This is a genomic window from bacterium, assembly GCA_030699905.1.
GTDB lineage: Bacteria > Patescibacteriota > Minisyncoccia > Phycocordibacterales.
In genome coordinates, this window is the sequence record JAUYKQ010000024.1 from 1 (window position 1) to 44,747 (window position 44,747).

Here is a 44,747-nt window from a genome sequence, read left to right on the forward strand (position 1 = left end):
GCGGGACTTGTGAAAGGCGCCTCGGAAGGACAAGGTCTCGGCAACAAGTTTTTAACCCATATCAGAGAAGTGGATGCCATAGCCGAAGTCGTGCGCGCTTTTGAGGATAAAGACATCATTCATGTATCCGGCAAAGTCAACCCTTTAGATGATATTTCAGTTATAAATTTGGAACTTGTTTTGGCCGATTTGGAAACAGTAACAAAACGGCTCGCGTCAGTTGAAAAGGACGTCAAGAGTCAAGTAAAAGAGGCCGTAGCCGAGAAAGCCGTTCTTGAAAAAATAAAGCCGATTTTGGAAGAGGGAAGGATTGCAACCGAAGCAGACCTGTCAAAAGAAGACAAGCTCCTCGTAAAACAATTAAACTTACTTACATTAAAACCGATTTTGTATGTTTTGAACTTTTCGGAGGCGGGGGAGAACGAAGAGGAAATTGTCTCTAAAATACCGGGGCCGTATGTAAAAATTGACCCTGTTTTTGAAAAGGGATTAGATGACCTTATAAAAGAGGGGTACAAAATGCTGAACCTAATCACGTATTTCACTACCGGCGAAGATGAGACGCGCGCTTGGACTATACCAAACGGCTGGACAGCCCCTTTGGCCGGAACGGCGATTCACACCGACTTTAAAGACAAATTTGTGCGAGCGGAAGTCATTGAATGTGAAAAACTTCTTGAAGCCGGCTCATACGCTTCTGCTCGTGAAAATGGGTGGGTGAGGACGGAAGGCAAGGAGTATGTGGTAAAAGACGGAGATGTGATTGAGTTTAAAATTTAGTAATGTCGGAATATAGAATTCGGAATTGACACGGCGGTGTTAAAGCAATTTATTATGAATTTTAAATATTCTGAAATTTTGCTTGCAAGCAACAATAAAAGCAAGAAGGCGAGATTTGAGAAAATCGCCAAGGTTAACAACTGGCCCATTGTTTTTAAAACACCAGAAGAGCTGAAAATAGCGACAGTTGAAGTTCCGGAGGAAGGAAACCTTGTGGAAAACGCGAGGGATAAGGTTTTGGCTTACAAAGGCAAAACCACTTTGGCGGTTCTTGGCGGTGATACGGGATTTTTCGTTGACGGGAAAGAGTTGGACGGTGTCAGGGCAAGGAGAAACGCCTTAAGCGGACAAGATGAAAAAAGTTTGTCGCAAGAGCGGATAGTGGAACTCATGGTTGATTTTTACTCAAACATTGCTCAAAAAAACGGCGGTGAAATCCCTGCCTATTTTTTGGATGCGTGGGCTCTGCTTTTGCCTACAGGAGACGGTATAAAAGTGGAATTTTCAAGACGTGATGTCATTTTAACCGACAAAGTCCGCGAGCCGGTTGATATATATTTTCCCATTCGTTCTCTCTATCGCACCGAGGCGACGGGTAAACGTCCGACAGAACAAACTGCTGAAGAAGAGATAAAAAAAGAGTTTAAACCTATCGGGGATGCGCTTATTAAATTACTTTCTTGAATTAAGGAATAAAATGGAGAGACATTTTGCGTTTTGCTTGAAAAAGCGCGGACTTGTTGTATTATTAACCCACTAATGAGCTGATTCTCATGAGGACCTATGACCATAAAAAAATAGAGAAGAAGTGGCAGAAGGAATGGGAAAAAGCCGGCCTTTATAAAATTTCCGACCAGAAAAAAGGAAAGAAAAACTTTTGTCTTTTGGTTGAATATCCTTACCCATCGGGCAATCTGCATATTGGACATTGGTACGCTTTTGCGGTACCCGACATTTTCGCGCGCAAAAAAAGAATGGAAGGTTACAATGTTCTTTTTCCCATCGGTTTTGACTCTTTTGGTCTTCCCGCTGAAAATGCCGCCATTAAACACAATTTAAATCCAAAGGAATGGACTTCCGGAAACATTGACTACATGACGAACCAGCTAAAAAGCATGGGAAACTCTTTTGACTGGTCAAGAACCTTGGCGGCTTCCGACCCTAAATACTACAAATGGACACAGTGGCTTTTTACGGAACTTTTTAAAAAAGGACTGGCTTATCGTAAAAAGGCGGAGGTAAATTGGTGTCCTTCGTGCAATACGGTTCTCGCAAACGAGCAGGTAGCGGACGGAAGATGCGATAGGTGCGAGAGCGAAGTGGTGAAGAAACAGCTAAAGCAGTGGTTTTTCAAAATAACGGACTACGCCGAACGCCTGTTAAAAGACCTTGACTCTCTGGAATGGCCGGAAGAAATAAAAGAATCGCAGAAAAACTGGATAGGCAGAAGCGAGGGAGTAAACATCAAAAATAAGGTTAAAGGAATGGATATGGAATTTGAAGTTTATGATTCAATACCTCAAACCCAAGCTGCCCAAACATTCACAATTATGGCACCCGAGCATCCCCTCGTGGACGAGCTGGTGAGAGGAACGGAACATGAAAAGTCGGTAAAGGATTTTGTAACGAAGATAAAGAAAAAAAAGGCGACAAAAAAGTTTAATGTTGATGAAGACATGGAAGGCGTATTTACCGGTAGGTATGTGGATAATTATTTAAACACAGGCAGAGATTTGCCGATTTGGGTCGCGAGTTACGCCGTCTACGAATATGGAACCGGAATAGTGAACTGTAGTGCCCACGATGAACGTGATTTCAAATTCGCAAAAAAATACGGCATCCCTCTGCATCCCGTGCTTTTTCCAAGCGACCCGACATTGGCTCGTAAGATTAAAATGTGTGAAGTTTTTTACAGAGAACCTGACGGGATTTTGGAAGAGCCCACGGAATTTAAAGGAAGACGTTGGGACGAGGCGCGAGAGGACATAATTGATTTTTTAGTAAAAAAGGGATTTGCGACAAGAAAAGTGAATTACAAACTCCGTGACTGGCTTTTGTCGCGACAAAGATACTGGGGAACGCCTATACCGATAGTTTATGACCCGGAGGGGAAGCCACACCCGGTGCCAAATGAACATCTACCGTGGCTTTTGCCTGAAGACGTTGATTTTAAGCCGACAGGCGTTTCACCGCTTGCTCGTTCAAAGGAGCTTAAGGAAAGAACTGAGAAAATTTTTGGCGAGGGCTGGAAGCCGGAAGTGGACACAATGGACACTTTCGTGGACTCCTCTTGGTATTTTCTGCGATATTTTGATTCCGAAAACGAAAAAGAATTTTGCGCGTTGGAAAAACAAAAGAAGTGGATGCCGATAAACCAATATTTGGGCGGAGCGGAACATACCACAATGCATCTCCTATACTCACGATTTTTTTATAAAGCTCTCCGAGACATAGGACTTGTAACAGCAAACGAGCCGTATAAAAAAAGAATGAATAGGGGATTGGTTCTCGGGCCGGACGGGCGGAAAATGAGCAAATCCAAAGGCAACGTGGTTGACCCCGACCGAAACGTGCAGTTTGCCGGAGCCGATAGCGTCAAAATGTGTCTTGCTTTTATCGGTCCGTACAATGAAGTCGGTGCCTACCCTTGGAGTATGGGAGGAATTGCCGGCATGAGAAGGTTTTTGGAAAGAGTGTGGCGTCTCAAAGAAAAGGTCTCAAATTTAAAACCCAAAATCGCGGACAAAATCCAAACCGAAAATACCAAATTGCAAACTCTACTGCATCGGACTATTAAGAAAGTCGGGGAAGATATAGAGGCCTTCAAGTTCAACACAGCCATAAGCCAAATGATGATTTGTGTAAACGAATTGGAAAAACAAGATAAAGTGTCTTTGGAGGTTTATGAGACATTACTTAAACTCGTCGCGCCCTTCGCTCCGCATATAACAGAAGAACTCTGGCATGAACTCGGCCGAAAAAAATCAATACACCTTGAAAAGTGGCCTGAATTTGACGAGAAAAAAACCAAGGAACCGACCGTCACGATAGTTTTCCAAGTCAACGGAAAAATAAGGTCAACGGCAAACTTGGCTCGCGATTCTAAAGAGGAAGAGGTGAAAGAAAAGGCATTTTCAGACGAGACGTTAAAAAAGTGGATAAATGGCAAGAATATAAAAAAGGTCGTTTATGTTCCCGGCAAGCTCCTGAATATCGTTGTGGGTTAGATACTTTCCCCTCTGAACACCCTTTATTGACAATGTACTTGACTTTTGGGCCATATATGATAGAAATATAAACACATATTTAATCAAAATATCTCAAAGATATGAATAAACTTGAAACAAAACCAAAACAGGTCGTAAAAAAATTTCTTTCCGTCTTGCCCGAACGGGCTCGCGACGTCTTGACTGGTAGGTTCGGTTTAGGCAAAGAAACAGACAGGCATACCCTTGAAAAGATAGGCCAAAAATACGGCATTACAAGGGAGCGTGTTCGGCAGATAGAGAACTACGCGGTGGCCAGCATCAAAAAGTCAGACGTATTCCAAAAAGAGCGACCTGTGTTTAACGAACTGCGTGCTTTAATTGACCAGCTTGGGGGCGTTATCGCCGAGGAGGACCTCCTGGAGCACGTTTCTCCAAAAGATAAGGGACTTCAGAACCATATTCATTTCCTTATGGTTTTAGGCGATGAATTTGTAAAAGAAAAAGAGGACGAAAATTTCAAGCACCGATGGCATATTGACGAGGGATTGTCCAAAAGGGTTCATGAGGCATTGAGCAAACTTTACAAAAATCTTACAAGCAAAGACCTTGTTTCGGAATTGGATATTATCGCTACGTTTCTGGGACACGTGGAAGAAGTTGCCGTCCATCATAAAGATCCTGAAGTGGTGAAAAGATGGCTGAACATATCAAAGGTCATTGGAAAGAATCAACTCGGAGAATGGGGACTGTCCACCTCTCCCAATGTAAAAGCCAAGGGCATGCGTGATTACGCCTTTCTGGTCATAAGAAAGCACGGTTCCCCCATACATTTTCGAGAAGTGGCGAAAGCCATTGAGAAAATTTTTGGACGAAAAGCCCATGTGGCCACGACTCACAACGAACTCATCAAAGACCCGAGGTTTGTCTTGGTGGGACGAGGACTTTACGCTCTTACAGAATGGGGTTACGCGAGTGGCGTAGTCAAAGACGTTATCAAATCAATACTTCAGAAAAACGGCCCTTTGACAAAGGACAAAATCGTGGAGAAAGTGTTAAAGGAACGCTACGTTAAAGAAAACACCATCATTGTAAATCTGCAAAACCCCTCTCATTTCAAGAAAAATTCAGACGGTACTTACTCTGTTAAAAAATAACTCTTTTCTTTGAAAGATAAAGTTGTTGGTTGAAGGTTTGCTCTTGTTGGCATATCATATAGGCATGTTTAAGGAACTGCTCGGGCAATTTTACGCAACGTTCAGATTAGAGCTTTACGCCGATATCTTGGAGGTACTGTATCTCTTGGCGCCCATCTGGTTGCCTCTTCTTCTCCTTGTTCTTTTCTGGCAGTTGTGGATGGTCTACATAAGGTCCGACTATATTCTGAAGCAGGGTTTTTCGGTTTTGGAGATAAAATTGCCGAAAGAAATTCTGAAATCGCCCCGTGGCATGGAAATATTTTTCGCTCAACTATGGCAGACCGGAGCGGCTACGGAACTTGAAACGTACTGGGGAGGAAAAGTCAGGCCTTGGTACTCTTTTGAATTGGCATCCCTCGAGGGCCAAGTCAAATTTTTTATATGGACACCGGTAAAATGGAAGGACTTTATTGAAGCCCAGCTGTACGCTCAATATCCGAACATTGAAATATACGAGGTTCCTGACTACACGACCATGATTCACCACGACCTTAACATTTGGTCCATGTGGCTGACCTATTTTATGCTGGAAAAGCCCGACCCGTATCCTATTAAAACATATGTTGACTACGGGCTTGATAAAGACCCAAAAGAAGAACATAAAATAGAACCCATGACTGCTGTTCTTGAATATTTGGGCTCACTTCGGAAGGGTGAATATGCTTGGATACAGATAATAATTCAGGCCCATAAAAAAGAGGGTTTCAAAGATGGTCGCATTTTGTCTAAAGGCGACTGGAAAGAAGGCGCCTTAACGGAGATTAAAAACATTCAGCAATCGGGAGTGGAGGAAATAAAAAATGCCGAAGGACAAACCATAGGCAAGTTTCCGAATTTGACACCCGGGCAAACCGACGCGATAAAAGCCATAGAAAGAAGCATTGATAAATATCCTTTTGAGACCATCATCCGCGGTGGATATTTTGCAAAAAACGAAGCGTTTAGGCCGATAAGCATAAACGGTCTTATAGCCACTTTCAGGCAATACAGTTCGCCGAACTTGAACGGTTTTAAATTGGGTTCGTTTACCGACTTTGATTATCCTTGGGAGGACTATAAAAGAAAACGCCGAACAAGAAGAGAAAAACTTATGCTGGAAGCGTACAAGAGACGTTCCTTTTTCTACCCTCCTTTTAAAAACTATTTGCCAAAACCCGGCAAACCTTTTATCTTGACCACTGAAGAGCTTGCTACCATATACCATCTTCCGGGTGGAGTGGCGGCCACGCCGACGTTTACTCGAATAGCATCAAAGAAATCCGAAGCCCCGGCAAATCTTCCCATATAAAGATGAAAAACCGCTTCATAAAAACATTAGGGTTGCTTTTGTTTCTGCCGGCCGTTTTTCACGGCTTTTTTTTGCAACCGCCACCTGATTTCGCTGAAGGCAAGATTATACGCATAAAAAGCGGAGCGACACTTAAGGACATTTCCGAAATTCTGCGCGACGAGCGCGTCATAATCTCTCCTACTTGGTTTAGAAATTTCATAATAATAAAAGGTGGCGAGAAAAAAGCGGCGGCGGGGGACTATTATTTTGCTTCTCCCCAATCACTTTTAGAGGTGGCCTCCAGAATATACTCGGGAGATTACGGCGTGGAACAAGTGCAGATAACCATTCCTGAAGGCACGAATACTTTTGAGCTGGCCGCTCTCTTGCAAAAGCATCTTCGGGACTTTGACTCAGTGGAATTTATAAAAAAAGCCCAACCCAAGGAGGGATATCTTTTCCCCGATACCTACAAGTTGCCCGTAAACGCGAGCCCCGACTTTGTTATAGGCGTTTTGGAGGGAAATTTTCAAAAAAGAGTCGGGCCTCTTTTGCCGGACATTGAAAATTTCGGAAAAACACTACAGGAAGTCGTAACCATGGCTTCGCTTTTGGAAAAAGAGGCGAGGACCGAAGAGTCGCGCAGAACAATAGCCGGAATTTTATGGAAAAGGTTGGACATCGGCATGCCACTGCAGATTGACGCCATTTTTCCTTACATTTTAAACAGGAATACTTACGAGGTAACTTTGGAGGATTTGAAATTTGACTCACCATATAATACCTACAGATATTCCGGACTGCCGAAAGGCCCGATAACAAACCCCGGTCTCGCCTCAATAAAAGCATCCATAACGCCGATTGAGTCATCGTTTCTGTATTATCTTTCGGACAGGGCCGGAAGAATGTACTATGCCTCCAACTTTGACCAGCATAAGGAAAACAGAAAGTATTTGGATAAAAATTAAAAACGTTCCGAAAATTCGGAACGTTTGGCTTTGGCATGTGGTAAAAATCAGGCGTTTCTACTCACTGCCACGAAACGGGGGACGAACATAGGATGGTCTTCTTCCGCTCGGTTCTCCAGAATCATGGAAAATGTCATGGCAGAGACCCAAACTCTGCGCCGAAGCAGCGCCTTTTGATTTTCTCTGGTCGCCACACCTTTCGGAGCCGTGCTTGTTTCGCAAACCCCTTGGAACCCTTCGGAAAAACGGTAGGAGTGAACCCCCGCGTCGGCAAGCAGTGTCAGAAGTGATTTTTCACCTGAAGTGAACGCATGGCTGTCCACGCACGCTCTCCAGTAGATGCCTGCCTCCTCCAAAGTTCTGACGGCCATGCAGACCTCGTCCACGACCGTTTCCTTCATCTGCGGGCTGTAATTTTCAGTGTCCGCCGTCCTATATTCGGTCGGGACAGGAATACTTTTCCTGTCCCGATCTGTAAGAAGAACTTTCAGCCGTTTCATATTTGTTTTTTTCATTGGCAACCTCTCCAGAGACATGGTACAGCTGGTCAGATAAAAGTCAAGGATGAGAGAATTTTCAATTTTTAATTTTGCAATCCCAGTACCAAAGAAATATTAATTTCTTGCTACTGGACAAGTTTTCAATCAATTTTTAATGAATCAATTTCCAAACAAAGAGCAGGCAAGGCGGGACGAATATTGGCTACGAATTTGATTAGTGGATAGTTACGATGAATAAAAAAACAACGCGCTGTCACCGCGTTGTTTGCTACCTTTCTAACCTGCTTCATTTGTAAGCGGTTAGCCGGTTATCCTCATGAAGGAGCCACTCCAATTTGATTACGCCTCTTTCAAGAGGACGACCGATATTCATTACCGCCATCAGCCGTCCCCAGTTTTTCTTTACCTCCCATTCAATGTTTCCGCAGGCGATGTCCGACGCAACCTCCGGGTCGTCCTGTTCGTATTCCGGATATGGCTCGCGGATAGCCGCCACGATCGGGAGAACCTGTCCCTCATACGGCCCACTTTTCGGTGTGTATGATTTGTCGGCAAACGGAGAACGGTTGAGAGCCGTTCCCAAAAGAACAACTTGCGCCCCTGTTTTAGCTATTTGCTCCAGTGTGTTGTCGGTGTTTTGGAGGTTGTTTAGAAGATCATCCACGACAAGTAGACGTTCACCGGCTTTGAAGCTAAACTGGGACAAGTCCCAGTCGTACTCCTGTTTTTTGCTCGCCTCCGCGGGCTTCGCTTTCTTGTCCGCGTACACGAACCGGCGGTTGGTGAGCCAAGCGACTTCTTGAGCAAGGGTCCTTCCACCCTGCGGTATGCCACAGACAGTGTCAAAACTGTCCATCAAACCGTTCTCTACAAGCGCGTCTCTTATGGCTTTAGCAAAGTCAATCACCGCTCCCACGTTTTCTTCAATCCGTCTGAAGTTGAAGTAGCAGTCGCCGACTAAGTTTCTTCCCTTAGCGTCTTTTCCGGCGTACGGAACGAGGGTTCCTGTCCGTTTGCCTTCCGCGTTTTTAGGGCAAATGTAGAGGGCGTTGCATTGTTTCGCGAGTGATTTGAGGTATGTGTTTTCTCGTGGTGTAATATTTTTCATTTCGCTACCTTTCCTTTCAGTCGATTCCTTTGAACTTGTTGAACCGCTTCATGGTATTTCCTTTTTTAGAGATTCCCATGTTGATGTGAACTTATTCAGTTGGTCGATTTCCGCCTTCTTTGCAAGCGAATCCTCAATGTCTTGGAGAATCCATTCTGCCGCCTGTCGGTGACTTTGCGGCTTGCTTCTGTCTTCCGTTAGTTTGGCGTTGAGAATCGGCCTGCCGACAATCACGCAGGTTACACCGTGGGTGACGGCGAATCCTGCACTCGCGGCACGAAGTTTGTCCTGGTCGTCTTTCTTATCCTCCGCCCAGTCGTAGCGGATATTTGGCGTGCAGAGATTGAGTCCCTGAAGTTCACGCCGCGTGCTTAAAAACTCCGCTTCCATCGGCGCGCATACGAGTCCCCATAATCCCGCAGATTTCGCATTACGCGCGAATCCGAGCACTCCTGATTTGACCGGGGTTTTGTACACCTGTCGGCAGAGGTCCTCTTTCAAGGACGTAAGGACGGTAACACCCAGGATTTTTGTATCGGGATGCACTGCGTCTTTGAGCGCGAACATACCGTCAATCTCGGCGTTACACATCATAGTAACGAAGTCAGGACGCGATTCGCGGAGAAACTCTCCGTCAAGCTTCAGTGTCTGCGGTATGTCCACGAGCTTAAGGTCTGCGCAGACGCGAACACCGCGGTCGCGCAATTCGTCAATGAGTTCATACCCCCACGCGCGAAGCACGGAGTTGACCTTAATAACTACCCCAAGCTCGCCAAGTTCGTTGGCAAGTTGGACTACTTCGGATCTGACACCCACGCGACCTCCTGGCACCGGTGAGAAGTCCGCGGCAACGATGAGTCGTTCCGAGACGCTTATTGAGTCATTCATATCGGTTATTGAATTGTGCAATGTGCGAAATCGCCATATTTCAGGCGAAGATAACCCACACGGGTTTCCAGAGTCAAGGTTACTACCTTCACGGAAAAATGCAAATAAATCGGCCTGCGTTTTTTGGAACGCAGGCCTTGATTTTTAGAAATGAGCACATCTTCACAGACCGAGAGATTTCGACCCAATATCCTTCCTGTAATGGGCTCCTTTAAAGTGGATACGTTTGACACCTTCGTAGGCGAGGTCAATCGCTCCTTGAAGCGTCTCGCCGATACCCGTAACAGCAAGGACGCGTCCGCCGGATGTGACAAGATGACCGCCAACCTGTTTTGTCCCCGCGTGGAACACGACGACTCCGGGTAGCTTTTCGGCTTCGTCTATGCCGGTTACCGGAAACCCACTCTTGTAATCAGGTGACGGGTAGCCACCCGAAGCCATCACGATGCAGGCGGCGAAGCCCGGATTCCACTCAATATTGATTTCGTTGAGCCGTCCCTCCACGCAGGCCTCCAAAATGCCAAGCAGGTCTGTATTCAAAAGACGCATATAGACCTGCGTCTCGGGGTCGCCAAACCGAGCGTTGAACTCCAAGACCTTCGTTCCTGTCTCCGGTATTTTGAGTCCGGGATATAGAATGCCGACAAGCGGCGAGTCGTCTTTCCGAAGTCCTTCAAGAATCGGACCGACGATTTGCGCGCTCACTTCGCTGTAGCTGTCAAACCACGGCACCGGTGCAATGGCACCCATTCCTCCGGTGTTTAGTCCAATGTCGCCGTCAGAAACCTGCTTATGGTCTTGGGCTGACGGGAACAACTTGAACGACTTGCCATCGCAGAACGCATGGACAGACACTTCTGGGCCCCTGACGAAATCTTCAATAATGACTTCATCGCCGGCGTTTCCATAACGACGCTCTATCATTATCTCGTCAAGCGCCCGCTCGGCGGTATTGAAATCGTGGCACACGTACGCTCCCTTTCCTCGAGCGAGTCCCGAGGCCTTTACGACAATAGGAGTTTCTTCATGATGATAGAAGTGTCCGCAAATTTTATCAAACGCCCGATCGTAATGGGTGTAAACATAGAACGGCGATGTCGGCACTCCGCACCTTCTCATCATCCTTTTAGAGAAGGCCTTTGATGCCTCAATCTGCGCCGCCGCTTTGGTCGGCCCAAAAATCTTCAGGCCATTCGCTTGGAACTCGTCAACGATGCCGAAGGCCAGTGGGTCGTCCTGCCCCACAACGGTTAATTCAACTTCCTTCTTGAGAGCGAAGGCCAAAAGGCCGCCAATGTCCATGGCCGCAATCGGAACGTTTTCCGCGACTTGTGCTGTCCCCACGTTTCCGGGGGCTACATAGAGTTGACCCAGTTCCGGTGACTGACAGAGTTTCCGCGCAATCGAATGTTCACGACCGCCACCGCCGACAAGTAACACTTTCTTTTTCACTTTGTTCCTTTTTGCTCAATGTTCAGGTTCTGACGGAAATATTACATAAAATCAGACAAAAAGTAAAAAAAACCGAAAGTGCCGAAAGGCGAGACACCGGATATTGAAACTTTTCTTCCAAAGAAAAATGCGACAGGGATTTAATTCCTGTCGCATTCAAAAGTTTGCGGGCTTCAATTTTGCGCCACCCGCCACTTCTGCTCTTTCATCATGCGGGCAATTTCGATCTGGAACTTATCTGCCAGCTCATTAATGCTCCCCGACATGATGTTTAGGAACTCTCTTCACTCCGGTTCCGGTCGCCTAAAGGCGACCTCAAGAAGCGAGATAAGAATGGAGACGAGTTCTCTCATCTCCGCTTCAACCGCCAAACCGTTGGGCGAGTGGTTTTCGCTTTCGGTAATCTCTCTTTCAACTTCTTTCGCAACTTCAACTGTGAAGGTCGTTCCCGAATCACACTTTCCGTTGATTTTCATTTTGATTCCTTTCTGGGTACGTTGGTTTTTTCTCTTTCAGAGCAAAGAACTTTTGCAAAAATAGCACGTATAGGTTATTATGTCAAGTATGAGAAAGAAAAAAGTTTTCGTCGGACTCTCCGGTGGAGTGGATTCGTCTGTTTCAGCGGCGCTTTTAAAGGAGGCCGGATACGACGTTATCGGCGTTTTTATAAAGGTCTGGCAACCTGACTGGATGAAATGCACGACGACGGAAGATCGCCGAGACGCGATGCGAGTTTGCGCTCATATTGAAATCCCGTTTTTGGAATTTAATGCCGAGAAGATTTACAAAAAAAGCGTGGTGGACTATATGGTTGACGAGTATGGCAAGGGCAGAACGCCGAATCCCGATGTTATGTGCAACGCTTATGTAAAGTTCGGCGTGTTTTATGAATGGGCTATTCAAAACGGCGCCGATTTCGTTGCCACTGGCCATTATGCGCGAATCATGGAACACGGAACACGCAACATGGAACAGAAGAAAACAGGAAATTTAGCGAATCAGATGTTACATGTTACAAGTTACACGTTACATGAGAGTTCCGACTCTCAGAAGGACCAGAGCTACTTCCTATGGCAAATTAAAAAAGAACAATTGCCACATATCATGTTTCCGGTGGGTAATATGGAGAAAACCGAGGTGAGAAAACTCGCAAGGAAATTCGGCTTGCCTACAGCCCAAAAAAAAGATAGTCAGGGACTTTGCTTTATAGGTAAAGTGGACATGAAAGAGTTTCTCGGCCGGTACGCGAAAGCAAAGTCCGGAAAGGTTTTAAACGAAAAAGGCGAAGAGATAGGAATCCACGACGGAGCTATTTTTTTCACTTTGGGACAAAGGCATGGGTTTAAAATAAACACCGGTAAAGCGCAGGCAAAACGAACGGAAGACAGCTCTCGAATGTACGTCGTGTCAAAGAACATGAAGAAAAATACCATAACCGTTTCATCACGGACAAACGCGCATAAAGGTGAAATCTCAAACGCGGACAGACAAGAAGTTTTTCTTTCTTCAGTAAATTGGCTTTCGGAAAAACTACCTCAAGAGGGAGAAACTTTCAAGACAAGATTTCGCTATAGAGAAGAGCTTTCGGACTGCGTCATAACGGCGTTCAACAGAAAACAAAAAACTCTCCGACTTAAACTTGAAGAAAACGGGCGGTATCCGACAGTCGGCCAATCGGCGGTCATTTACTCGGGCCGAAAACTTGAACTTATGGGTGGAGGCATTATTGACATGCCTTAAAATCAGGCGCTGAAGACCACGTATTTGACACTTGAGAAAACATTCAGCATTTTTTTCTTTCAGTTCAACTTTGGTGATATACTACAGAGATGTCAGGCGTAATTTTAAATGTTATAAAAGCGGACGGCACCGAAGAGCAGTTTGACAGGGAGAAACTTTTTTCATCGCTTTCGCGCGCCGGAGCGGACTCTCAAACTACTGATACAATCGTAAGGCACATAGAGAACGAACTGGTAAATGGCATGGCGACCGAGGACATTTACAGACATGCTTTTGCTATTTTGGAAAAAACGCAAAAACCGATGGCCTCCAGATATTCGTTGAAACGCGCCGTCGCCGCTCTCGGCCCTTCCGGTTTTCCTTTTGAGAAATTTTTAGCCGAGCTTTTTAAAAGAAGCGGTTTTCGGGACGTAAAAACCGGAGTTATTTTAAAGGGCAAATGCGTGGAACACGAGGTGGACTTGGTCGCAAAAAAAGGAGACAAAATAATAATGGCCGAGGCGAAATTTCACAAGGAGCACAGATTTAAAACCGACCTCAAAGTGGCTCTTTACGTAAAAGCCCGTTTTACTGATTTAGGCGAAGCGTCGGAGACGGACAGCTTTAAACCGACCGACGGTTGGCTTGTCACCAACACTAAATTTACTTCGCAAGCCATACAATACGGTGAGTGTTCCGGACTTACTCTTATCGGCTGGAGCTATCCGCAGAGAGGAAATTTGCGGGAAATGATAGAAGAGGCGAAACTTCATCCCATTACCGCTTTGACTTCCATTACTGAACACGAAAAGACAGCTCTTTTAAACTCTGGTATGGTTCTTTGCAGTTCTCTCGTCGAGAAAAGCGGAGAACTCGGACAGTTGGGAATTAAAAAAGACAGAATTGACGAAATCGTAAAAGAGAGCCGGGAACTTTGTCACTCAAGCTAAGCGACATGAGAAAAGAGAACACAAAACAAAGTTTCCGTGAAAAAGTTTTGGCTACGGTAAAAGAAATACCCAAAGGAAAAACTTGCTCTTACAAAGAAGTCGCAATAAGGGCAGGCAGTCCGATGGCATTTCGAGCCGTTGGCAACATTTTAAACAGAAACCACGACAAGAAAATACCTTGTCACAGGGTAATATGTTCAAACGGCAATGCCGGAGGATATAACAGGGGGAACAAAATGAAAAGGCGAATTTTAGCAGAGGAAGGAGTAGCATCTTTTTAAACGTAAAATTTATAAAAATGTATGGCTTCTCCCGAAAAACACATTGCTGATTTCTTTTTTGAAGTCGGGACGTTGGCAAAAACCCCGCGAAGCGGTTTTCATTTTTTGGGTACCGGAGAGCAGAGCGTGGCGGAGCATACTTGTCGCGTGATATATATCGGGTACGCCCTTGCTTCTATGGAAAAAGACGCGGATGTTCTTAAGGTTTTAAAAATGTGTCTTTTGCATGACCTGCCGGAAGCGCGAGTTTCTGATTTAAACTATGTTCATCAAAAGTACGTGACCAAAGACGAGGGACAGGCGGTACAAGATTTGGCCGCCAACATTCCTTTCGGCAAGGATGTTTTGGACACGATAGGAGAGTATGAAGAACGCCAAACCAAAGAAGCCCTCATTGCCAAAGACGCTGACAATTTGGAGTGGATTACCACTCTCAAGGAACAAGTTGATATCGGAAATGTCAGAGCAAAAGAGTGGATAAAATCGGCGGTCAAGCGTCTGAAAACCGAAAGCGGAAAAAAGGTAGTAAAAGAAATACTCAAAACCGATTCCGACGATTGGTGGTTTTCAGACAAAAAAGACGACTGGTGGATAAATAGAAATCAAAGAAAACTTTTGGACAGATGACCGCCAACTCTTTTGAAATCGGATCTATTGAAAGACGCGAAGATGTACCGCGAAACCGGAGTATATGATAAAATAAAACGATGCCCGACCTTTTCTTAATTGCCTCCACAATGAAAGTCGTGGGCGACGTCATGATCGCCCTTGTTGTTTTTTCAGTGCACATGCACATAATGAAAGAGAAAAGTATTGACGCGAATGTTGTACGATACATGAAAAGAGAGAGAATGTATGTTGTTATCGGTATCACATTGATAGTCGGCGGTTATGTTTTGGAAATAATGGCGCGAACCGCGGGAGTTTGAAAAATCGCAATTTAAAAGTGAGAGCCACGAGACAAAGGACTTGTCCTTCGTCTCGCGGCTTTTTTTATGGCAGTAAAAATGCTATAAATATACGAGGTAATTCCTATACGAGGTAATCCTTAATCCTTAACGTGGATACGGAACACAAAGAGTACGCGTAAAGATATTTAAAACTATGACGTTAAACGAGGTAAGACAAAAATATATAGATTTTTTTAAAAAAAGAGGACATTCGGAAATCCCGTCTTCTTCTCTCGTGCCTGAAAACGACCCGACAACTCTTTTTACAAGTTCCGGAATGCAGCCACTTATTCCGTATCTTTTAGGTGAAAAACACCCGCAGGGCAATCGGCTCGTCAATTCGCAGAAATGTTTTCGGGCGGAGGATATAGACGAAATAGGCGACAACAGGCATACGACTTTTTTTGAAATGCTCGGCAACTGGTCTTTAGGCGACTATTTCAAAGAGGAGCAGATACCTTGGTTTTTTGAATTTTTGACTGCTGAAATAGGGCTTGACCCGCGGAGGATTTATGTGACAGTGTTTGCCGGCGATGAGAAGACCAAAATACCCAAAGACGACGAAGCTGTCTCTATCTGGAAACGACTTTTTTCCGAGAAGGGAATTGAGGCCAAGGATGTTTATGTCGGGTCAGAGGACGAAGGCGCAAGAGGCGGAATGAAAGAAGGCCGAATATTTTACTATGATACAAAGAAGAATTGGTGGAGTCGCTCGGGAGTGCCGGATAAAATGCCCGTCGGAGAGCCGGGCGGTCCGAGCTCGGAAGTTTTCTATGATTTTGGCACCGAGCATGACAGTAGATATGGTAAGCACTGCCATCCAAACTGCGATTGTGGCCGATTTATAGAGATAGGCAATTGCGTTTTCATGGTGTACGTAAAAAACGACACGGGCGGATTTGACACTTTGGCAAAACCGAACGTGGATTTCGGCGGTGGGTTAGAGCGCGTAGCGGCCGCGAAATCCGGCCAAGACGTGTTTCTGCTTGACGTATTTGAGAGTGTAATAAAAAAGACAGAGGAAATGTCGGGTAAGCGCTATGCGGACGCGGAATTTACAAGGTCATTTAGAATAATAGCAGACCATTTTCGAGCGGCTGTTTTTCTCCTTTTTGATGAAGTGTTGCCTTCCAATACGGAACATGGATATTTTGTCCGTCGCTTGATCCGTCGTATGGTACGACATTTGGACATTTTAGGAGCGCGGGAGGGGCTGTCCGCGCTCGTACCTTCCATGGTTACCGCTTACGGCGAAACATATCCGACCCTTCAGGGAAAACAGGAATTCATACAAACCGAATTCAGAAAAGAAGAGGAGCGTTTTCGGAAGACTTTGGAAGCAGGACTCAAAGAGTTCAAAAAACTGGAAAGCCCCGTAATTTCCGGCACTGACGCCTTTACTCTTTTTTCCACATACGGTTTTCCCATAGACATGACGGTGGAGCTCGCGGGGGAAGAAGGTAAAAAGGTTGACAAGGAAGGTTTTCTCAAAGAATTTCAAAAGCATCAGGAAATTTCCCGAAAAGGCGCTGAAAAAAAGTTCAAGGGGGGACTGGCCGATACCAGTGAGATGTCGCTCAAGTATCATACCGCGACACATCTTTTAAACTGCGCCTTGAGGCAAGTTTTAGGCAAAGAAGTAGGCCAGAAGGGCAGTAACATAACCGCGGAACGTTTGCGGTTTGACTTTTCTTATCCTCAAAAAATGACCGCTGAACAAAAAGAAGAGGTGGAGAAAATAGTTAATCAAAAAATAAAAGAAAATTTGCCGGTAACTTTTTGTGAAATGTCCATTGAAGAAGCGAGAAAAAAAGAAGCAATCGGTGTTTTTACCGATAAATATTCCGACGTGGTAAAGGTTTACAGCATAGGCGATGAAAAAACCGGAGTTGTCAGCATGGAACTTTGTGGCGGACCGCATGTTACGGAAACCGGCATTTTAGGTAACTTTAAAATCGTAAAAGAGGAAGCCGTATCCGCCGGAATCAGAAGAATAAAAGCCGTTTTGGGGTAGGACCGGAGGGGAAAGAGTCAGTGGCATTAACTGTGAATTACTAAACACATGCTCCCCCCACTCGGAAAGCTCCCAAAAAAGTGACCCATCCTTCGCCAAGGCTACGGCATGGCGAAGCGCTCCAAGGGCGCTTGCCCGGTCTTAGTCACTTTTTTGTGACTTTCCTCGTGGGGGGCGCCTGCCGTATTTCGTAATTCAAGAGTGTTAAACGAAAAAACGCCTAATACTGACCAGTATTAGGCGTTTACACGCTACACGTTATACGCTTCACCCTACTTCGCCACCGGTGGCGCGACTTCGGTAAAAACGATTTTACCGCCAGCGTTTTTGCCTGTCCGGTAGTAACTTCCACGGGACAGCTCTTTTGTAAGTTCCACGAGCCGGTTCGTACCGACGTGGAGGTACAAATCCGATGCCATGACTTTGATTTCCTGCAGAACCGCAAGGAAATTTGTTTTCGATGGGCGTTCCTCTACAATAGAGGCGTTTACCCGATAAACAGTACCGACTTGTAACAACTCACTGCTCGCCGGGTATCCGCGGTGCGGGGAAATAAAATCCATCTGTAGCACCCTCCTATGGTTTTTAACAGCCACGACCGTTGTCACAATAAGTCCAAAGATAGCAACACACATCAACACGTCAATCAAAGCAAAGCCGTATTTCCAATTTCTCATAATTCCTTTGGTTGATTGCCGGACTTCATGTCAAGCAACTTTTCTAAATAAAGTATGGCATAACTCTATACAGGTGTCAAATGCCTTTTGTGATTCATAATTCGTAAGTCATAAATCTTCTTTAAAATAAATCTTCTTCAAAACAGTTTATCACTTGGCTTTGGCCACGGGCATATTGTATAATATTCCCATGGCCAACAGCTTATTCTCTTCCGAGAAAAAAGAGGAAACGGTTTTTTTGTTTGACATTACAAGCAGTAGTGTGGGAGGTTCTGTCGTAAAGTTCTCCAAGAACCGCGAACCCGTTTTTATTGAAGTGGCGCGCGAGAAAATCATAGGAAATTCTCAATTGGAACCGGCCAAGTTTTTTTCCTCCATGGTCGCCACTTTGGATAAGGTGACGAGGGACGTGGCCGAAAGAGGCATGCTCAAGGTAACGGCTTTGCGTTTAAAAAGGCCAAAAACCGCTTTCGTTGTCCTGTCATCTCCTTGGTGCGCCTCCGACGCCCGCGTTGTATTTGAAAAAAGAAAAAACCCTTTTACCGTTACCTCGGAATTTTTAAATCAAAAAATCCGCGCCGAAGAAGTCAGCTTTGAAAACAGCTTGTGGAGCGACGGACGAGCAAATGACCACAAGAAAGAAATTGAAGTGGTGGAAAGAAAGGTTTTAAATACCCGACTAAACGGGTACGAAACGCCGGAACCGTACGGCAAGGAGGCGCTGGAATTTTTCATGACCTTGATAATAAGCGTGACTTCAAGAACCATTGCCGAAAAAATCCGAAAAGTGATTGAAGAGAATCTTGACATAGAGCAAATTGAACTGCACTCTTTTCTCATGGCATCTTTTTTGTCTTTGCGCGAAGTGGCCGGAGATAAAAATGATTTTGTTTTCATAAATGTCGGTGGAGAGGACACGGAAGTCATGGCTATCAAAAAAGGCACGGTTACAAAAACCGCCAGTTTCTCTCAGGGAAGGGAAACTCTGCTTCGTAGAACGTCAGCCCAACTGGATAACGTGCCTCCGCATCTTGTAGTATCACTGCTTAACGAATACGCTTCGGGCAAGGACTTTTCCGAAAAACTCAAGACAGCGGCGGAGGTGGCGACAGAAGCGTGGAGAATGGAACTTATGGCGATTTTTGAAAAATTTTCAAAAGAAATATTTCTTCCGAAGGACGTTTTTATAACCACTGACCGTGACACGGTGTCCGTCTTTACTTTTATCCTGAAAAACATGGACATGAAGGAGCTCATATTCAGCGACAATCCTTTAAACGTGAAAATTGTGGACGAATTGTTTTTAAAAAACCAAGAACAGTCCGACAAAGAAAATCACAACGACCACTTTTTAGCCATGGAGGCGGTTTTTCTAAACAGTTTATGGCAAAGAAGATCAGTGTGAGTTTTAGATTGCGTAATATTCGACTATTTAGTAAAATTAAACAATGAACAGAAATATTGTAACCGACGTCGTTCCTCCGCATGAAAAGCGGACCATAAGAAACATCTCCATTGAAAGAGGCGCGCGCCGTCCTCTACCCAAAGAAGACGAGCCGATTTTAGGCGAGCGAACGTCGCGAAGCGGAAGACAAAGACAAAGAGGAAGAGGTTTCCCAAAGATATTTATATGGATACTCGGTATCGTCTGCGTTCTTCTTCTGATTTTCGCGCTTTCCGCCTTGTTTACCGGAGCAACAATAACTATCGCGCCGAAAACCGACCGCTTAAGCATTGACAAAACTTTCAGCGTAAAAAGAGGCATAAGTTCTTCGGCGCTTGGATACGAAATAATTCCGCTTGAAAAAACGCTTTCGGAAAAAGTGGACGCGAGCGGGGAGGAAATGATAGAGGAAAAAGCTTCCGGAAACATAGTCGTTTACAACAACTACTCAACCTCTCCCCAGCGTCTTATAAAAAACACGAGATTTGAGGCGCCGAACGGTCTTGTGTACCGATTAGACCAGTCCGTAACCATTCCCGGCCGAGAGAGCAAAGGAGGCGAGACCATCCCCGGAAGTTTGGAGGTTACCGTCTACGCGGATTTTCCGGGACAGGAGTACAACATAGGGAAGGTCAATTTTACGATTCCGGGCTTCAAGAGCGATGCGGAAAGGTTTAAAGGATTTTACGCAAACTCTTTGACGGAAATGACGGGCGGTTTTTCAGGCATCAGGAAGAAAGTACCCGAGGAAGTGAGAGAGTCCACTAAAAATTCTCTACAGAATCGGCTTAAAGATGACATCCTTAGAGAAGCGCGTTCTCAAATACCCGAAGGTTTTGTTTTTTACGAGAAAGCGGCCAATTTGCGCTTTGAGACATTGCCGGAGAAAGTTGAGGGTAACTCCGTGGTATTGTCAGAAAAGGTGGTGTTTACAGGATACATTTTCAAGGAAAGCGACTTGAGCAAAGAAGTAACAGTCGGTTCAGGCAGTGAACTTGAGTCCGTAAATACCTATATAAAAGACATTGAGAACTTAAGTTTCCGAATGAGAAGCGTCCCGTCGGGTTCGGACGGCTCTATGTCATTTACTCTGTCGGGAAATCCGCTTGTGGTGGCATGGGTGGATGAAAATGCTCTGAAAGCCGACCTGGTCGGGTCGTCAAAGGCCCGCGTCTCTTCCATTATAAGCGCTTATCCTGCCATAGAAAATGTAGACAGTGTGGCAATAAAACCTTTTTGGAGAAACACTTTTCCATCCGACCCTGAATCTATAAATGTAAAACTTCTGCTGAAATGAAAAAGGTCTCCCGACCCTTGACTTTCAGTGGTTTTCTGATAACATTCTCTCATTCTGTGTGAATAGAGATGTGAGCTTAATAAATGTCAAACAATTCCAAAAAACCGGAAGAAGTGTCCGGGGTCGTGAGCGAAGCTCTCCCCAATACCCTTTTTAGGGTGAAAATAGACGGGACTGAAGAAAGCATGCTCGCGTATCTCGCCGGAAAACTTAGAATTCACAGGATTCGTGTCCTTGTCGGAGACAAGGTCAGGATTCAAACCGACCCTTATGGCGGAAAGGGCAGGATAACCCGCAGATTATAAGAGTAAAAAAATGAAAGTTAAGGCCTCTGTTAAAAAATTGTGTCCGAAATGCAAGGTAATCCGAAGAAAGGGTTACTTGTATGTTATTTGTCCTAACGACCCAAGACACAAGCAAAGACAGGGATAATACTAAACGCATAACCTGTAACGTGTAACGCGAGAAAGAAGTAAAGTATAAATACTCTTTCGCTACACGTTGCACGCTATACGCTACACGAAATGAGATTATTTGGTATCACAATTCCGGAAGAAAAAAAGCTTAAAGTGGGGCTCACGACCCTTTACGGCATCGGGCTTCCAATGGCAGAGAAAATTTTAGCCAAAGCCAAGGTTTCGCCGGAAAAGAAGCCAAAAGAGCTAAATGCCGACGAAGAAAGTTCTATCCGCAAAGTTGTAGAGGATTTAAACTTGGAAGGGGATTTAAAGCGCGAAGTTTCCGGAAACATCAAACGGCTCAAAGATATCAAAGCGTACAGAGGGATACGTCATGCCAGAGGTCTTCCGTCCAAAGGACAAAGGACAAAAACGAACTCAAGGACCCGAAGAGGCAACGTGCGAAAGACCATGGGTACGGGAAGAAGGGCTGCCGAAAAGAAGTAACCGGCAATTAGCGACTAACGACCGACAAAGAGGAAGAGAAAAATGGGTTATGGGCAGTGAGTTATAATAAGTTTAAAATATGGGTAAAAAAAGAATTGCGACAAAAGGGGATAGTGAATCCGGACAAGTGAAATCATCCGGAAAATCAACAAGAAAACGCTCGGAAAGCGGTATTTTATACGTGCAATCAACATACAACAACACTCTTCTTCTTTTAACCGACCCCAAGGGCAATGCTTTGGCCGCTTCTTCAAGTGGCGCCTTGGGCTTTAAAGGCGCGAAAAAAGGTACTCCTTTTGCGGCCGCTAAGGTCGGCGAAGTTCTTGCCGAAAAAGCCAATGCGGTCGGCATGAAGGAGGTGGCGGTTATCGTAAAAGGTGTCGGTTCGGGCAGAGAGTCATCCATAAGAAGCTTTGCTTCCAAAGGATTCACCCTAACCTCAATAAAAGACGCGACTCCCGTGCCTTTTAATGGACCTAAACCGCCGAAGCCCCGAAGAGTCTAATCGAAAAACGTTTAACTTGTAACGTGTAACGCCGGAAAAATTGAATTCTGATGCTACACGTTATACGCTTTATGCAAATCAAATCAAAATATAAAATAGCGCGTCGTCTCGGTTCTTTCATTTTTGATAAGACGCAGACCTCTAAATTCGCCTTGCGAAGCGAGCGCAAGGGAAGGAAAGCATCGAGACCCAGACCGAAAAGCGATTTCGGAATTCAGGTTCTTGAGAAACAGCGAGCGCGTTTTCTATACGGAGTAGGTGAGCGACAGTTTGCAAAATACGTCCATTTCGTGCTTGCAAAAAGCGGCCAGAATCAGGACGAGCTTTTGTACGACAAATTGGAAAGACGTCTTGATAACGTAATATATCGTTTAGGATTTGCTCCCACCAGACAAGCGTCAAGACAAATGGTAAACCATGGGCATATTACGGTCGGAGGCAAAAAAGTAACAATCCCTTCTTACGAGGTTTCGGTGGGTGATGTTTTGTCTATAAAAGAGGGAAGCAGGAAAAAGCCGCTTTTTGATGGTTTAGATGAACGCCTGAAGGAGGCGCCGGCTACTCCCGCATGGATCGGATTGGATATTGGCAAAAAGGAAGCGAAAATTCAAGGTAGGCCAAAGCTCGTACCGTCCGAATTTCCCGTTGATTTATCCATGATTTTGGAATTTTACAAGAGGTAACTCTTGTAACATGTAAAACGAAACATGTAACATCAAAAGGTTGCCAATTTTGACAGGATAAGATATAATATTTATACAAATTTATAAATAACCGTAATTCACAAAAGGTATGCATGAACAAAAAATAGCTCTTCCTTCCAAGCCGAAAATAGTAAAGGAAGAAGAATTCAAGGGAACATATGAAATAGACGGTCTTTATCCGGGGTATGGGCATACCCTTGGTAATTCTTTGAGAAGAATAGTACTGTCTTCACTTCCGGGCGCGGCTATTACAAATATAAAAATAGAAGGAGCCGAACACGAGTTTTCAACACTGTCCGGAATAAAGGAAGACGTAATAACAATTATTCTGAATCTGAAAAAGGTCAGGATTCTTCTTTTGACAGACGAACCGCAAACTCTTTCTTTGAAAATCAAAGGGACGAAGGAAGTTACAGCCGGCGACATAGAGGTGCCCGGCCAAGCAAAGATTTTAAATCCGGAAATGCACATTGCCTCTTTGACTGACAAGTCCGCTTCTTTGGAAATTGAAATGACAGTGGAAAAAGGTCTTGGATATGTTGCCAAAGAGCTCATACAAAGGGAAAGAGTTCCTATTGGCTCTATCACGCTGGATGCCATTTTCACGCCGATACGCAGAGTCAACTATGAAGTTGAAAACATGCGCGTGGGAAACAGAACTGATTTTAACCGTTTGAAGTTTTTTATTGAAACAGATGGCACCATAACGCCAAAGGAGGCCCTGGAAAAGTCCATAAACATAATGATCGCCCAGCTCAAAGCAATCGTTGGTTTTGTAGAGGAAAAAGAGGAACCGGCTGTAGAAAAAGAGGAAAAAGACACACCGGAGGACGGCGAGAGTGACAAAAAAGAGATTGACCCGGATATATTAAAGACAAGAATTGAAACAGTGGGATTCTCACAGAGAACCGCAAACGCCCTGTCAAACGCCAACATAAGAACAGTCGGGGGTCTCGCCAGGAAAAAAGAAGAGGACATTTTGGATATTGACGGACTTGGCAGTAAAGGTGTTCAGGAAATAAAGAAGAAACTGCAGGAATATGGGATAACACTGAAGTAGAAAGTCCATCAAGTTTGTAAAGTCCATCAAGTAGGACAGGAAGAGGAATACTTTATAAACTTTTAGCTTGATAAACTTTATGAACTGACATCATGCGACATTCAAACCAAAACAGAAAATTCGGCCGAGAAGAGGGACAAAGAAAGGCCCTTTTAAAGTCGCTTATAGCGAACTTAATCCGTGATGAAAAAATAACGACTACTGAAGCCAAAGCAAAGGAAATGCGGTCTTTTGTTGAGAAGTTGGTTACCAGAGCCAAAGTTGATTCTTTGGCTTCACGACGTTTGCTGAAGGGACGTTTAGGAACGGACTTTTCAGTCAGCCGATTGATTAATGAAATAGCGCCTAAATACAAGACAAGAGCCGGCGGTTACACGAGAATAGTCAAATTGCCGACAAGAAAAAGCGACGGAGCAAGAATGGCCATAATAGAATTTGTTTAAAACGCAAAGCGTATAACGCGTAACGTATAACGTCAGAAAAGATAAATTTGGACGCTACATGCTACACGCCACACGCTACACGCTATGAAACACACAATTGACGCACAAGACAAAAAAATAGGCAGGGTCGCGAGCGAGGCGGCCTCCATACTTATGGGAAAAAATTCTCCGTCTTTCAGGAAAAATATTTCGGGAGAAAGCGAAGTTCTCATACTGAACGCTTCAAAAGCCGACGTTACTTTAAAAAGAAAAAAAGAAACCGAATATGTGAGATATAGCGGATATCCGGGCGGACTCAAAATTGAAAACATGAGTTCATACATGAAAAGGCACGGCTTTGCCGGTGTGATAAGAAAAGCTGTACAGGGGATGATGCCTAAAAATAAACTGCATAAAGGGAGAATGAAACGACTTGTAATTAATGAATAATAAAATAAATGAAAGAACAGCCAATAAAATACATTGAAGCAGTTGGGAGAAGGAAAACAGCCATCGCGCGCGTGCGTCTTTTTCCATCAAGCAAACAGTCGCTTACGATAAATGAACGCGAACTTGACTCGTATTTTAAAGACGAGGAATTGCAAAGAATAGCCCTTGAGGCCTTTACAAAAACAAAGCTACCAACCAAATTTAAGGTAACAGCTAAAATATTAGGGGGAGGGAGCCATGGTCAAGCGGAAGCCCTTAGGCACGCGATTGCTCGAGCTTTAGTGTTGCAAAACGCGGAGCTTCGCAAAAAAGTCAAAAAACTCGGGTTTTTGAAAAGAGACCCGAGAGCCAAAGAACGACGCAAGTTCGGATTGAAAAAAGCTCGAAAAGCTCCGCAGTGGTCTAAGAGGTAAACAACCACCGCTAATTCAACTAAAAAAATGCCCGATGAACATAATCCTAAACAACAAGACAACGAGGATGATATAAAAATTGAATCTGATGACACACTAGACGACTCCGTTGTTGCCGAAGAGTCATTTCAGGAAACGGTAAAAAAACTGCGAGGAAAATTGAAGGAATGTGAGAAGGAAAGGCAAGAATATCTGACCGGCTGGCAGAAATCCCAGGCGGATTTTGTGAACTTGCGCAAAAGAGACGAGGAGGATAAGAAGAATTTCATCAAATTCGCTACGGGAAATGTTCTCGCCGACATCATTCCGGTACTTGACAGTTTTGATATGGCCATGGGAAACAAGGAAGTATGGGAAAAGGCGGACAAAAATTGGAGAATGGGCGTGGAATATATCTACAATCAGCTCGTTTCCTCGCTTCAGACACACGGACTCTCAATTATTTCTCCCAAAGCAGGTGATGTATTTAGTCCCGCAGAGCATGATGCCGTGAGTTCAGAGAAGACCGAGGATAAGGAAAGTGATCACAAGATTGCATCAGTATCCCAAAAAGGTTACCGGTTAGGTGACAAGGTGCTTCGTCCGGCAAAAGTCATTATTTACGACCTATCCGAATAAATGCTATAATCTCTAAATGGACAAAAAACTGAAAAAATACATAGCATATCCTAAGTCCTCTAAGGAAAAAAAAGCGGGGTCCTTTTTTGAGCTTGCGCTAAAACATGCCGTAAGCGGAGGCAGAAAAAACCGGAATCTGTCTAAAGAGATAGATAGAGTTTTATATGGAGCATAGATCCATAATAATAGACAGCAGTTTTTTGGTTGCCCTGTATCTGACAAACGATTCACAGCACGGTCAGGCTAAGATCATAGCAAATAAACTGGCGAGCATGCCAAAAACCATAGTTATTCATCCGTATGTTGTGGAGGAAGTAGCTACGATTTTGGCATACCGCGTCGGAACAGCACTTTCGCAAAGATTCTTGATTGACCTCACAGCGTCCACCGAATCAACCCTTTTCGCCCCGGTAGTTATAAAGCGCGATATAGAATTCTTTCAAGCATTGAACAAGAAAATTTCCTTTGCAGATGCCACGATAATATATTTGGCAAAACAAATGAATTCTCCGATTTTGACTTTTGACAAGCAAATGCTTTCAATATTAAAAAATTTGTAACCATGCTTACGTCATCATATTTCAACCAGCAAATACATGAAAAAATGATCCGCGCGGAGGATGGCCGCTCTTTTCGTGTGCTTTTTGCTACTGCGTTAATTGACGGGGAACTCTGCTGGCGAGTCATTTCCGCGACGGAAATATGCAGACTTGACGCAGACTTGACGCAGAATCCACGCAGAAAAGAAAGTTCTACGCTTTACTTACCGTCGGATATTTCTTATTCTGACGTTAAGGATAAAGGATTAAGGATTAAGGATTCCTACCGCTCTCCATATTTTGATAACCTAAAATTTTTTGTGTCACAAATGACAAGGGCCCCTTCCTCCCATCAGATGAGGGGAGGTGCCGAGTCTGCGAGGCGGAGGGGTGTTGAAGTACCATATTATGCGAACAATTCACAACCTATCTGAAAACAAATCATTGAGAAAGAAGTTAAGAAATAACGCCACACCGCAGGAAATTATTATGTGGTCTCGCTTGAAAGGTAACCAACTCGGGCACAAGTTTCGCCGCCAACACGGAATAGGGAAGTATATAGTGGATTTTTATTGTCCGGAAAAGAAACTCATCATTGAACTGGATGGCTCACAACATATTGACTCTGGCTACGATAAGATGAGGTCGGAATATCTTGAGAGTGTTGGATGCAAGATAATAAGATTCTGGGATAGTGAAGTGAATACAAACATTGATGGGGTGTTAATGAAGATACAAAGTGCGTTAGAATAGAAAGCACACCACCCCGTCGCATCAGAATGCGTCACCCCTCCTCGGATGAGGAGGGGAGGAAGAAAGAATGTATAGATATTTCTTTTGACCCCACCTCCCCTCAGACGAGGGGAGGTGCCCAGAGGGCGGAGGGGTGTTGAAGAACTGAAATCAAGGAATAAAAAAACACCCCAATCGCTTGAGGTGTTCGTAAACAAAAAACGGCCCGTTCGCGAGTTGAAACTCTTGAACAGGCCGTGATGAGAGGGGCGATGGCACCCTAATTCAAGGCGACAGTAAGTACATAGCGGCAAAAACCGTAAAGATTATGCCGAATGCCAAGAACCCCCGTCTGATGAACTTCAATGTCTTGAGCTGCTGTGCGACGATATCTTCGGGGTACTCACACTTCACAATCCTCTTCTGCAATCTCTTGTTGTAGTATGCTAAAATGAAGCATCCTACCGCGAGTATCATACAGGCAACTATGGGAGTAATCATTTTCTCCTTCCTATTTGAATTGTTCGGCTACCTCTTGACATTATATACTATTACCAGTATATTGTCAACTGCCCCATGGAACACGAAACATGGAGCATGTAGCACCAGAATTTCCGGATTTCTTATGTTCCATGTTACATGTTCCATACTCATTCACGGTCATTTGTTGAATTTGTATCATTAGCAGATTAGTAATCAAATAAAACTATGTCAAAAATACTCGGAATCGACCTCGGCACCACCTTTTCCGCAATCGCGGTTATGGAAGGAGGAACGCCGAAGATAATTGAAAACGCCGAAGGCGCGCGTACAACGCCTTCAATAGTTGCCGAATCAAAAACCGGCGAACGGCTTGTGGGTCTTCTCGCCAAACGTCAGGCCGTTACCAATCCCAAAAACACCGTCTACCAAATCAAACGCTTTATCGGTCACACTTACGACGAGGCGGGCGTTCAGAAGGATATTAAAAACGTACCCTTTGAAACGCGTAAATCCGACAAGGGAAGCATTGAAGTAAAAATGGCCGACAAATGGCTTCGTCCTGAAGAAATTTCAGCCATGATTTTAGGCAAGCTCAAGGCGGACGCGGAAGCGCGGTTCGGCGAAAAAATTACCGAAGCAGTCATCACCGTTCCGGCATATTTCAACGACAGCCAAAGGCAGGCCACAAAGGACGCGGGCAAAATTGCGGGTCTTGACGTAAAACGAATTATAAACGAGCCGACCGCCGCCGCGCTCGCGTACGGCTTTAACAAAAAGAAAGAGGAAAAAATCGCCGTCTTTGACTTTGGAGGTGGTACTTTTGACGTTTCTATTTTGGAAGTCGGCGACGATGTCATTGAAGTCAAATCCACGGACGGCGACTCGCATTTGGGCGGTAGAGACATTGACGCAAAAGTAGTCGCCTGGCTCGCTGACGAGTTTAAAAAAGAAAACGTTATTGATCTACGCAAAGACCCTCTGGCTCTCCAGCGACTGGACGAAGCGGCCGAAAAAGCGAAAATTGAACTTTCAACGGCAACCCAGACAGAGATAAATATTCCATTTATCACTTCAGGAGTGGACGGACCAAAGCACCTTCTTGTAACAATGACCCGCGCCAAACTTGAAGAGTTGGCGGGAGAATTTGTGGAGCGAGCCATGGATATTACAAAACGGGCCATGGAGGCCTCGCCTTTTAAAGTGGGAGAAATAAACGAAGTCATACTCGTCGGCGGTCAAACCAGAATGCCCGCCCTTCAAAAGGCGGTAAAAGAATTTTTTGGCAAAGAACCGCATATGGGCGTAAACCCCGACGAAGTGGTGGCAATAGGAGCGGCAATTCAAGGGGGAATACTCGGTGGCGACGTGAAGGACATTTTGCTTTTGGATGTTATTCCGCTTTCTTTGGGAATTGAAACAATGGGCGGAGTGGCTACAAAACTTATTGAGAAAAACACTACCGTACCGACCTCGCGCTCGCAGACCTTTTCAACGGCCGCCGACAACCAGACTCAGGTGGAAATACATATTACTCAAGGCGAGAGACCTATGGCTCCTGACAACAAATCCCTCGGAAAATTTATTCTGGATGGAATCCCTCCGGCGCCTCGCGGGATGCCACAGGTAGAAGTAACCTTTGACATAGACGCAAACGGTATTTTAAATGTCAAAGCCAAGGACAAAACATCGGGTAAAGAACAGTCAATCCGTATTGAAGCGTCTTCGGGGCTTTCGCAAGATGAAATAGAAAAAATGAAGAAAGAGGCGGAAGCTCACAGCGCGGAAGACCAAAAGAAAAAAGAGTTGGTGGAAGCCAAAAATCTGGCCGAACAGCTATCCTACACGGCGGAGAAGTCCCTCAAAGACGCGGGCGAAAAAGTGCCGGCGGATTTAAAGAAAACCATTGAAGAAAAAATCGCCGCGCTTAAAACCGCGCAAAACGGACAAGACGTGGGCGCTATAAAATCGGCAAGCGAAGCGCTGTCCGTGGAAATGCAAAAAATTGGCCCGCATATGAATGCGAGCAATAACCAAGATACAAGAAACAATAACCAAACGGAGGAGAAGAAGGACGGGAATGTGAGAGATGCCGAAGTGAAGGAGGAAAATCCCTCTAATTCCTCGGGACAGGGAAAAGACGAGGGGGAAGAGAAGAAGGGATAAAGAGGTGTAGATGTTGTAAATCTGTGAATTACGAAATGTCTTTTTCGCCGAGGTTTTCGCGGCGCACGAAGATTTTTTACTAAAAATCTTCTCTCTCCGGCGCCGGCCGCGCCTCCGAAGGCGCCTCTCAAACCTCGCCTCAACACCATTTCGTAATTCAAGGTAAATGGAAAAAAACCGGTCGGGTTCCGAAAGGGACCGGCCGGTTTTTGATTGACTCTGTGTTTTTTTCTCGGTTTTTCCCCACATTTCATGAATTCCACTTGAAATATCCAAAAAGGAGAGTATAATCTAAATATGTCAAAAAACTATTATGAAGTTCTGGGAGTGGACAAGTCCGCCTCAAAAGACGAAATAAAAAAAGCCTTCAGAAAAATGGCGCATAAATACCATCCGGACAAGGGTGGGGGAGACGAGACGAGATTTAAAGAAGCAAGCGAAGCATACTCGATACTTTCAGACGACAAAAAACGCGCCGAATACGACGCTTACGGACGTGTATTTTCCGATACTTCAGCAGGCGGTAGTCAGGGGGGCGGTTTCGGCGGTTTTGACTTTTCCGATTTCGTGCGTCAGAGCGGATTTGGCGGGGGAGAAGGCGTGGAATTTGATATTGGCGACCTTTTTGGCGAATTTTTCGGAGGCGGAGGCAGAAGCAGGACAAAACGGGGCCGAGATATTTCAATGGACGTTGAACTTTCTTTTGAAGAAGCGATTTTCGGCGTTACGAGGAAAATTCTTTTAAATAAAGTGTCGGCTTGTGATATTTGTGGCGGTAGTGGCGCCAAGAACCCTCAAGACATGAAGACATGCTCTCTTTGCAACGGAAAGGGTAAAATTCACGAAACACGTCGCTCCATAATGGGCTCTTTTTCCACTGTTAAACCCTGCGAAACATGCATGGGTCGTGGAAAAGTACCAAAGGACATCTGCGGAAATTGCGCAGGCAGAGGCGTCCTGCGAAAGCAAGAAGAGGTCTCTATAAAAATCCCCGTGGGAATTGACACGGGAGAGATGATACGTCTTTCCGGCGCGGGCGAAGCCGTAGCTGGCGGGGTCTCGGGAGACCTTTACGTTAAAATACATGTCGGCAAACACCCTCTCTACCGCAAAGAAGGCAACAACATCGTAACCGACCTTAACGTGAAATTAACAAGCGCCATTTTAGGCGACGAGTACACTCTTAAGACCCTTGAAGAAAACACCATTACCATAAAAATACCGGCAGGTATAGGTTTTGGCGAGATATTAAGAGTAAAAGGAAAAGGGGTGCCGACCGACAGCGGTCGCCGAGGCGATTTGCTTATCCGAGTAAACATTGACCTTCCAAAAAAGCTTTCAAAAGAGGCAAGGAAAACCATTGAAACCCTTAAGAGAGAAGGCATATAACTGAAACATACCCTGTCAGAACACATTTTAATATGTTATAATAAAAAAGTGTTCGTCCCTATAATTTGCAAAGACGAAGAGAGTTATAGAAAACTGAAAGTTGAAAATCCCGGACTGCGGAATTTGGATGTTTTTGAATTGCAACTGAAAGAGCTCTTCAATATCAGAAATCCCAACGTGGCTAACAAAATCAGGTTTCCTGATGGGGAAAGCAAATTTTTAAAATCTCCGCCGGTAGAGTCCGTTTGGATTTATTTTCCATGGAAAGAGCTGATTGTGAAGATGGTGAGCAGTGATGCATATTTTGAACTGCGGACGGCAAGGAACAAGAACATAATAAGCAAAGAGGAGCAACAATCATACAGAAATCTCCGCATCGGCATAGCGGGACTTTCGGTCGGCTCGGCTATATTGGAAAACCTAAACATAAGTGGCGGTCCTCAAAGTGTTAAAATTGCCGACTTTGACCGATTGGAAACAACTAATCTAAATCGTATAAGAGGCACTTTGCTTGACATTGGGCAATTAAAAACGGAAGTGGCGGCTTGGCGCGCCTATGAACTTGACCCGTTTTTGCATTTAGAAACTTATGACAGTGGCTTGGACGAGAAAAACATTGAGAAATTTATGATGGAGCCGAAACTTGACGCGTTTATTGACGAGATGGATTCCCTTGAGATGAAGTACCGGGCAAGGGAAATTTGCAAGAAAAACGGAATCCCTGTTTTAATGGCCACAGAAGTGGGGGACAAAGCCGTTTTGGACGTGGAACGGTATGACTTAGAGCCGGAGACAGAGCCGTTCCTCGGTGCCTTAGACGGATGGGATTTTGAGTCCTTAAAAAAAGTTGACAGAGAGAAATGGTTTGAACTGACATCAAAAATAATAGACCGGAGGCATCTTTCAGAGAGAATGACACAGTCGGTTGGTGAAATAGGTCGAACGCTCGCGGGAGTTCCACAGCTCGGGACTGCCGCTTCGGTTGCCGGCGCGTCAATATCTCTGGCTTTGCGCAAAATAAGCAGCGGGAAAAAACTGCCATCAGGAAAATACGTTACGGATTTAGAGCGTGCTCTTGAAAATAGAGTATAATTTTATGCTTCTTCCCTTAAAGAATCTGGATTTTTTAGCATTGGCGCGTCAAACAGCCAAAAACGTCCCGGCATACCGCGAGTTTTTAAAGCTAAAAGGAGCTAAAGTGCCGAATTTCGACAAAGATTTTCTTGCTTTGCCTGAAACCGATAAAAACAGTTATTTCCGAGCTTTTCAATTGAAGAAACTTTTTCCCAAAGAAGTTTTGCCTCCTTTTGCATACGCCAGTTCAGGGTCTTCTGGAAAGCCGACCTTTTGGTTTAGGGGAAGTGAGCAGGAAAGAATCGGAGTGGAAAGCCACGAAGTTATCTTTCGGGACATCTGGAATATAGGCAAGAGTGACGAAACACTGGTAATAATCTGTTTTTCTATGGGGCTGTGGGTGGCAGGCAGTTATACTCTGGCCTCTTGTCGTGGCCTTTCCCAAAAGGGATACAAAATCACGGCTGTCACTCCAAGCATTGACAAAGCAGATACAGTGTACGTTTTCAAAAAGCTATGTCCTCAATTTAAAAACGTTGTAATTGCGGGTTACCCCCCTTTTGTAGCCGATGTTTTACTGGAAGTAAAAAAGCGCAAAATTGATATTCCGAAAAACCTCTACATACTAACGGCCGGCGACTCTTTCACTGAAAAGTGGCGAGACGATATAGGGGCGCTTGCCAATATTAAAAAACCGCATCATATCGTAAGCGTTTATGGTTCTGCTGATACCGGCATCTTGGCATTCGAAACGCCGTTAACCATAGCCCTACGCCGAAAAGCACAGAAAGATCGGGCTTTGGCCTGTTCATTGTTTGGCGAAGTGAAAGAAATACCTCCCATACTGCAGTATGACCCGCGAATGCTTTTCATTGAGGAATCAAAAGGGGGAGAGCTCCTCATAACAGCGCCTACCGCGTCGCCTCTTATACGGTACAATATTCACGACAGGGGAAAAATCATTGACTTGAACAAACTGCAAGAGAAGTGGAAACTGCCGGATGTTGGCCGAAAGTTTAACGGCTGGAATAAAATGCCAGTCATTTCTACCTTTGGACGCACTGACGTCGCAGTAACGCTCTACGCCCTGAATATTTATCCTGAACATATAATCTCCTGTATTAAAAGGGCTCCATTCAAAAACCTTTTGTCGGGAAGTTTTTTGGTTTATAATAAAACAACACACGGAAGCAAAAGACAAACTTTACACATACGCCTTGAAATGTTGCCGAGGGCCGAAAAGCAGGCGGCCAGGTTTGGAAATGCTTCAGATGTTTTTGCCGAATATCTGTCACAAGTAAACATTGAATACAAGAAGCTGAAATCAGCCATAGGGAGAAAGGCCTTGCCGAAAATTCACTTCATGCAAAACGGCGACTCGCTACTTTGGAAAAACAAGGGGCCGGGACTTGTTTTCACTAAGGGCAAAAAGTCTAGAATTACAAACAATGATTGAACAAATTAAGAAAGCGGTTGAAATAGGGAAAGGGAAGACCCTTAAAATTGAGGATTGCAAAGCCGTGGCGCGGGAGGGCACGCAGGTAAAGATAAGTTCGCAGGGGAAGAAAGCGCTAAATGAATCAAACGACTTCCTTCAGCAACTGCATGAAAAGCGGCTTTTAATCTACGGAATAAATACTCAATTTGGAGGCCAAGTTAACTATATTGAACCAGCGCTTACCGCCAGTCAAAAGGACTACGACTCCTCGGTAAGACAAAGGCAAATTAACCTTATACGTTCGCACAATTGCGGCATCGGCCCGGAAGTGTCAGAAGATATCGTAAGGGCCGCCATGTTATTGCGAGCACATTGCCTTTCTCTCGGATTTTCAGGAGTGAGAGTCGAAGTCGTTGAGAAGCTACTTGCGCTTCTTGAAAATTCCATTCACCCGGTTGTAAAGCGGTACGGTTCTATTGGCGCAAGTGGCGACCTTGTGCCCTTATCTGCAATCGCTTGCGCCATTGTCGGTGAAAATACGCCGGTAAATTTGAGGGATGGAAAGTTGCCCGCCAGCGAGGCGTTGGACAAGTTTAAAATAATTCCTCTGCGCCCCGAGCTTCGCGAGGGACTTGCGCTTATAAACGGCACCTCCTTTATGACAGCCGCCGCATCTTTGGCATTTTACGATTTGGAAAGGCTGTTTGGACAGATGCTTAAGGCAGTGGCTTTGTCGTTAGAAGGCCTTTTAGTCATTGATAGCGGATATGATGCGCTGATTCACAAAGTTAAACTGCACACGGGGTCACAAGAAGTCAACGCCATCATGAACGACTTTTGGAGAGGGAGTTCGCTTGTGCGAAAATTGGACCAATTGAGAAAAGACAAAGGCGCGCAAAAAAGAAACGCTTCGGACCCACAGGAGATTTTCTTACAGGATTGCTATTCGGTACGCTCAATACCGCAAGGATTCGGTACCTTCAAGGAAAATATGGGACGTGTCAGGCAGTGGATTGAATCGGAAATGAATTCCGTAAATGACAACCCCGTTGTTGACACCAAAAGCAAGAGAGCTCTGCAGGGATCGAATTTCATGGGTTATTATATAAGTCAAGGCTCCGATATCTTGAAAATGGAGATAGCCCAGGCATCAGCATGGCTTCACGCAATTCTCGCCAATATGGTAAACGAGCGCAGAAGCAGAGGATTACCCGCAAATCTCGTAAGGGAACCGGGGCTCTATAGCGGTTTTAGACCTATCCAAATTGCCGCCGCCTCATTGGTTGTGCAAAACAGAAAGCTCGCCGTGGCTCATCAGAATTTTATGATCCCAACCGAGGGGGATAATCAAGATGTAAACAGTTTGGGCACGCACGCGGCTCTCGATCTTGGAGACGCTGTTTCAAATCTGCGGTATCTAACGGCTATTCTTTTGCTTGCCGGCGCGCAAGCGGTTGAGCTTCGCGGTTTAGACAAAGCCGGAAAGGAAGCGAGATCATTGGTGAAAAAGATCCGCCAGCGGGCAGCAGTCATTGATAAAGACGAAAATCCCGCTTCTTCAGTTGACGCGGTGGTACAACTACTAAAGAACGAAGAAGTGTAGAACTATGACACAGGAAACTCTAAAAGTCATTTTAAGCGAAGCAGTTTACGCGCCGTCCGGCGACAATTTGCAACCGTGGCATTTTGAATTTAGTAGACAGTCAGGAGTCCTCAAAGTTTTTGCTGACTTGAAAAAAGACAACTTTGTTCTGAATTTCCGCTGGAGAGGAACTTACATAGCCGTTGGCGCACTGTTGGAAAATATATCAATCACTTCAAAAAAAAATGGTTTTACAGCGAGAATCAAACTGTTTCCTGACGGCCAAAGCCAACCCAACTTTATTGCTGAAATTCTGTTTGAGAAAAATGATCCTGACGAGGACGAGCTTTATGAATTCATCAGATCCAGCCGAACTAACCGCAGGCCTTATGAGAAAGATCCGATATCGGAGGAAAAAAAGGCAGCATTGCTAAGCGGTGCGAGAAATCAGTTCTGCAGATTAATTCTTTTAAGTGGCAGGCGAGAGATTTCCGGTCTGGCACCGGCCTTTAGTGTCATGGAAAGAGTGGCTCTTGAAAACGAAACCCTGCACAGGTTGTTTTTTAAAGATATTGTCTGGAGTGAAACTGAAGAGAAAGAAAAAAAAAGCGGACTTTACTTAAAAACTCTTGAACTGCCTTCGCCGGCAGGCATGGTCTTTCGTCTTATTAAATATTGGCCTATAATGAAAGTGTTTAACGCTTTGGGATTTTCAAGATTTGCGGCATTTGGAAATGCTTCCGTTTACAGCTCGTCAGGCGCGCTGGGAGCGATTATTATGAGCGAAACGACTGCAAAGGCCTTTGTAGAAGCGGGGCGTATGCTTCAGAGAACTTGGCTTTTGTGCACAAAACTTGGACTAAGCTTTCAAATTGTAACCGGTATTGTATTTTTGGCTGAAAAGTTTACTTCCGGAGAGCGAAAGGGGTTTACGGGGAAGCATATCGCATTGGTTGAAAACTCCAACCAGACAATTAGAAAACACTTTGACGCGAGAGGAGAGGAGGTTATCGGACTAACTTTTCGCATCGGCGTCGCCAAACCGCCCTCAGCCACTTCTTCACGAAAGGAGCCAGTTATAAAAATAGTACAAAAATGAATCGCACCACTTCTAACAAAAGGCAAGAAGAAATAGAAGAAATAATCGGCAACCTTAAAGAACTGAAGCGAGACGAGGATAAAAATAAAGAATACGCTATTGACGCGAATATCGCTTTTTTTACAGCGCTACTTTCTTACCGTTCGTTCTTGAGATGGTTTATTTTTCACTGTTCACAAGTTGATGGAGTAAAACTTCTGGAGCTGACGGACTTCAATAATGCAAGCTGGAAAGCGGAATTCTATAAACAGATGATACTTTTTGAAAAGGACAGATTTCCCTATTTTATTCGACCATTGGTCAATCGACTTGTCCAGTTTATCAAAAGCCAAAGTAGAGACGTTGTTGTGGCCAGTTTTGGATGTGGTCCAATGGAGATAGAAAGGCAAGTACTGAAAAGGTTAGAGAGCGATAAATTTCCCCACAGCGTTACTTTTGTGGGGTTTGATACGGAGCGTGTGGCTATTGATTTTGCAAAACGAAACTTAAGTAGCTTGGAAACACTGCATATAAATGTTGACGAATTCGTTGGGGCAAATAATCTTAAAGGTAAAATTCAGGGACAAAAAAAAGCGAAATACTCTGTACTTCTGACCTCTGTTGATGTATTTGACTTACCGGTACTCTTGGGGGACTATAAATTTGACATACTTTTTCACTCTCTTTTTCGCCATCATGTAAAGCATTTATCACATAATTTGGAAAACCTGACTCGCCGCATCAGTCAATCATCCATTGAATATGATGGGTACAGAAGTTTTTGGAGAATACTACCGCCTTCTATAGAGTTTTGGAACTCTCCGGTTTTTTTGAACTCTGCGGTATTTTCCAACTTGCGATACGACCAAAAGAGCGAAGTAATGTTAAGAAAGAGGGAGGGTTTTAAACTTTCCTTCTTTCCACAAGGGACTTATCTGTTAGAATATAGCTAACATGAAAATACTGGAAACCCTGTTACCAAACACAGATCTCTTATTACTCGGAGTGACCGTGGCCGCAATAGGCATACTTGGTTTTGTTGTGTACATCAACAATCCCCACAGTATAACCCACCAGTCCTTTCTGCCACTTTCAATTTTCGCTGTCTTGTGGGGAATTTTTAATTATTTAACTTATCAATTTGACAAACCAGAGGTGGTTATATGGGTTCTACGAATATCAGTTTTCTTTGCTGTTTGGTACGCTCTTGCTTTGTTTAACATGCTTTATGTTGTTCCAAAAGAAAAAGTTAAGTTTCCGAAAATATATTGGGTTGTGTTCCTGCCGATAGTTGTCCTGACATCATTTTTTACTTTGACACCGCTTGTCTTTAAGGAAGTAACTGGGTTTGTTGACGGACGCGTGACCAGCGTTCAAAACGCACCTGGTGTTATCGCATTTGCAATAATTTCAATTAGTTTAGTGATTGGGGGTATGTATGTTTTATTTAGTCGTATAATTAGTTCAAAATCAACCGAAAGAACCAAATTAGTATACGTTCTTATTGGAGTTATCATAACTTATTCGCTTATAATAGTATTTAATCTGATACTTCCCGCTTTTTTTGACAATACTTACTTTATTCCCTTTGCCGCTTTATTCACTTTGCCATTTATAGCGTTAACAGCTTATGCCGTGATTAAGCACCGCCTGTTTGATTTGAAGGTGGTTGCGGTTTCAATACTGACCTTTGTGTTGGCCGTGGTAACTTTGATTGAAGTCATTTTTGCTGACTCTTGGGAAGCAATCTCCTTCCAATTAAGCGTCTTTATTTTGGTGCTCCTTTTTGGTTTTTTGTTGATAAGGAACGTGTTAAGAGAAGTCCGGCAACGGGAGAGGATAGAACGACTTGCTAAGGACCTGGAAGAGGCGAACGAACAGCAAACAACCCTTATTCACTTCATCACCCACCAAATTAAGGGATTCTTTACAAAGTCAAGGAATATTTTCGCCACTTTGCTTGAGGGCGATCTGGGAAAAATACCTACGGAAGCCAAACCTTATCTGGAAGAGGGATTTCGTTCCGACACAAAAGCCGTTAACATCGTTCAGGATATATTGAAAGCGGCAAATATTCGCAAGGGGACTCTGCAATATGAAAAGAAGGACTTTGACTTGCGACCCATATTTGAAGATGTCGTCCAAAAGGGCAGAGCGGAGGCGGAAGATAAAAACCTGACCATTAAAACGAAAGTTGAAGACGGCGACTTTGTTATAAATGGCGATAAATCCCAAATTGAACACGCGATGAGAAATTTGTTAGACAATGCCATAAAGTATACGCCCGCGGGTGAAATCACTTTGTCTCTTTTCAAAAAGGCAGGAAAAACCGTATTTTCGGTCTCTGACATGGGTATTGGAATAGACAAAGACGAACTGCCTCTTTTATTTAGAGAGGGTGGACGAGGCAAGGACGCTTTAAAGACGAACACCGAAAGCAGTGGCTACGGACTCTATATTGTGAAAAGTATTGTTGAGGCGCACGGAGGACGCGTCTGGGCCGAATCAAAAGGTAAAAATCAAGGTTCTGTCTTTTCTTTTGAACTGCCTTAAACTTATAACACCTCAAACCTTTTACAAAAATCCCTAATCGGTTGCGGTATTAAAAAGAAGCTAAGATGTATTTCGGTTTCTCTTTCTCGTAAAGAGCTTTTGCTTGTGAACTGCTCAAAGCATCGGCGTAAACACGAACATTGTCCATCATTCCCTCAAAGTTAGCGTAGGACTCCGTAAGTTTATATCCCAGTCGGGAAGGGCCTCCGTAATCAATTATCACTACTTGAGGAACCGATTCGGCGCGGTCTAATTTGCCGTCAATATAAAAACGCCAGCCAACTCCGGGCTCAAGCACGAAAATAACATGGGTCCATTTGTCTCTCGGTATCACGGCGTAAGAACGGGGCCAGTGGTTTCCTCCGGAATGACAAGGAGGATTTGCGGGGTTGCACCGAACCATAATCTGCAGACGCCTATCCACATCGCTCGAATATTCCAGATAATGAAGGCCTCCTATCCTGCGGAGAATCGTCTCGCCGTCAACTCCGACTTCGCGCGTCGGGTATATCCACAGCGAAATGCTGGATTTACCATTAAATGTGCCGCCAAAAGTGTTAGGGTCCCTCAAGGACTGATTAAGCTCCACGTAGTCGTCAACGCCATCAAAGCGCAAACAGCTACCGCTTAAAAGTCCGCATTGACTTTCAGTTTGCTAAATCGCGCCTACTATTGTCCCTCCGTTATTGCCCGCGTTATCTGCTACAGAGGAACCGGAGCCCTCGTCAAAAGCCAAGCTCATCACCGTTTCGTATCCTAAGGCATGGTCTGCCTGAGCCATAAGCGATTTGCCTCCGGCCATGCGCGCCTTCTCGCGACCATCGCTTAAGCTTGCAAAAACGACCCCTGACAAAAGCGAGATTATTGACATAACGACCAGAAGTTCAACAAGAGTGAACCCGCGTCTCCCGCTTGAAAGATAAAATTTTTTATGGCGACAAGTCATAAGGATTTAAATTGTTGTCAATAGGAACTTCGTATTGTGGCGCCGTGGGCTCAAGAAAAGAGAAAGCTCCGCCTCTCGCCATAAGGTAGATTCCCAAAACCAAGAAAATCACCGAAACCAAAACCGAAACTTCAACCGCTTTTTTTTCGGACGACACGATTTTTTTCTCCACAAGCCAACCCGTAAGACCGCGCCTGACAGGGAGGACTCTTGCCGGCAGAAGTTCCGGCTGATTGAATTGCACTTGAACCATTTGTATATAATATAACACAGATGAGCGTCAACTTTCTACACTCCCGAAGAGGGGATACAGGGGTGGAATTTGCGTAAAAAACATAACAATGTTATAATGCAAATGCAATGAATAAAAATCTAAACATTACTGAACATATTGAAACAGCGAGCGCCTTTGGCGTTGGCGTTTCCACTTCCAAGCATGGAAGAAAAATAAGGTTAGATATTTAAAGTATTTAAGTTCCAACATTTCTTTACTTGAATCCTTCTCATATCTTGCCTTAAAAAAGCAGGATATTTTTTTGGTCTTTGACAAAAACACAAAAACAAACATAGAAAGGAAGTTATGTCAGATATAGCTGATAGCAGGGTGGCGCCAGAGACGCTAAAGGACTATTTCAAGTCCTTAAAACAAACAGGCGCGGTATTCTCGTGGTTATGGAAGGAAATGACTGATGAAGTTGCGCGGCGTTATGCTCGCAGGGTCTTAGGATGGGCTGTCTTTTTATCCACGACCGCCATGCTAAAACCCGCGGCAATAAGCGCCATATTTAGCGGTTTGCAGACGATGAATATGCCGTTTGTTTACATGGGACTTGCGGTCTTCGCATTTCTTTTTCTGGCAAGAAGAATGGCTGGGTTTCTACACGGCAGGGCATTGGAATACTTTCAGGCGCTTGCCATAGGAAAACTGGACGACAGAATCACGGAACTTTTCTTTGAAAAGTCCATAGGACAGCACGTGCAAGACGGTTCGCATTTAACGGCGGGCAATGTTGAGAAAGCCAGAGGACGTATATTTACGGTTTTTGGCATTGTTCTTTTTGATGCCATTCCGACCGTTTTGTCCATACTGGCGGCCTTTGTCGCTCTGTCCATAGTTAGCCCGATCTGCGGAGCAGTAATGACCGTGGTAATGGCCGGCTATTTGCTTATAGCCGCCTTATTGAACAAAGAGGTCATGCGCGTTTGCGTGCCTTTGGACAGAAGGTATAGACGTCTAAATAGGCGACGCTTCTCCAGATGGGACAATGTCGGATGGGTCCAAATAAACACCCGAGAAAAAACCGAGCTTCAAGAGATGGACGGCGAATTCAGGAGCATTGCCGGCGAAGATCGCGATTTCTGGGTGGAGTACATCAAGAAAGCGATAAGGAGGGACGACTTCTCCAGTATTGCTCTTTTCGGAATCATTCTTTACGGCATTCACGAAGTGCTTGTCGGGAACTGGCTCATAGGGACTCTCTATGCGACAGTAACGTGGAGTACTTTTCTCTCTGAAAATCTGCGGAGGGTAGGGATGCTTGAGAGAAACGTGAGCTATCATATCCCTTCTATCAAGGCCATGATAGACACACTCACACTAAAACCAAAGGTTGTGGTAAAGGAGAATGCGATACGGTTGAATGGTGAACCATCTGTTTCCGTAGAGTTTCAGAACGTGGGTTTTTCTTACGAACCTTCAGTCATGGAAGCGAGAGAAACCGGCGAGACGGAAAAACTGGCTCACGTTTTGCGGGGCATAAGTTTCCGCGTAAACCCGGGAGAAAAAGTCGCGCTTATCGGGCCATCCGGCTCGGGCAAATCCACGATTATGAACCTGCTTCTTAGGAGCATGGACCCGCAAACAGGCACAATAAGAGTTTCCGGCCACGACCTTAGAGACATTGACCTTTGGGAATGGCGAAAGAAGCTCGGATACATTCCGCAAAATAGCATTATTTTTGACGGAACAATCCGCGACAACCTGACGTACGGCTTAAACAGCGAAGAGCTGTCGGTCATCAACTCGGAAAATCTCTGGAAGTTTGCCGAAAAGATGAGGGTGAACTTTGAAGGACGCCTTCACAACGGCCTTCTTACGAAAGTCGGCCGAGACGGCATCAAGCTCTCCGGCGGAGAAGCCCAGAGAATAATGATAGCCGGGGCAATACTCAAAAAACCAAGGTTTATGATAATTGACGAACCAACGTCAAGTCTTGATTCAATAACCGAAAAAGAGGTTCAAGAGGGGATTTCGGCCGCCCTTCAAGGAGGCGTCGGCGCCATCATCATAGCTCACCGTCTAAGCACGGTGAGAAGTTTGTGCAACAAATTCATCATCCTTCGTCGCGCGGGAACTTTAAAAGCCGGCGAAGGGCAAATAGAGGCGATAGGAAACTCCTTTGAAGAGCTCCATGAAAAATCGCCGACATTCAGGAAGCTTCTGGATTGTCAGAATGTAGCCCTTTAGCTTCCCCGCGTTTGTAACACACAAACACTCCGGCCAAATCGGAGTGTTTTTTTGCGAAAACATTGCCTTATTTGAAAACAATAATAACTTGCGGGGTTTCTTTCTTTGTTACCGCTTGCAACTGACCGCATTTGAGATTTGCGACAGGTCTTATTCGTACGAATAAGCGAATAGTTTGGGATGGAAAAGGTAGAAGTGAGTAGAGTCAAAGGTCTGGTAATACGGCGTATGTTTGTTATTATTAACGTATGACCAAAAAGACACTTCTTTCAGGCGTAAAACCCTCCGGAAGACCTCATATCGGGAACTTTTTCGGAGCCATGAAGCAATTTGCTGATCTGCAGGAAAGCCACCACTGCATGATTTTTATCCCTGATTATCACGCCTTGACTACGACGCAAAACCGCGATGAGATGCGACAAAATATTTTGGACGTGGCCATTGACTATCTCGCCATCGGACTTGATCCGAAAAAGGTCTTGATTTACAAACAATCCGACATTCCCGAGCATACGGAATTGGCATGGATATTTGAAACCATCACCACAATGCCTTATCTTATGCGTGCGCACGCGTTTAAAGACGCAGAGGCGAGAAGCAAAGAGATAAATGCCGGGGTCTTTAACTATCCGCTTCTTATGGCGGCGGATATTTTGCTTTACGACGCTGATTTAGTACCGGTAGGGCATGACCAGAAGCAGCATATTGAGATCGCGCGGGATACAGCGGAAAAATTCAATCACATATTTGGTGAAACCTTTAAATTGCCAGAAGGTTTGATACTTGATAATGTCAAAACCGTACCAGGCATTGACGGACAAAAGATGAGCAAAAGCTACGGCAACACTATCCCGCTTTTTGCCAGTGATGAGGAAATCAAAAAAGCTGTTATGAGCATTGTAACAGACTCCGCTTCGCCCGCCGAAGCTTCAGCGAAGGAGGGGGGTGGAGTGCCGAAAAATGTATATGCCATTCACGAGCTTGTACGAGACAAAACGTCTCTGGAGGCGCTATACGAAGAAAAGAAAGGGAAGTACAAGGACCTTAAGGAGGCGCTTATTGAAGACCTGATTGCGTTTATAAAACCCATGAGAGAAAAGAGGGAATCGATTGCCTCTGATATTGAATCCGTCAAAAACATCCTCCGCGAAGGCGGAGCAAAAGCCCGCGCCAAGGCCCAATCCAAAATGGAAATCGTCCGAGAAAAAATTGGTGTAAAGTTGTGATGTTCTTACGTAACTCAAAGCGCGAGATAAATGGAGGAGTATGAAAAAACCGACTATAGTCCGAAGGGAAGAGGTCGGTTTTGACTTTGGGAACTAATCGCTTCTAACTATATCCAAGACACGACGAACCGTTTCGTCGTCATGCTGTCTGCCTAATCCCCGCAAAATGTCTTGTAATACCCTGTGAGCGAGACCGTCGGGAATAACTAAGCTGACCTCCCCGACACTGGACTTAATACACCCGACCTTGCTGTCGTAAAGCTTGACAACTTGTCGCGATGAATCTAAAGAGGGGAGACCAAATTCTTGTAACCCTCTTTCCACCTCATTCAAACTCTTCACTCCAAAATTGCGATACTTCAACAGGCCACCTCGTGTTGTGGCACTAATCCTGTATACATCAATGAATCTCTCGGCGTTACACGCATGTTCAAGTACACCTTTGACTCGCACGCTCCAGCGATACTCCCACAAACTGGTATCCAGCTTTTTGATTATGATCTCGTCCATATGCAGTTACTTTTTCTTAGGTGGTTTTGGGCTTCTACATCAAGACATATCACTATAACACGAACATGTCAACTTTTTTGCCTCTAAATTTTGGAAGTGAGTTCCAAAAATCTCTCAAAACGATTTAAAAAAAACGCGGTGGTCGCGATTTACTATTTTATGTTATCCTTACTGCATAACCGAAAAAAGCTCACTAAAGTGAACAAACATGGAAGAAAAAACTAAAAACACAAAAGAAGGGCTGTGGGCCAGTTTGGGGGTGCTGAAGAAGTATTTGAAAAAATATAGAAGGGAAACCGTTGTTTTATCGGCCCTTGGCATAGTTTCTGCTTTTGGAAACGGCACAATCCCGCTTGTCGCTGGACGGTTTTTTGACGCCATTATCACACCCAGTTCATTTTCGTTTTTGGATGTCGTTTTGCCTCTTTTTGCTTGGCTTCTCATCATCTGGACAGCGGTTCAGATAATCACATATTCGGTGGACTGGCAGATTAATATAAAGAGTGAGAACTTTTCAAACAAGGTCTGGGTGGATTATTGGGCCGCCGGAGTCGGATACATTTTAACTTTGCCGATGTCGTATCATAAATCTCGCAAAGTAGGCGAGATGGGTGAGAAAATAAACCGCGCGGCGTTTTCGCTGGAGACCATAATCGGCCGTATTGTCATAGACCTCGCGCCCCAGTTTCTTTCAATACTTATCGCCCTCGGAGTAACTTTTTACCTAAAGCCGATTTTGGCGGTGGCGCTTATCGTGGGAATTGTCTCTTACACCGTAATCCTTGCT

48 protein-coding genes are annotated in these 44,747 nt (G+C 44.7%); 38 read left to right on the forward strand and 10 right to left on the reverse strand.

The annotated features are described in order from the left end of the window. From Q8P86_02845 to mltG, 6 genes are all read left to right on the forward strand, one after another. A partial coding sequence (locus tag Q8P86_02845; protein ID MDP3996602.1) for a DUF933 domain-containing protein occupies positions 1-780 on the forward strand: 780 nt, incomplete at its 5' end. 54 nt (positions 781-834) lie between these two features. Continuing rightward, entirely contained in the window at positions 835-1,464 is a 630-nt protein-coding gene (locus tag Q8P86_02850; protein MDP3996603.1) for a non-canonical purine NTP pyrophosphatase, read from the forward strand. An 89-nt stretch (positions 1,465-1,553) separates the two neighbouring features. Beyond that, positions 1,554-4,007: a leucine--tRNA ligase gene (gene leuS / locus Q8P86_02855; protein MDP3996604.1), complete on the forward strand. Its 2,454-nt coding sequence runs from the start codon at positions 1,554-1,556 to the stop codon at positions 4,005-4,007. A 101-nt stretch (positions 4,008-4,108) separates the two neighbouring features. After that, positions 4,109-5,143 carry a sigma factor-like helix-turn-helix DNA-binding protein gene (locus Q8P86_02860; GenBank protein MDP3996605.1) on the forward strand — a complete coding sequence of 345 codons (1,035 nt, stop codon included), beginning with the start codon at positions 4,109-4,111 and terminating at the stop codon, positions 5,141-5,143. A gap of 64 nt (positions 5,144-5,207) precedes the next feature. Further along, complete coding sequence (locus tag Q8P86_02865; protein MDP3996606.1) at positions 5,208-6,473, forward strand: hypothetical protein; 1,266 nt, start codon at positions 5,208-5,210, stop codon at positions 6,471-6,473. 2 nt (positions 6,474-6,475) lie between these two features. Then, entirely contained in the window at positions 6,476-7,423 is a 948-nt protein-coding gene (gene mltG / locus Q8P86_02870; protein ID MDP3996607.1) for an endolytic transglycosylase MltG, read from the forward strand. Between the two features lie 47 nt (positions 7,424-7,470). On the opposite strand, the gene Q8P86_02875 is transcribed toward mltG, so the two are convergent. The 5 genes from Q8P86_02875 to Q8P86_02895 all read right to left on the reverse strand — a co-directional run bounded on the left by Q8P86_02875 (position 7,471) and on the right by Q8P86_02895 (position 11,847). Next, complete coding sequence (locus Q8P86_02875; GenBank protein MDP3996608.1) at positions 7,471-7,923, reverse strand: hypothetical protein; 453 nt, start codon at positions 7,921-7,923, stop codon at positions 7,471-7,473. A 286-nt stretch (positions 7,924-8,209) separates the two neighbouring features. Continuing rightward, positions 8,210-9,031, reverse strand: coding sequence for a phosphoribosyltransferase (locus tag Q8P86_02880; GenBank protein ID MDP3996609.1), 822 nt, complete (start codon positions 9,029-9,031; stop codon positions 8,210-8,212). Positions 9,032-9,079: 48 nt separating this feature from the next. Then, positions 9,080-9,919, reverse strand: coding sequence for an orotidine 5'-phosphate decarboxylase (locus Q8P86_02885; GenBank protein MDP3996610.1), 840 nt, complete (start codon positions 9,917-9,919; stop codon positions 9,080-9,082). Between the two features lie 162 nt (positions 9,920-10,081). After that, positions 10,082-11,371: a phosphoribosylamine--glycine ligase gene (gene purD, locus Q8P86_02890; protein MDP3996611.1), complete on the reverse strand. Its 1,290-nt coding sequence runs from the start codon at positions 11,369-11,371 to the stop codon at positions 10,082-10,084. Between the two features lie 284 nt (positions 11,372-11,655). Then, positions 11,656-11,847, reverse strand: a complete 192-nt coding sequence (locus Q8P86_02895) for a hypothetical protein (protein MDP3996612.1) — start codon at positions 11,845-11,847, stop codon at positions 11,656-11,658. Positions 11,848-11,935: 88 nt separating this feature from the next. Between Q8P86_02895 and mnmA the strand changes: the two genes are divergently transcribed. From mnmA to Q8P86_02925, 6 genes are all read left to right on the forward strand, one after another. After that, on the forward strand, positions 11,936-13,111 hold the full coding sequence (gene mnmA / locus Q8P86_02900; GenBank protein MDP3996613.1) for a tRNA 2-thiouridine(34) synthase MnmA: 1,176 nt from the start codon (positions 11,936-11,938) through the stop codon (positions 13,109-13,111). A gap of 89 nt (positions 13,112-13,200) precedes the next feature. Beyond that, the gene (locus Q8P86_02905) at positions 13,201-14,040 is read left to right on the forward strand and encodes an ATP cone domain-containing protein (protein MDP3996614.1); all 840 of its coding nucleotides are present in this window, start codon (positions 13,201-13,203) and stop codon (positions 14,038-14,040) included. A gap of 5 nt (positions 14,041-14,045) precedes the next feature. After that, positions 14,046-14,321 carry an MGMT family protein gene (locus tag Q8P86_02910; GenBank protein MDP3996615.1) on the forward strand — a complete coding sequence of 92 codons (276 nt, stop codon included), beginning with the start codon at positions 14,046-14,048 and terminating at the stop codon, positions 14,319-14,321. A gap of 21 nt (positions 14,322-14,342) precedes the next feature. Beyond that, complete coding sequence (locus Q8P86_02915; protein MDP3996616.1) at positions 14,343-14,948, forward strand: HD domain-containing protein; 606 nt, start codon at positions 14,343-14,345, stop codon at positions 14,946-14,948. Between the two features lie 80 nt (positions 14,949-15,028). Further along, complete coding sequence (locus tag Q8P86_02920; GenBank protein ID MDP3996617.1) at positions 15,029-15,250, forward strand: hypothetical protein; 222 nt, start codon at positions 15,029-15,031, stop codon at positions 15,248-15,250. A 175-nt stretch (positions 15,251-15,425) separates the two neighbouring features. Then, a complete protein-coding gene (locus Q8P86_02925) occupies positions 15,426-17,285 on the forward strand; it encodes an alanine--tRNA ligase (GenBank protein MDP3996618.1) in 1,860 nt (619 codons plus the stop codon). 272 nt (positions 17,286-17,557) lie between these two features. On the opposite strand, the gene Q8P86_02930 is transcribed toward Q8P86_02925, so the two are convergent. Continuing rightward, positions 17,558-17,962 carry a hypothetical protein gene (locus Q8P86_02930; protein MDP3996619.1) on the reverse strand — a complete coding sequence of 135 codons (405 nt, stop codon included), beginning with the start codon at positions 17,960-17,962 and terminating at the stop codon, positions 17,558-17,560. 190 nt (positions 17,963-18,152) lie between these two features. Between Q8P86_02930 and Q8P86_02935 the strand changes: the two genes are divergently transcribed. The 23 genes from Q8P86_02935 (at position 18,153) to Q8P86_03045 (ending at position 38,811) form a co-directional block, all read left to right on the forward strand. Beyond that, on the forward strand, positions 18,153-19,367 hold the full coding sequence (locus Q8P86_02935; GenBank protein MDP3996620.1) for a hypothetical protein: 1,215 nt from the start codon (positions 18,153-18,155) through the stop codon (positions 19,365-19,367). A gap of 43 nt (positions 19,368-19,410) precedes the next feature. Next, positions 19,411-20,703 (forward strand): hypothetical protein, encoded by a 1,293-nt coding sequence (locus tag Q8P86_02940; protein ID MDP3996621.1) that lies wholly within the window; start codon positions 19,411-19,413, stop codon positions 20,701-20,703. 83 nt (positions 20,704-20,786) lie between these two features. After that, positions 20,787-21,008: a translation initiation factor IF-1 gene (gene infA, locus Q8P86_02945; GenBank protein MDP3996622.1), complete on the forward strand. Its 222-nt coding sequence runs from the start codon at positions 20,787-20,789 to the stop codon at positions 21,006-21,008. A 10-nt stretch (positions 21,009-21,018) separates the two neighbouring features. After that, complete coding sequence (gene rpmJ, locus Q8P86_02950) at positions 21,019-21,135, forward strand: 50S ribosomal protein L36 (GenBank protein MDP3996623.1); 117 nt, start codon at positions 21,019-21,021, stop codon at positions 21,133-21,135. 92 nt (positions 21,136-21,227) lie between these two features. Beyond that, positions 21,228-21,608, forward strand: a complete 381-nt coding sequence (gene rpsM, locus Q8P86_02955) for a 30S ribosomal protein S13 (protein MDP3996624.1) — start codon at positions 21,228-21,230, stop codon at positions 21,606-21,608. 79 nt (positions 21,609-21,687) lie between these two features. Continuing rightward, positions 21,688-22,113 (forward strand): 30S ribosomal protein S11, encoded by a 426-nt coding sequence (rpsK, locus tag Q8P86_02960; GenBank protein ID MDP3996625.1) that lies wholly within the window; start codon positions 21,688-21,690, stop codon positions 22,111-22,113. Positions 22,114-22,184: 71 nt separating this feature from the next. Next, the gene (gene rpsD, locus Q8P86_02965) at positions 22,185-22,796 is read left to right on the forward strand and encodes a 30S ribosomal protein S4 (protein ID MDP3996626.1); all 612 of its coding nucleotides are present in this window, start codon (positions 22,185-22,187) and stop codon (positions 22,794-22,796) included. Between the two features lie 109 nt (positions 22,797-22,905). Beyond that, positions 22,906-23,877, forward strand: a complete 972-nt coding sequence (locus tag Q8P86_02970) for a DNA-directed RNA polymerase subunit alpha (protein MDP3996627.1) — start codon at positions 22,906-22,908, stop codon at positions 23,875-23,877. Between the two features lie 92 nt (positions 23,878-23,969). Continuing rightward, on the forward strand, positions 23,970-24,320 hold the full coding sequence (gene rplQ, locus Q8P86_02975; GenBank protein MDP3996628.1) for a 50S ribosomal protein L17: 351 nt from the start codon (positions 23,970-23,972) through the stop codon (positions 24,318-24,320). A gap of 84 nt (positions 24,321-24,404) precedes the next feature. Next, complete coding sequence (gene rplM, locus Q8P86_02980; protein ID MDP3996629.1) at positions 24,405-24,749, forward strand: 50S ribosomal protein L13; 345 nt, start codon at positions 24,405-24,407, stop codon at positions 24,747-24,749. Positions 24,750-24,757: 8 nt separating this feature from the next. Continuing rightward, positions 24,758-25,162 carry a 30S ribosomal protein S9 gene (rpsI, locus tag Q8P86_02985; GenBank protein MDP3996630.1) on the forward strand — a complete coding sequence of 135 codons (405 nt, stop codon included), beginning with the start codon at positions 24,758-24,760 and terminating at the stop codon, positions 25,160-25,162. A gap of 27 nt (positions 25,163-25,189) precedes the next feature. Continuing rightward, complete coding sequence (locus Q8P86_02990) at positions 25,190-25,780, forward strand: nucleotide exchange factor GrpE (protein ID MDP3996631.1); 591 nt, start codon at positions 25,190-25,192, stop codon at positions 25,778-25,780. Between the two features lie 16 nt (positions 25,781-25,796). Continuing rightward, complete coding sequence (locus Q8P86_02995) at positions 25,797-25,955, forward strand: hypothetical protein (protein ID MDP3996632.1); 159 nt, start codon at positions 25,797-25,799, stop codon at positions 25,953-25,955. Continuing rightward, positions 25,945-26,340: a PIN domain-containing protein gene (locus Q8P86_03000; protein ID MDP3996633.1), complete on the forward strand. Its 396-nt coding sequence runs from the start codon at positions 25,945-25,947 to the stop codon at positions 26,338-26,340. Before Q8P86_02995 ends, Q8P86_03000 begins: the two co-directional genes overlap by 11 nt. 387 nt (positions 26,341-26,727) lie before the next feature. Beyond that, positions 26,728-27,072 carry an endonuclease domain-containing protein gene (locus tag Q8P86_03005; protein ID MDP3996634.1) on the forward strand — a complete coding sequence of 115 codons (345 nt, stop codon included), beginning with the start codon at positions 26,728-26,730 and terminating at the stop codon, positions 27,070-27,072. A gap of 687 nt (positions 27,073-27,759) precedes the next feature. Further along, complete coding sequence (gene dnaK, locus Q8P86_03010) at positions 27,760-29,697, forward strand: molecular chaperone DnaK (GenBank protein ID MDP3996635.1); 1,938 nt, start codon at positions 27,760-27,762, stop codon at positions 29,695-29,697. A 297-nt stretch (positions 29,698-29,994) separates the two neighbouring features. Further along, complete coding sequence (dnaJ, locus tag Q8P86_03015) at positions 29,995-31,086, forward strand: molecular chaperone DnaJ (GenBank protein ID MDP3996636.1); 1,092 nt, start codon at positions 29,995-29,997, stop codon at positions 31,084-31,086. Positions 31,087-31,134: 48 nt separating this feature from the next. Next, on the forward strand, positions 31,135-32,178 hold the full coding sequence (locus Q8P86_03020) for a ThiF family adenylyltransferase (GenBank protein MDP3996637.1): 1,044 nt from the start codon (positions 31,135-31,137) through the stop codon (positions 32,176-32,178). A 4-nt stretch (positions 32,179-32,182) separates the two neighbouring features. Next, positions 32,183-33,616 carry a hypothetical protein gene (locus Q8P86_03025; GenBank protein ID MDP3996638.1) on the forward strand — a complete coding sequence of 478 codons (1,434 nt, stop codon included), beginning with the start codon at positions 32,183-32,185 and terminating at the stop codon, positions 33,614-33,616. After that, positions 33,609-35,201 carry an aromatic amino acid ammonia-lyase gene (locus tag Q8P86_03030; protein MDP3996639.1) on the forward strand — a complete coding sequence of 531 codons (1,593 nt, stop codon included), beginning with the start codon at positions 33,609-33,611 and terminating at the stop codon, positions 35,199-35,201. The genes Q8P86_03025 and Q8P86_03030 overlap by 8 nt, the downstream gene beginning before the upstream one ends. Before the next feature lie 4 nt (positions 35,202-35,205). Further along, positions 35,206-36,279, forward strand: coding sequence for a hypothetical protein (locus tag Q8P86_03035; GenBank protein MDP3996640.1), 1,074 nt, complete (start codon positions 35,206-35,208; stop codon positions 36,277-36,279). Next, positions 36,276-37,211: a hypothetical protein gene (locus tag Q8P86_03040; GenBank protein MDP3996641.1), complete on the forward strand. Its 936-nt coding sequence runs from the start codon at positions 36,276-36,278 to the stop codon at positions 37,209-37,211. The genes Q8P86_03035 and Q8P86_03040 overlap by 4 nt, the downstream gene beginning before the upstream one ends. Before the next feature lies 1 nt (position 37,212). Then, entirely contained in the window at positions 37,213-38,811 is a 1,599-nt protein-coding gene (locus Q8P86_03045; GenBank protein ID MDP3996642.1) for an ATP-binding protein, read from the forward strand. A 49-nt stretch (positions 38,812-38,860) separates the two neighbouring features. Here the strand turns inward: Q8P86_03045 and Q8P86_03050 are convergent, their stop codons facing one another. The 3 genes from Q8P86_03050 to Q8P86_03060 are packed head-to-tail and all read right to left on the reverse strand — an operon-like array spanning position 38,861 to position 40,010. Beyond that, complete coding sequence (locus Q8P86_03050; GenBank protein MDP3996643.1) at positions 38,861-39,427, reverse strand: LamG domain-containing protein; 567 nt, start codon at positions 39,425-39,427, stop codon at positions 38,861-38,863. A gap of 39 nt (positions 39,428-39,466) precedes the next feature. Further along, positions 39,467-39,682 (reverse strand): hypothetical protein, encoded by a 216-nt coding sequence (locus tag Q8P86_03055; protein MDP3996644.1) that lies wholly within the window; start codon positions 39,680-39,682, stop codon positions 39,467-39,469. Positions 39,683-39,740: 58 nt separating this feature from the next. After that, entirely contained in the window at positions 39,741-40,010 is a 270-nt protein-coding gene (locus Q8P86_03060; GenBank protein MDP3996645.1) for a hypothetical protein, read from the reverse strand. Between the two features lie 327 nt (positions 40,011-40,337). On the opposite strand from Q8P86_03060, the gene Q8P86_03065 reads away from it, so the two are divergent. Next, positions 40,338-42,224: an ABC transporter ATP-binding protein gene (locus tag Q8P86_03065; protein ID MDP3996646.1), complete on the forward strand. Its 1,887-nt coding sequence runs from the start codon at positions 40,338-40,340 to the stop codon at positions 42,222-42,224. 248 nt (positions 42,225-42,472) lie between these two features. Beyond that, the gene (gene trpS, locus Q8P86_03070) at positions 42,473-43,450 is read left to right on the forward strand and encodes a tryptophan--tRNA ligase (GenBank protein ID MDP3996647.1); all 978 of its coding nucleotides are present in this window, start codon (positions 42,473-42,475) and stop codon (positions 43,448-43,450) included. A gap of 93 nt (positions 43,451-43,543) precedes the next feature. Here the strand turns inward: trpS and Q8P86_03075 are convergent, their stop codons facing one another. After that, positions 43,544-43,960 (reverse strand): hypothetical protein, encoded by a 417-nt coding sequence (locus tag Q8P86_03075; GenBank protein ID MDP3996648.1) that lies wholly within the window; start codon positions 43,958-43,960, stop codon positions 43,544-43,546. Between the two features lie 208 nt (positions 43,961-44,168). Here Q8P86_03075 and Q8P86_03080 point away from each other — a divergent pair. Further along, positions 44,169-44,747 (forward strand): ABC transporter transmembrane domain-containing protein (locus Q8P86_03080; GenBank protein MDP3996649.1); only part of this gene is annotated, 579 nt, incomplete at its 3' end.

Bases quoted from the DNA above. Each gene is read 5' to 3' on its own strand.
- Q8P86_03045 (MDP3996642.1), top strand. From the start codon at position 37,213: ATGAAAATACTGGAAACCCTGTTACCAAACACAGATCTCTTATTACTC.
- dnaJ (MDP3996636.1), top strand. From the start codon at position 29,995: ATGTCAAAAAACTATTATGAAGTTCTGGGAGTGGACAAGTCCGCCTCA.
- rpmJ (MDP3996623.1), top strand. From the start codon at position 21,019: ATGAAAGTTAAGGCCTCTGTTAAAAAATTGTGTCCGAAATGCAAGGTA.
- Q8P86_02910 (MDP3996615.1), top strand. From the start codon at position 14,046: ATGAGAAAAGAGAACACAAAACAAAGTTTCCGTGAAAAAGTTTTGGCT.
- Q8P86_03040 (MDP3996641.1), top strand. From the start codon at position 36,276: ATGAATCGCACCACTTCTAACAAAAGGCAAGAAGAAATAGAAGAAATA.
- rpsD (MDP3996626.1), top strand. From the start codon at position 22,185: ATGCAAATCAAATCAAAATATAAAATAGCGCGTCGTCTCGGTTCTTTC.
- rpsK (MDP3996625.1), top strand. From the start codon at position 21,688: ATGGGTAAAAAAAGAATTGCGACAAAAGGGGATAGTGAATCCGGACAA.
- Q8P86_03000 (MDP3996633.1), top strand. From the start codon at position 25,945: ATGGAGCATAGATCCATAATAATAGACAGCAGTTTTTTGGTTGCCCTG.
- Q8P86_02850 (MDP3996603.1), top strand. From the start codon at position 835: ATGAATTTTAAATATTCTGAAATTTTGCTTGCAAGCAACAATAAAAGC.
- Q8P86_03075 (MDP3996648.1), bottom strand. From the start codon at position 43,960: ATGGACGAGATCATAATCAAAAAGCTGGATACCAGTTTGTGGGAGTAT.
- dnaK (MDP3996635.1), top strand. From the start codon at position 27,760: ATGTCAAAAATACTCGGAATCGACCTCGGCACCACCTTTTCCGCAATC.
- Q8P86_02885 (MDP3996610.1), bottom strand. From the start codon at position 9,919: ATGAATGACTCAATAAGCGTCTCGGAACGACTCATCGTTGCCGCGGAC.
- infA (MDP3996622.1), top strand. From the start codon at position 20,787: ATGTCAAACAATTCCAAAAAACCGGAAGAAGTGTCCGGGGTCGTGAGC.
- Q8P86_03065 (MDP3996646.1), top strand. From the start codon at position 40,338: ATGTCAGATATAGCTGATAGCAGGGTGGCGCCAGAGACGCTAAAGGAC.
- Q8P86_03005 (MDP3996634.1), top strand. From the start codon at position 26,728: ATGCGAACAATTCACAACCTATCTGAAAACAAATCATTGAGAAAGAAG.
- Q8P86_02995 (MDP3996632.1), top strand. From the start codon at position 25,797: ATGGACAAAAAACTGAAAAAATACATAGCATATCCTAAGTCCTCTAAG.
- rplM (MDP3996629.1), top strand. From the start codon at position 24,405: ATGAAACACACAATTGACGCACAAGACAAAAAAATAGGCAGGGTCGCG.
- Q8P86_02930 (MDP3996619.1), bottom strand. From the start codon at position 17,962: ATGAGAAATTGGAAATACGGCTTTGCTTTGATTGACGTGTTGATGTGT.
- rplQ (MDP3996628.1), top strand. From the start codon at position 23,970: ATGCGACATTCAAACCAAAACAGAAAATTCGGCCGAGAAGAGGGACAA.
- Q8P86_02915 (MDP3996616.1), top strand. From the start codon at position 14,343: ATGGCTTCTCCCGAAAAACACATTGCTGATTTCTTTTTTGAAGTCGGG.
- Q8P86_02970 (MDP3996627.1), top strand. From the start codon at position 22,906: ATGCATGAACAAAAAATAGCTCTTCCTTCCAAGCCGAAAATAGTAAAG.
- Q8P86_02925 (MDP3996618.1), top strand. From the start codon at position 15,426: ATGACGTTAAACGAGGTAAGACAAAAATATATAGATTTTTTTAAAAAA.
- Q8P86_02860 (MDP3996605.1), top strand. From the start codon at position 4,109: ATGAATAAACTTGAAACAAAACCAAAACAGGTCGTAAAAAAATTTCTT.
- trpS (MDP3996647.1), top strand. From the start codon at position 42,473: ATGACCAAAAAGACACTTCTTTCAGGCGTAAAACCCTCCGGAAGACCT.
- Q8P86_02905 (MDP3996614.1), top strand. From the start codon at position 13,201: ATGTCAGGCGTAATTTTAAATGTTATAAAAGCGGACGGCACCGAAGAG.
- Q8P86_02895 (MDP3996612.1), bottom strand. From the start codon at position 11,847: ATGAAAATCAACGGAAAGTGTGATTCGGGAACGACCTTCACAGTTGAA.
- rpsM (MDP3996624.1), top strand. From the start codon at position 21,228: ATGAGATTATTTGGTATCACAATTCCGGAAGAAAAAAAGCTTAAAGTG.
- mnmA (MDP3996613.1), top strand. From the start codon at position 11,936: ATGAGAAAGAAAAAAGTTTTCGTCGGACTCTCCGGTGGAGTGGATTCG.
- Q8P86_02990 (MDP3996631.1), top strand. From the start codon at position 25,190: ATGCCCGATGAACATAATCCTAAACAACAAGACAACGAGGATGATATA.
- Q8P86_03060 (MDP3996645.1), bottom strand. From the start codon at position 40,010: ATGGTTCAAGTGCAATTCAATCAGCCGGAACTTCTGCCGGCAAGAGTC.
- Q8P86_02875 (MDP3996608.1), bottom strand. From the start codon at position 7,923: ATGAAACGGCTGAAAGTTCTTCTTACAGATCGGGACAGGAAAAGTATT.
- Q8P86_03025 (MDP3996638.1), top strand. From the start codon at position 32,183: ATGCTTCTTCCCTTAAAGAATCTGGATTTTTTAGCATTGGCGCGTCAA.
- Q8P86_02865 (MDP3996606.1), top strand. From the start codon at position 5,208: ATGTTTAAGGAACTGCTCGGGCAATTTTACGCAACGTTCAGATTAGAG.
- Q8P86_02940 (MDP3996621.1), top strand. From the start codon at position 19,411: ATGAACAGAAATATTGTAACCGACGTCGTTCCTCCGCATGAAAAGCGG.
- Q8P86_02935 (MDP3996620.1), top strand. From the start codon at position 18,153: ATGGCCAACAGCTTATTCTCTTCCGAGAAAAAAGAGGAAACGGTTTTT.
- leuS (MDP3996604.1), top strand. From the start codon at position 1,554: ATGAGGACCTATGACCATAAAAAAATAGAGAAGAAGTGGCAGAAGGAA.
- Q8P86_02880 (MDP3996609.1), bottom strand. From the start codon at position 9,031: ATGAAAAATATTACACCACGAGAAAACACATACCTCAAATCACTCGCG.
- Q8P86_03035 (MDP3996640.1), top strand. From the start codon at position 35,206: ATGACACAGGAAACTCTAAAAGTCATTTTAAGCGAAGCAGTTTACGCG.
- mltG (MDP3996607.1), top strand. From the start codon at position 6,476: ATGAAAAACCGCTTCATAAAAACATTAGGGTTGCTTTTGTTTCTGCCG.
- Q8P86_03030 (MDP3996639.1), top strand. From the start codon at position 33,609: ATGATTGAACAAATTAAGAAAGCGGTTGAAATAGGGAAAGGGAAGACC.
- Q8P86_02920 (MDP3996617.1), top strand. From the start codon at position 15,029: ATGCCCGACCTTTTCTTAATTGCCTCCACAATGAAAGTCGTGGGCGAC.
- Q8P86_03055 (MDP3996644.1), bottom strand. From the start codon at position 39,682: ATGTCAATAATCTCGCTTTTGTCAGGGGTCGTTTTTGCAAGCTTAAGC.
- rpsI (MDP3996630.1), top strand. From the start codon at position 24,758: ATGAAAGAACAGCCAATAAAATACATTGAAGCAGTTGGGAGAAGGAAA.